Origin of the sequence: Streptomyces sp. NPDC127108, assembly GCF_042677545.1 — a bacterium.
Classification (GTDB): domain Bacteria; phylum Actinomycetota; class Actinomycetes; order Streptomycetales; family Streptomycetaceae; genus Streptomyces.
The window spans coordinates 18791-75222 of the sequence record NZ_JBHXTE010000010.1 but is presented as its reverse complement, the minus strand read 5'-3'; the positions used below and the strand labels follow the sequence as shown (position 1 = coordinate 75222).

The 56432-nt window shown below is 70.8% G+C and carries 53 protein-coding genes (1 of these 53 cut by a window edge); 18 read left to right on the top strand and 35 right to left on the bottom strand.

The features are described from left to right. From ACFVHO_RS10765 to ACFVHO_RS10755, 3 genes are all read left to right on the top strand, one after another. Positions 1 to 468, top strand: the end of a protein-coding gene (locus ACFVHO_RS10765) for a cellulose-binding protein (RefSeq protein WP_030361235.1). It extends 468 nt beyond the left edge of the window; only the last 468 of its 936 coding nucleotides appear in the window; its start codon lies beyond the left edge, outside the window; it ends in the stop codon at positions 466 to 468. An 89-nt stretch (positions 469 to 557) separates the two neighbouring features. Beyond that, a complete protein-coding gene (locus ACFVHO_RS10760; protein WP_385712238.1) occupies positions 558 to 1586 on the top strand; it encodes an ABC transporter ATP-binding protein in 1029 nt (342 codons plus the stop codon). 3 nt (positions 1587 to 1589) lie between these two features. After that, a complete protein-coding gene (locus tag ACFVHO_RS10755) occupies positions 1590 to 2360 on the top strand; it encodes an ABC transporter permease subunit (protein ID WP_385712236.1) in 771 nt (256 codons plus the stop codon). A gap of 8 nt (positions 2361 to 2368) precedes the next feature. Here ACFVHO_RS10755 and ACFVHO_RS10750 read toward each other — a convergent pair whose 3' ends face one another. Continuing rightward, positions 2369 to 3235 (bottom strand): hypothetical protein, encoded by an 867-nt coding sequence (locus tag ACFVHO_RS10750; RefSeq protein WP_385712234.1) that lies wholly within the window; start codon positions 3233 to 3235, stop codon positions 2369 to 2371. Positions 3236 to 3563: 328 nt separating this feature from the next. On the opposite strand from ACFVHO_RS10750, the gene ACFVHO_RS10745 reads away from it, so the two are divergent. From ACFVHO_RS10745 to ACFVHO_RS10735, 3 genes are all read left to right on the top strand, one after another. Beyond that, positions 3564 to 4412, top strand: coding sequence for a hypothetical protein (locus ACFVHO_RS10745; protein WP_385712233.1), 849 nt, complete (start codon positions 3564 to 3566; stop codon positions 4410 to 4412). 121 nt (positions 4413 to 4533) lie between these two features. Beyond that, complete coding sequence (locus ACFVHO_RS10740; protein ID WP_385712231.1) at positions 4534 to 5721, top strand: ABC transporter ATP-binding protein; 1188 nt, start codon at positions 4534 to 4536, stop codon at positions 5719 to 5721. A gap of 158 nt (positions 5722 to 5879) precedes the next feature. Next, on the top strand, positions 5880 to 6731 hold the full coding sequence (locus tag ACFVHO_RS10735) for an ABC transporter permease (protein WP_385712426.1): 852 nt from the start codon (positions 5880 to 5882) through the stop codon (positions 6729 to 6731). A gap of 21 nt (positions 6732 to 6752) precedes the next feature. Here the strand turns inward: ACFVHO_RS10735 and ACFVHO_RS10730 are convergent, their stop codons facing one another. Beyond that, on the bottom strand, positions 6753 to 7094 hold the full coding sequence (locus ACFVHO_RS10730) for an ATP/GTP-binding protein (RefSeq protein ID WP_385712230.1): 342 nt from the start codon (positions 7092 to 7094) through the stop codon (positions 6753 to 6755). 238 nt (positions 7095 to 7332) lie between these two features. On the opposite strand from ACFVHO_RS10730, the gene ACFVHO_RS10725 reads away from it, so the two are divergent. Further along, positions 7333 to 8421: an LLM class flavin-dependent oxidoreductase gene (locus tag ACFVHO_RS10725; protein ID WP_385712228.1), complete on the top strand. Its 1089-nt coding sequence runs from the start codon at positions 7333 to 7335 to the stop codon at positions 8419 to 8421. 224 nt (positions 8422 to 8645) lie between these two features. Here ACFVHO_RS10725 and ACFVHO_RS10720 read toward each other — a convergent pair whose 3' ends face one another. After that, on the bottom strand, positions 8646 to 9038 hold the full coding sequence (locus ACFVHO_RS10720; protein WP_385712227.1) for an SCO5389 family protein: 393 nt from the start codon (positions 9036 to 9038) through the stop codon (positions 8646 to 8648). A 258-nt stretch (positions 9039 to 9296) separates the two neighbouring features. Here ACFVHO_RS10720 and nucS point away from each other — a divergent pair, with 258 nt between their 5' ends. Continuing rightward, entirely contained in the window at positions 9297 to 9968 is a 672-nt protein-coding gene (gene nucS, locus ACFVHO_RS10715) for an endonuclease NucS (protein ID WP_385712225.1), read from the top strand. Positions 9969 to 10059: 91 nt separating this feature from the next. On the opposite strand, the gene ACFVHO_RS10710 is transcribed toward nucS, so the two are convergent. From ACFVHO_RS10710 to ACFVHO_RS10695, 4 genes are all read right to left on the bottom strand, one after another. Continuing rightward, positions 10060 to 12693, bottom strand: coding sequence for an ATP-binding protein (locus ACFVHO_RS10710; RefSeq protein WP_385712223.1), 2634 nt, complete (start codon positions 12691 to 12693; stop codon positions 10060 to 10062). Between the two features lie 227 nt (positions 12694 to 12920). Beyond that, positions 12921 to 13244, bottom strand: a complete 324-nt coding sequence (locus ACFVHO_RS10705) for an STAS domain-containing protein (RefSeq protein ID WP_030361223.1) — start codon at positions 13242 to 13244, stop codon at positions 12921 to 12923. A gap of 190 nt (positions 13245 to 13434) precedes the next feature. After that, positions 13435 to 14283 carry a 3-hydroxyacyl-CoA dehydrogenase family protein gene (locus ACFVHO_RS10700; protein WP_385712221.1) on the bottom strand — a complete coding sequence of 283 codons (849 nt, stop codon included), beginning with the start codon at positions 14281 to 14283 and terminating at the stop codon, positions 13435 to 13437. A gap of 229 nt (positions 14284 to 14512) precedes the next feature. Beyond that, a complete protein-coding gene (locus tag ACFVHO_RS10695) occupies positions 14513 to 15151 on the bottom strand; it encodes a TetR/AcrR family transcriptional regulator (protein WP_385712219.1) in 639 nt (212 codons plus the stop codon). 115 nt (positions 15152 to 15266) lie between these two features. On the opposite strand from ACFVHO_RS10695, the gene ACFVHO_RS10690 reads away from it, so the two are divergent. The 3 genes from ACFVHO_RS10690 to ACFVHO_RS10680 all read left to right on the top strand — a co-directional run bounded on the left by ACFVHO_RS10690 (position 15267) and on the right by ACFVHO_RS10680 (position 17500). After that, the gene (locus tag ACFVHO_RS10690; protein WP_385712217.1) at positions 15267 to 16049 is read left to right on the top strand and encodes an ABC transporter ATP-binding protein; all 783 of its coding nucleotides are present in this window, start codon (positions 15267 to 15269) and stop codon (positions 16047 to 16049) included. Positions 16050 to 16143: 94 nt separating this feature from the next. After that, complete coding sequence (locus ACFVHO_RS10685; protein ID WP_385712215.1) at positions 16144 to 16899, top strand: ABC transporter permease; 756 nt, start codon at positions 16144 to 16146, stop codon at positions 16897 to 16899. A 13-nt stretch (positions 16900 to 16912) separates the two neighbouring features. Beyond that, entirely contained in the window at positions 16913 to 17500 is a 588-nt protein-coding gene (locus ACFVHO_RS10680; protein ID WP_385712213.1) for a cob(I)yrinic acid a,c-diamide adenosyltransferase, read from the top strand. 19 nt (positions 17501 to 17519) lie between these two features. Here the strand turns inward: ACFVHO_RS10680 and ACFVHO_RS10675 are convergent, their stop codons facing one another. Beyond that, on the bottom strand, positions 17520 to 18101 hold the full coding sequence (locus ACFVHO_RS10675; RefSeq protein ID WP_385712211.1) for a hypothetical protein: 582 nt from the start codon (positions 18099 to 18101) through the stop codon (positions 17520 to 17522). Positions 18102 to 18283: 182 nt separating this feature from the next. On the opposite strand from ACFVHO_RS10675, the gene ACFVHO_RS10670 reads away from it, so the two are divergent. The 3 genes from ACFVHO_RS10670 (at position 18284) to ACFVHO_RS10660 (ending at position 22283) form a co-directional block, all read left to right on the top strand. Continuing rightward, the gene (locus ACFVHO_RS10670) at positions 18284 to 19483 is read left to right on the top strand and encodes a sensor histidine kinase (protein ID WP_385712210.1); all 1200 of its coding nucleotides are present in this window, start codon (positions 18284 to 18286) and stop codon (positions 19481 to 19483) included. Beyond that, the gene (locus ACFVHO_RS10665) at positions 19480 to 20130 is read left to right on the top strand and encodes a response regulator (RefSeq protein ID WP_385712208.1); all 651 of its coding nucleotides are present in this window, start codon (positions 19480 to 19482) and stop codon (positions 20128 to 20130) included. The genes ACFVHO_RS10670 and ACFVHO_RS10665 overlap by 4 nt, the downstream gene beginning before the upstream one ends. A 263-nt stretch (positions 20131 to 20393) precedes the next feature. Next, a complete protein-coding gene (locus ACFVHO_RS10660) occupies positions 20394 to 22283 on the top strand; it encodes a glycosyl hydrolase family 18 protein (RefSeq protein ID WP_385712206.1) in 1890 nt (629 codons plus the stop codon). Between the two features lie 69 nt (positions 22284 to 22352). Here ACFVHO_RS10660 and ACFVHO_RS10655 read toward each other — a convergent pair whose 3' ends face one another. Then, positions 22353 to 24665, bottom strand: a complete 2313-nt coding sequence (locus ACFVHO_RS10655; RefSeq protein ID WP_385712204.1) for an MMPL family transporter — start codon at positions 24663 to 24665, stop codon at positions 22353 to 22355. Between the two features lie 241 nt (positions 24666 to 24906). On the opposite strand from ACFVHO_RS10655, the gene ACFVHO_RS10650 reads away from it, so the two are divergent. Further along, entirely contained in the window at positions 24907 to 26088 is a 1182-nt protein-coding gene (locus ACFVHO_RS10650) for a sensor histidine kinase (protein ID WP_385712202.1), read from the top strand. After that, on the top strand, positions 26085 to 26759 hold the full coding sequence (locus ACFVHO_RS10645; RefSeq protein ID WP_385712200.1) for a response regulator: 675 nt from the start codon (positions 26085 to 26087) through the stop codon (positions 26757 to 26759). The genes ACFVHO_RS10650 and ACFVHO_RS10645 overlap by 4 nt, the downstream gene beginning before the upstream one ends. A gap of 25 nt (positions 26760 to 26784) precedes the next feature. On the opposite strand, the gene ACFVHO_RS10640 is transcribed toward ACFVHO_RS10645, so the two are convergent. From ACFVHO_RS10640 to ACFVHO_RS10520, 25 genes are all read right to left on the bottom strand, one after another. Further along, positions 26785 to 27243, bottom strand: coding sequence for a DUF2550 domain-containing protein (locus ACFVHO_RS10640; RefSeq protein ID WP_150513077.1), 459 nt, complete (start codon positions 27241 to 27243; stop codon positions 26785 to 26787). A 159-nt stretch (positions 27244 to 27402) separates the two neighbouring features. Then, positions 27403 to 27777: a F0F1 ATP synthase subunit epsilon gene (locus ACFVHO_RS10635; RefSeq protein WP_030361212.1), complete on the bottom strand. Its 375-nt coding sequence runs from the start codon at positions 27775 to 27777 to the stop codon at positions 27403 to 27405. 132 nt (positions 27778 to 27909) lie between these two features. Continuing rightward, entirely contained in the window at positions 27910 to 29352 is a 1443-nt protein-coding gene (gene atpD / locus ACFVHO_RS10630; protein WP_385712198.1) for a F0F1 ATP synthase subunit beta, read from the bottom strand. Further along, entirely contained in the window at positions 29352 to 30269 is a 918-nt protein-coding gene (locus tag ACFVHO_RS10625) for a F0F1 ATP synthase subunit gamma (RefSeq protein WP_385712196.1), read from the bottom strand. The genes atpD and ACFVHO_RS10625 overlap by 1 nt, the downstream gene beginning before the upstream one ends. 20 nt (positions 30270 to 30289) lie before the next feature. Continuing rightward, entirely contained in the window at positions 30290 to 31882 is a 1593-nt protein-coding gene (gene atpA / locus ACFVHO_RS10620) for a F0F1 ATP synthase subunit alpha (protein ID WP_030361209.1), read from the bottom strand. A gap of 118 nt (positions 31883 to 32000) precedes the next feature. Beyond that, positions 32001 to 32834 (bottom strand): F0F1 ATP synthase subunit delta, encoded by an 834-nt coding sequence (locus ACFVHO_RS10615; RefSeq protein WP_385712194.1) that lies wholly within the window; start codon positions 32832 to 32834, stop codon positions 32001 to 32003. Beyond that, complete coding sequence (locus ACFVHO_RS10610) at positions 32831 to 33379, bottom strand: F0F1 ATP synthase subunit B (RefSeq protein WP_030361207.1); 549 nt, start codon at positions 33377 to 33379, stop codon at positions 32831 to 32833. Before ACFVHO_RS10610 ends, ACFVHO_RS10615 begins: the two co-directional genes overlap by 4 nt. 41 nt (positions 33380 to 33420) lie before the next feature. Then, the gene (gene atpE / locus ACFVHO_RS10605) at positions 33421 to 33666 is read right to left on the bottom strand and encodes an ATP synthase F0 subunit C (RefSeq protein WP_030361206.1); all 246 of its coding nucleotides are present in this window, start codon (positions 33664 to 33666) and stop codon (positions 33421 to 33423) included. Positions 33667 to 33740: 74 nt separating this feature from the next. Beyond that, positions 33741 to 34511, bottom strand: a complete 771-nt coding sequence (atpB, locus tag ACFVHO_RS10600) for a F0F1 ATP synthase subunit A (RefSeq protein ID WP_380848230.1) — start codon at positions 34509 to 34511, stop codon at positions 33741 to 33743. 276 nt (positions 34512 to 34787) lie between these two features. After that, on the bottom strand, positions 34788 to 35249 hold the full coding sequence (locus ACFVHO_RS10595) for a hypothetical protein (RefSeq protein WP_380847844.1): 462 nt from the start codon (positions 35247 to 35249) through the stop codon (positions 34788 to 34790). Between the two features lie 260 nt (positions 35250 to 35509). Further along, on the bottom strand, positions 35510 to 36943 hold the full coding sequence (locus ACFVHO_RS10590) for an MraY family glycosyltransferase (protein WP_385712190.1): 1434 nt from the start codon (positions 36941 to 36943) through the stop codon (positions 35510 to 35512). 102 nt (positions 36944 to 37045) lie between these two features. Then, positions 37046 to 38320 (bottom strand): serine hydroxymethyltransferase, encoded by a 1275-nt coding sequence (glyA, locus tag ACFVHO_RS10585; RefSeq protein ID WP_385712188.1) that lies wholly within the window; start codon positions 38318 to 38320, stop codon positions 37046 to 37048. Between the two features lie 291 nt (positions 38321 to 38611). Continuing rightward, positions 38612 to 39316, bottom strand: coding sequence for a protein-tyrosine-phosphatase (locus ACFVHO_RS10580; RefSeq protein ID WP_385712186.1), 705 nt, complete (start codon positions 39314 to 39316; stop codon positions 38612 to 38614). After that, positions 39313 to 39960 (bottom strand): L-threonylcarbamoyladenylate synthase, encoded by a 648-nt coding sequence (locus tag ACFVHO_RS10575; RefSeq protein ID WP_385712184.1) that lies wholly within the window; start codon positions 39958 to 39960, stop codon positions 39313 to 39315. Before ACFVHO_RS10575 ends, ACFVHO_RS10580 begins: the two co-directional genes overlap by 4 nt. Before the next feature lie 73 nt (positions 39961 to 40033). Beyond that, on the bottom strand, positions 40034 to 40879 hold the full coding sequence (gene prmC, locus ACFVHO_RS10570; protein WP_289945807.1) for a peptide chain release factor N(5)-glutamine methyltransferase: 846 nt from the start codon (positions 40877 to 40879) through the stop codon (positions 40034 to 40036). 35 nt (positions 40880 to 40914) lie between these two features. Beyond that, complete coding sequence (gene prfA, locus ACFVHO_RS10565; protein WP_385712182.1) at positions 40915 to 41991, bottom strand: peptide chain release factor 1; 1077 nt, start codon at positions 41989 to 41991, stop codon at positions 40915 to 40917. 99 nt (positions 41992 to 42090) lie between these two features. Continuing rightward, positions 42091 to 42315: a 50S ribosomal protein L31 gene (gene rpmE, locus ACFVHO_RS10560; RefSeq protein ID WP_030361197.1), complete on the bottom strand. Its 225-nt coding sequence runs from the start codon at positions 42313 to 42315 to the stop codon at positions 42091 to 42093. Between the two features lie 171 nt (positions 42316 to 42486). Continuing rightward, the gene (locus ACFVHO_RS10555) at positions 42487 to 43611 is read right to left on the bottom strand and encodes an LCP family protein (protein WP_385712180.1); all 1125 of its coding nucleotides are present in this window, start codon (positions 43609 to 43611) and stop codon (positions 42487 to 42489) included. Positions 43612 to 43985: 374 nt separating this feature from the next. Further along, complete coding sequence (gene rho / locus ACFVHO_RS10550) at positions 43986 to 46013, bottom strand: transcription termination factor Rho (RefSeq protein ID WP_385712179.1); 2028 nt, start codon at positions 46011 to 46013, stop codon at positions 43986 to 43988. Positions 46014 to 46401: 388 nt separating this feature from the next. Further along, entirely contained in the window at positions 46402 to 47319 is a 918-nt protein-coding gene (thrB, locus tag ACFVHO_RS10545; protein ID WP_190114341.1) for a homoserine kinase, read from the bottom strand. 255 nt (positions 47320 to 47574) lie between these two features. After that, positions 47575 to 48633, bottom strand: coding sequence for a threonine synthase (thrC, locus tag ACFVHO_RS10540; RefSeq protein WP_385712176.1), 1059 nt, complete (start codon positions 48631 to 48633; stop codon positions 47575 to 47577). A 6-nt stretch (positions 48634 to 48639) separates the two neighbouring features. After that, positions 48640 to 49989, bottom strand: coding sequence for a homoserine dehydrogenase (locus tag ACFVHO_RS10535; protein ID WP_385712175.1), 1350 nt, complete (start codon positions 49987 to 49989; stop codon positions 48640 to 48642). A gap of 146 nt (positions 49990 to 50135) precedes the next feature. Next, positions 50136 to 51536 (bottom strand): diaminopimelate decarboxylase, encoded by a 1401-nt coding sequence (lysA, locus tag ACFVHO_RS10530; RefSeq protein ID WP_385712173.1) that lies wholly within the window; start codon positions 51534 to 51536, stop codon positions 50136 to 50138. A 22-nt stretch (positions 51537 to 51558) separates the two neighbouring features. Continuing rightward, on the bottom strand, positions 51559 to 52695 hold the full coding sequence (gene nrtL, locus ACFVHO_RS10525; RefSeq protein WP_385712171.1) for an ArgS-related anticodon-binding protein NrtL: 1137 nt from the start codon (positions 52693 to 52695) through the stop codon (positions 51559 to 51561). A 535-nt stretch (positions 52696 to 53230) separates the two neighbouring features. Next, positions 53231 to 53809, bottom strand: coding sequence for a response regulator (locus tag ACFVHO_RS10520; protein ID WP_385712169.1), 579 nt, complete (start codon positions 53807 to 53809; stop codon positions 53231 to 53233). 119 nt (positions 53810 to 53928) lie between these two features. Here ACFVHO_RS10520 and ACFVHO_RS10515 point away from each other — a divergent pair, with 119 nt between their 5' ends. Continuing rightward, on the top strand, positions 53929 to 54522 hold the full coding sequence (locus ACFVHO_RS10515) for an exonuclease domain-containing protein (RefSeq protein WP_385712167.1): 594 nt from the start codon (positions 53929 to 53931) through the stop codon (positions 54520 to 54522). Positions 54523 to 54529: 7 nt separating this feature from the next. Here ACFVHO_RS10515 and ACFVHO_RS10510 read toward each other — a convergent pair whose 3' ends face one another. Continuing rightward, positions 54530 to 55432 (bottom strand): LysR family transcriptional regulator, encoded by a 903-nt coding sequence (locus tag ACFVHO_RS10510; RefSeq protein WP_385712165.1) that lies wholly within the window; start codon positions 55430 to 55432, stop codon positions 54530 to 54532. A gap of 138 nt (positions 55433 to 55570) precedes the next feature. On the opposite strand from ACFVHO_RS10510, the gene ACFVHO_RS10505 reads away from it, so the two are divergent. Further along, the gene (locus ACFVHO_RS10505; RefSeq protein ID WP_385712163.1) at positions 55571 to 56137 is read left to right on the top strand and encodes a dihydrofolate reductase family protein; all 567 of its coding nucleotides are present in this window, start codon (positions 55571 to 55573) and stop codon (positions 56135 to 56137) included. Positions 56138 to 56432: the final 295 nt, after the last annotated feature.

Below are 56432 nucleotides of genomic sequence, written 5' to 3'. Positions count from 1 at the left end.
GAGGCGGACGCCCTCTTCGAGGAGACCCGCGCCAAGGCCGCCCAGGCCGCGGCCGACTTCGAGACGAACCTCGCCAAGCGGCGGGAGCAGTCCGAGCGTGACCTGGCGTCGCGTCAGGCCAAGGCCGAGAAGCGCCTCGCGGAGATCGAGCACCGCGCGGAGCAGCTGCGCCTGGAGGCGGAGAAGCTGCGCACGGACGCCGAGCGCCGCGCCCGCCAGACCGTCGAGACGGCGCAGCGCCAGGCCGAGGACATCGTCGCGGACGCGAACGCCAAGGCGGACCGGATCCGCAGCGAGTCGGAGCGGGAGCTGGCGGCCCTCACCAACCGCCGCGACTCCATCAACGCCCAGCTGACGAACGTCCGCGAGATGCTCGCGACGCTCACCGGCGCGGCTGTCGCCGCCGCGGGCACGCCCGCGGAGGACGAGCCGATCTCTCGGGGGGTCCCTGCCCAGCAGAGCCGCTGACGCGGAGAGCGCCATCACGGGGTGAACGACGACGGAGCCCCCTGCCACGCCGAGTGGCAGGGGGCTCCGTCCCGTCTTAGCGTGTGCGCATGATCGAGCTCGAGGGGCTGACCAAGCGGTACGGCGAGAAGGTCGCCGTCAACAACCTCACCTTCACCGTCCACCCGGGCACCGTCACGGGCTTCCTCGGGCCGAACGGCGCGGGCAAGTCGACGACGATGCGGATGATGCTGGGGCTCGACAACCCGACCGCGGGCGACGTGCGCATCGACGGCAAGCACTACGCCCAGCTGAAGGACCCGCTGAAGTACATCGGCGCGCTCCTCGACGCCAAGGCCATGCACGGCGGCCGCAGCGCCTTCAACCACCTGCTGTGCCTCGCGCAGTCCAACGGCATCCCGCGGGCCCGGGTCCACGAGGTCCTGGACACCGTCGGCCTGACCGCGGTCGCCAGGAAGAAGGCCAAGGGCTTCTCGCTCGGCATGGGCCAGCGCCTCGGCATCGCGGGCGCGCTGCTCGGCGACCCCGAGATCCTGATGTTCGACGAGCCGGTGAACGGGCTCGACCCCGAGGGCATCCACTGGATCCGCAATCTGATGAAGTCCCTCGCCGCCCAAGGGCGTACGGTCTTCGTCTCCTCGCACCTCATGAGCGAGATGGCGCTCACCGCCGAGCACCTCGTCGTCATCGGCCAGGGCAGGCTGCTCGCCGACACCTCCATGTCGGACTTCATCCGGCAGAACTCCCGCTCCTACGTCCGGCTGCGCTCCCCGCAGCGCGAGCGGCTGCTCGACGTGCTGCACGAGGCGGGCATCACCGCGGTCGAGGCGGGCAACGGCACCCTCGAAGTGGACGGCGCGGGCTCCGAGCAGCTCGGCGAGCTGGCCGCGCAGCACCAGCTCGTCCTGCATGAACTCAGCCCGCAGCAGGCCTCGTTGGAGGAAGCGTTCATGCAGCTCACGGCCGAGTCGGTGGAGTACCACGCACACGCGGACCACCAGCCACCCACCGCCTCCGACCCCGGCTCGGCGCCGCCGCCGGGCGGGGCGTCGCCCGGCGGGACTCCCCCGGGGCAGGGCTGGGGCGCGGGCTGGCAGCAGCCGGGGAAGGGGAACTGAGCCATGGCCGCGACGCAGGTACTCAGGTCGGAGTGGACCAAGATCCGCTCGGTGGCCTCGACCGTCTGGACGCTCGGCCTCGCCGCCGTCGTCACGGTCGCCCTCGGCATGCTGATCAGCATCCTGTCCAAGAACGACTACGACGACCTCAGCCGCGAGGACAAGATCACCTTCGACCCGACGTACATCAGCTTCGCCGGGATGTCGCTCGGCCAGCTCGCGATGATCGTCTTCGGTGTCCTCGTGGTCTCCAACGAGTACAACACCGGCATGATCCGCACCTCGCTCGCGGCGGTCCCGCAGCGCGGCACGTTCCTGTTCGGCAAGGTCGCGGTCGCCGCGCTGCTCGCGTTCGCGGTCGGCATCGCCACCAGCTTCGTCGCGTTCTTCCTCGGCCAGGCGATGCTCGGCGAGTACAAGGCGCACCTCGGCGACCCGGGCGTGCTGCGGGCGGTCATCGGCGGCGGGCTCTACATGACGCTGATCGCGATGTTCTCGATGGGCGTCGCCGCGATGCTGCGCAGCCCGATGCTGTCCCTCGGCATCCTGATGCCGTTCTTCTTCCTGATCTCCAGCATCCTCGGCAACGTGTCGGCGACGAAGAAGATCGGCCGCTTCCTCCCCGACCAGGCCGGAAGCAAGATCATGCAGGTCAAGTCGCCCTTCGACGACGACACCCCGTACGGCCCCTGGGGCGGTCTCGGCATCATGGTGGCGTGGACGGCCCTGGCCCTCGTCGGCGGCTACGTCCTGCTGAAGAAGCGCGACGCCTGACGCCCGCCTCAGCCGCTCCCCCGCCCGTCCCCCGGCGGCAGCAGGTCGTCGAACCTCGACCAGCCGCCCCACCGCCACACGTCCTTGGCCAGGTCCGGCTCAAGGGGTACGAAGCGCCCCAGCTCGAAGTCCCCGGCCTCCAGGTCGAACCAGCGCTCGTCCGCCACCTCCGTGCCCAGGCGCACCGTCCGCGCGCTCAGCCGGACGAGGAGCTTGACCCCGCTCGACCGTGACAGGTCCTTGCCCTGGATCTCCTGGAACGGCAGCCGGGGCACCGGGGCCTCGATCGGTATCCACACGGTGAAGGGCGCGCCGCGCTCCACGGCGAGCCAGTAGCGCTCGTCGGCCGGCTCGCCCTTCTCGTCCAGGACCTTCAGCCACTTCTTGTAGATGACGAGGCTGCCGTCGTGCGGCGAGGGCTCCAGGTAGCGCAGGTGGGCCCGGGCCCTCAGGTCGACGACGGACAGGTTGTCGAAGCGGTTGTAGAAGCGGATGGCGATGATCGCGTCCCGGCTGCCCGCGCAGCGCAGCGCGTAGTCGGGGAAGTCCGCGGTCCGGGCCTGGGAGATGCTCGCGCGTCGCCTCCAGACGAAGGGCCGCAGCGCGAACATCTTGATCAGCACGATGCCGAGCAGGACCGCGGGGGCGAGCGCGCCGGTGATCGAGGCGACGGTCGCGAGCAGTTGTTGCGCCGTGCTGTCCGGCCGCGGTTCGAGGTTGTCGGTGCCGACGCAGGCCCGCAGGACCGTGAGGCTGAGATCGAAGAACCGCTCCAGGTCGCCGAAGCGGTCCGCGAGGGACCGCTCGGACGGTTCGGCGAGTGTCCACAGCGCCGCGATGACGGCGGAGAGGACCCCGAGCGCGGCCAGGGCCATCAGGAGCAGCGAGTGGACGGCGTGACCGGCGATCCACCAGCGAACGGATGTGCGGTACCGCGGATGCCGACCCCGCCCCTGTCCGCTCGACCGAAGCACCACCACCCTCAAGTCCCCTCGTTCTCGGGCCAGTTGGAGAGACAACCTAGAATGGACTGGCATCTTTCCCAGCGAACGTCCCGACCAACCGCGCCTCAGGGGGCGAGAGCAGTCCTCGGTGCGGTCGGACCCTGCGTGGCAGGCTGCGTCTCCGCATCGCGCGACCACCCCGAAAGGCGTCACCGTGACGACAAAGGACCGAAGCCTCTCAGCGCTCGGCTTGGACGACGTGCCGGCGAGACAACCGCTCACCTACCCCGGACGCCAGATCCCCGGCCCCTCCCTCCTCACCGGCGACGAACTGCTCCAGCTCGACGTGCGCCCGCTCCGGCTCGGCGAGTGGCAGGTCAGGGAGCGCGGCGGGCAGCCGCTCGACCAGGTCCTCACCGAGCTCGGGCAGGCGGCGGCGGGCGACCGCCACCCGGTCATCGCGGTCGGCTCGAACGCCTCGCCCGGCCAGGTCGCGCACAAGCTCACCCGGCTCGGCATCCCGGCGGCGGTGCCGATGGCGCCGGTGCGGGTCGAGGGCATCGCCGTGGGCTGCTCGGGGCACATCAGCCCCGCCGGGTACGTGGCGGCCACCCCGTACGTGGAGCGCGCGGCGGCAACGGGGCTCGTCCTGACCTGGCTGGATTCGACGCAGCTCAAGGCGGTCGACGAGACCGAGTTCCCGGACTACCGGCGAGCGGTCCTCCCGGGCGACCAGTTCGCGATGACGCTGGCGTCGGGCGAGCGGCTGAGCGGCGCGTACATCTACTTCAGCGCGCACGGCGTCCTCACCGACCCCACCGGCGGCCTGCCGAGGCCGGGCGGCGGCGACCAGGCGACGCTGCTCCGGGCCCTGCTCGCGGCCTCCCCCCGCCTGCGGGAACTGCTCGGGCCCACCCCGGAGAGCTGGGCGGCCCGCGCCGCAGCGGAGCGCGCCGTCCGCGCACAGGGCACGCGGATCTTCGGCGAGGAGGGCTGGGTGCTCCCGCAGACGGACTTCCTGCCGTACACCGACGAGTCCGCCGAGCTGCGCCGGTACGACGACCTGCCTCCGCTGGGCGGCTCCCTGGCCGGTGGGACGGTCTCCTGACCTCTCGGGCTTGACCGGAGTTTTACTCGCTCTTGGCTGGAACCGTCAGCCCACAGATATCCTCCTAACCCTTACGGGGGCGTGTGCCCCGACGTCCTGAACCATTCGATGGGTGCGGAGAATGATCGAGGCAGTCGGCCTGACGAAGCGCTACGGCGCCAAGACAGCCGTGTACAACCTTTCCTTCCAGGTGCGGCCCGGCACCGTGACCGGCTTCCTCGGCCCCAACGGGTCCGGCAAGTCGACGACGATGCGCATGATCCTCGGGCTCGACGCGCCCTCGCAGGGGCAGGTGACGATCGGCGGCTACCCGTACCGCAAGCTGCCGAACGCGCCCCGCCAGGTCGGCGCCCTGCTCGACGCCAAGGCGGTGCACGGCGGCCGGCACGCCCGCAACCACCTGCTGTGCCTCGCGCAGCTCTCGGGCATCCCCGCGCGGCGCGTGGACGAGGTGCTCGGGGTCGTCGGCCTCCAGGACGTGGCGCGCAAGCGCTCCAAGGGCTTCTCGCTCGGCATGGGCCAGCGCCTCGGCATCGCCGCCGCGCTGCTCGGCGACCCGCAGGTGCTGCTCTTCGACGAGCCGGTCAACGGCCTCGACCCCGAGGGCATCCTCTGGGTGCGCAACCTGATGAAGTCGCTCGCCGCGGAGGGACGTACCGTCTTCGTCTCCTCGCACCTCATGAGCGAGATGGCGCTGACCGCCGAGCACCTGATCGTCATCGGCCGCGGCCAGCTGCTCGCCGACATGAGCGTCAGGGACTTCATCTCGACGAACTCCGCCGACTTCGCCCGGGTGCGCACCCCGGACACCGACCCGCAGCAGCGCGAGAAGCTCACCGCCGCGCTCACCGAGGCCGGCGGCCAGGTGCTGCCCGAGCAGGACGGCGCGCTCCGCGTCACCGGCCTGCCGCTGCCCCGCATCAGCGACCTCGCGCACGGCGCGGACGTGCGCCTGTGGGAGCTCTCGCCGCACCAGGCCTCGCTCGAAGAGGCGTACATGCGCATGACGCAGGGCGCCGTGGACTACCGCTCCACCGTCGACCAGCGCGCGGGCCTGCAGCAGCAGCTCCCGCCGGGCGCGATGGCGCAGCCGCAGCAGCCCCAGCTGCCGGTGCCCGGCCAGGGCCAGCCCGGCTGGTACGCCCCGCCGCCGCCCCAGCAGGGCGGCCAGCCGTTCGCGATGCCCCAGGGCGCACCGCCCGCCGCCGACGCGAACCCGTACGCCGGAGCCCCCCAGCCCCCGGCCGCCGCTCCCGCCCCCGCGCCCGACATGACCAAGAGCGCCACCGACAACGAGGAATCCCGATGACCACGCCTCCGACTCCGCAGCAGCCGCAGGCGCAGCCCCCGCAGCCCCAGGACGCCGCGGCCCACGCCGCCCCGGCCCCGCAGCCCCAGCCCCCCGCGCAGCAGCCCCAGCAGGCCTACGCGCACGCCGGGGCCCCGGCGCCGCACGGCGCCCCGGCCATGGCGGCCGCCCCCGCGCCCGCCGCCCCGGCCCCGCCGTCGGCCTGGCAGCAGGCGATGAGCAACGCCTACACCTCGCCGATCCCGATCAAGAAGACCAACCTCGGTCACGCCCTCGCCTCCGAGTGGACGAAGATCAAGTCGGTCCGCTCCACGGTGTGGACGCTGAGCATCTTCCTGATCCTCGTCATCGGCATCGGCCTGCTCGCCGTCGCGAACACGCAGGCCGACGACTACCGCGACGTGCCGTTCACGGTCCCGGCGTTCTTCGGCCTGATGCTCGGCCAGATCTGCCTGATCACCCTGGGCGTCCTGGTGACCTCGTCCGAGTACGGCACCGGCATGATCCGCACCACGTTCACCGCGTCGCCGCAGCGCCACCGCGTGCTCGCGGCGAAGGCCCTGATCTTCTTCATGATCGCCTTCGTGGCGTCCGCGGGTTCGATCCTGCTCGTGGGCCTGATGGCGTCGGGCGCGCACAGCGGCCCGGAGGCGGGCGACATCGCCTGGGGCGGCACGGTCGTCAAGGGCGCTCTGTACGTCTCGCTGCTCGGCGTGCTCGCGCTCGCCGTCGGCTCCATGCTGCGCCACTCCGCCGGAGCCATCACGACGATGCTCGGCGTGGTCCTCGTCCCCGCGATCCTGCCGGGCTTCCTCGGCATCTGGGACAGCACCCGGAAGCTCGGCGACAAGATGGCCGACTACAACGCCATCAACTCGCTCGCCAAGATCTTCCGGATCGACGGCCTCGACAACACCAGCACGGGGACGTCGCAGCTGATGCTGCTCGTCGTCATCACGGCCGCCGCCGTGATCGGCGCCTTCGCCCTCCTGGAGAAGCGCGACGTCTGACCGGCCCCCGGTCGGACCGCCCTAGTACCTCGGCGCGTTACGGGACCGCTGCACCTTCGTGGTGCGGCGGTCCTTCGCGTTCCAGCACGCCGTGTGCCAGTGCCTGCGCTCGTCCACGCCCGAGTGCTCGGGCCAGGCGACCACGTGCGCGAGCCCGGAGCGGATCTCCTGGTCGCAGCCCGGGCAGCGGTAGGTCTTGCCGGCCGCGCTCGCGCCCGCGACGTGGCGCACGCTCCACTCCTCGCCCTGCCAGCTCTCGGCGCGCTGGAAGCCGCCGTAACGGCCGGAGGGCTCGGTGCCCTCGGCGGCCTGGCCCTGGCTGGGATCTGCGGCGCCCTTGGGGCGGTTGCGACGCGGCGACACGGGACACCTCACGAAGGGACGAGGGCTTGGCTGGGCTGGCCGCCGGCAACGGGCGGGCGTATGTCCAGCCTACGCACCGTACAGAGGGGTAGACGTCCCCCACCAACCCCCACGGATCCCCTCCTGCGCCGCACAGAAAATCTGCCAATCTGCCCGCGAAGCCGTGCCTTTGGCACTTGTCACGCGTTGTTGCCGGTAGGGGAGTGCCTGCGTCGGTGCCGAGGAGGCAGGAAGTTCGATGCGTTTAGGAAGTTTTGTGCTGGCCGCCCAGTTCCCGGGCCAGGGCCACGGGGAAGCACTGCACCGGGCCGTGCGGTCCGTCGAGGTCGCCGAGGAAGCGGGCCTCGAATCGGCCTGGCTCGCCGAACACCACTTCGTGCCGTACGGCACCTGTCCTTCCGCGATCACGCTCGCGGCCCTGCTGCTCGGGCGCACCCGGCGCATCCGCGTCGGCACGGCCGTCAGCGTGCTGCCCACCGTCCACCCCGTGGCCCTCGGCGAGCAGGCCGCGCTGCTGCACCTCACCTCCGGCGGGCGCTTCTCGCTGGGCGTGGGGCGCGGCGGCCCCTGGGTGGACCTGGAAGTCTTCGGCTCGGGCATCGAGGCGTACGAGAAGGGGTTCCCGGAATCCCTCGACCTGCTGCTGAGCTGGCTCAGCGGGGCCGGCCGGGTGGCGGGGCCAGGGGGCCGGTTCGCCTTCCGTGACGTCGCGGTCGTGCCACGCCCGACGGAGTCCCTCTGCGGGCCGTCGGCCCCGTTCCCGGACCTGCCCGCGCCGCCGGAGCCGGACCGGGCCGGGCCGTCGGCGGGCCCCGAGGTCGTCGTCGCGTGCACCTCGCCGTCCAGCGTCCGGCTCGCCGCCGCCCGCGGCCTGCCGATGCTCCTCGGCATGCACGTGGGGGACGAGGAGAAGGCCGAAATGGTGGCGTTGTGGGGCAGGCACGCGCGAGCCGCCGGGCGCACGCCGGAGGAGGTGGCGCGGGCCGCGCACGTCTCGGCCGGGGTCGCCCAGATCGCGGACCGGCGCGTGGAGGCCAACGAGACGCTCACCAAGGCGATGCCGGGTTGGCTGAAGTACGGTCTGGACGCCCATGTCACGGTCGACGGCCGCGTCCGCGCCATGCGCGACCCCCTCGGGTACACGGAACTGCTGTGCGGCATCCACCCCGTGGGGACGCCGCAGGTGTGCGCGGACCGCCTCGCGGCGACCTCCGAGCGCACCGGCATCACGCGCTTCGCGTTGCTCGTGGAGGGCTCGGGCGACCTGGCAACCACGGAGGAAAACGTACGCCGCCTGGGCACGGAAGTACTCCCACAACTGACATAGCAAAACCCGGAACACCCCCGAGGGGGGCGCCCCGCAAGGGGCGCGCCCCGAAGAGGAGCGCCCCGTAAGGGGCGCGGGGAACTGCGCGCCCAGCCCCCACAACCCGCACAAAAAAGGGGGGCTCCGCCCCCCCAAGGGGCACCCCACACAAGGCGCCCCCGCCAGAAGAATGCTGCCGCCCCGGACTGAAACACCTCCCGCGTACGGAGCGGCAGCAACTACCCTCAGCAGTCGCGAAGCTCGGGCGACTGATTCAGCAACTGGCCGCGAATCGAAGTGAACTTGGCCAGCCTCTCGTCTGCGGAGCCGTCCAGCGGGAACACCGCCACACGGTGGCAGTTCTGGAACGCCAGACGGACCCCGAAGTGGCGCTGCAGGGCGCCGCGAATCGCGTCACTCGCGAGCGCGCGGAGCAACTGACCACGCGCCTGCTCGTCCGGCGGCGGCGTCTGGTTGTCGGCGAACTCGCCGCCGTCGACCTTCAACTGGGCCACCAGGGAGCTGACCATCTCCCACGCGTAAGGCAGGGAGGTCCGGACGCAGTCGACGAATGCTGCTTCGTCGACCTCGCCTCGCTCGGCCTGTTCCAACAGTGCCGGTGAGACGTCGAGCGACATGGGTTCTCCTCTCGCACCCCCAGGGAGCAGGGGCCTACGGACAGGGAAGGAGCTCGCATACGCAGCGTGCACGTGCGACGACCTCCTGCTTATACGGTAGGCAACGGCTGGGTGGACCACCAGGAGATTGGGCGCATAACCGGCCAGGATCGAACGGGTTCATCGCTGGACAAGTGGTGCGGTCCAGGGGGGCTTGCCGAGTCAGGAGCGACCCACGGAATTCGCCGCACCACCTCGCGTCGAGTAGCGTTGCCGACCATGCGTCTCGTCATCGCCCGCTGCTCCGTGGACTACGCGGGCCGGCTCACCGCCCACCTCCCGTCGGCCCCCCGCCTGATCCTCGTCAAGGCGGACGGAAGCGTCTCCATTCACGCTGACGACCGGGCCTACAAGCCCCTCAACTGGATGTCGCCGCCGTGCACCCTGAAGGAGGGTTCGGGCGACGACGCCGGTGTGTGGACCGTCGTCAACAAGGCGGGCGAGAAGCTCATCATCACCATGGAGGAGGTCCTCCATGACTCCTCGCACGAACTGGGCGTCGACCCGGGCCTCATCAAGGACGGCGTGGAAGCACACCTTCAGGAGTTGCTCGCCGACCGGATCGAGACACTCGGTGAGGGATATACGCTGATCCGCCGCGAGTACATGACGGCGATCGGCCCGGTCGACATCCTCTGCCGCGACGCCGACGGGCAGACGGTCGCCGTCGAGATCAAGCGCCGCGGCGAGATCGACGGCGTCGAGCAACTGACCCGCTATCTGGAGCTGTTGAACCGCGACCCGCACCTGGCTCCGGTCAAGGGCGTCTTCGCCGCCCAGGAGATCAAGCCGCAGGCACGCGTGCTCGCCACCGACCGCGGCATCGGCTGCACCGTCCTCGACTACGACGCGCTGCGCGGCATCGAGGACGACAAGCTGCGCCTGTTCTGAACCGCCCGCCCCGCCGGGGCGACGTGCGTGCGCCTACGAAAGGGCCGGACTCCCGAGGGAGTCCGGCCCTTTCGCGTGCGCGGGCGTTCCGTCAGATCACCGGCGACGAGGCGGACCCGGACGTGCCGCCCGTCACCGGGGCGGACGTGACCGGTTCCGACGACGACGGGCCGCTCGCCGAGTCGGACGTCTCCGGCGAGGACGGCGGCGTCGACGGGGTGGTCGGCGGCGGCGTGGTCGGCGGAGTGGTGGGCGGGGTCGTCGGCGGAGTCGTGGGCGGCTTCGTCGGCGGCTTCGTGGGCTTGGTCGGCTTGTCCGTCGGCTTCGTGGGCTTGTGCGTCGGCTTCGTCGGCTGGCCGCTGGGCTTGTCCGACGGCTTCGTCGGCTTGCCGCTCGGCTTGTCCGACGGGTCCTTCGGGCCGTCGCTCTTCGACGGATTGCCGCTCGTGCCGGGCTTCGGGTCGTCGGAGGTGCCGGGCACCCCGTCCTTGCCGGGGTCGGCCGGCCCTTCCGAGGAGCCGTCGCTCGGCTTGTCCGCGCCGAGCCCGCCGCCGTTGTCGTCCGCGCTGGCCGACTGGTCGGTGCGCACCCGGTCGGGCTGCCCTTCGTCCTTGTCGGAGGTGGCGCCGAGCGTCACCACAGTGCCGAGGACCGCGACGAGCAGCGCGCCCGCCCCGGCCGCGACCAGGTTGCGCCGGGTGCCGCGCACGATCGAGCGGCGCGTCGTTCCGGAACCGGCTCCGGAACCCGCGGCCGAGCCGGGACCCGAGGTGGGGACGGCCTGCCGGGTGACGACGGTGTCGGCCTCCGGAGGCGGCGGCGCGGGCAGCGCGAACGCCGCGGGGACGCCGCCGGGCGGCGACGCCGACTCCTCGTACCGGGCGTCGGGCACCTCCTCGCCCGCCGCCGACCTGCCGTCCGGCAGCAGCCCACCGGAGCGGTCGGCGACCAGGGCGAGCGCTCTGCGGCCCGCGATCATGCCGCGCTTGTCGGCGAGGGCGCCGCGCAGGCCGATGGAGGCCTCCAACTCGGCGCGGGCCCGGTCCAGGCGTCCGGCGCAGAGCGCGAGGATGCCCAACTCATGGTGGAAGTAGGCCTCTTCGGCGACCTCGCCGGAGGTGCGCGAGGCCTCCTGCCCGGACCGCAGCGCCCGCTCCCAGGCGCCCCAGTTCAGCCCGCCGGCGAAGGCGGGCGCGGCCGTGCGGGCGAGGAGCACCGCGGCGGACGGCTCAATTCCGCTGTCGGTTCCGCTGTCGGCCCCGGCGCCGGGGCCGTTGACCAGGGCGGCGAGCGCGGCGAGGACCGCGTCGGCCTCGGCGGCGACCCGCTCGGGGGCCACCGAGGGGTGCCCGGACCACCAGGCGTAGTGCCGCGCGGCGGACTGGGCGTTCGCGGCGGCGTCGTCGGCGTATCCGGCGCCCTCCAGCTGGGTGCGCACGCCGGCCGCGAGGCGGTAGTGACCGCCGACGGGGGTGACGAGGGCGCAGTCGACCAGCTCGGCGAGCGCGGCGTCGGCGTGGGTGTCGCCGACGAGCGCGGGCAGGTGGGCCGGGTGCGGGAGTTCGCCGCCGAGCGCGACGGCGAGGCGCAGCGCGGCGCGCGCGGACGCGCTGAGCCGGGAAGCGAGCAGCGCGGCGGGCGCGGCGCCGTCGGCGAGGGACGGCAGCGGTACGTCGTGTCCGGCGGCGTCGAAGGGCGCGTCGTAGCCGCCGGGGTCCTGGTCGGGGCCGTACTCGTCGAAGGCGCCGGGGTCGGCGAGGAGCCGGTCGCGCTGGCGCAGCAGGGCTCCGGCCTGGACGAAGCGCAGCGGCAGGCCCTCGGACTCGAACCAGAGGTCACCGGCCCAGTTGGCCTCGTCGTCGGTGAGGACGCGGCCGACGACGCGCTCGAGGAGTTCCAGGCCGCCGCCGCGGCCGAGGCCGCCGAGGAAGACCTCTTCGAGGTGGGACTCGGGCGAGGGCGCGGCGATGTCGGGCGTCGCGGCGACGAGGAAGGCGCACTCGGGTGTCGCGTCCAGGAGCTCTTCGAGGGCGGCGCCGCCGAACTCCAGGTCGTCGAGGACGACGACGGCGCCGATGTCGCGGAGCAGTTCGCGCAGCAGGGCCCGGTCGGGGCGGTGCCGGGGCGCGTCGTGGACGGCGGCGAAGAGGTCGTACAGGAGGTCGCCTACGGTGCGGTGGTAGCCGCTGAGGCGGATCACGCCGTCGGGGGCGAGGTCCGCGCAGTCCTCGGCGACGGCGGCGAGCAGCGCCGTGCGGCCGGATCCGGCGGGGCCGGTGAGGCGCACGGAGCGGCCGCGGGCGAGCAGGCGCACCAGGCGCTCGCGCTCCTCCTGCCGTTCGAGCAGCGGCAGGCGGGGCAGGGCGGGGCCCGGCGGTACGGGCGGCTGGGCGGCGCGGCGGCGTTCGGCGCGCTCGACGGCGGAGTGCTTGGGCGGGTGCCCGGGCTGTTCCCCCGGCGGGCAGGGCTCTATCTCGCTGCCGTCGACGGGGTTCACGGTGAGCAGGAAGTCGCCGGACACCACTTGTACGGTGCGGGCGACGGCGGGCGGCCCGAAGTCGGCCGTGACGGACGGACCGGGCGGGCCCGGTGACGCGTCCTGTGGTGTCTGGTGCTCGGCAGGCGTCGCGCCGTCGTCGTGGGTGCCGTCGCGGCCGATCCCCGCGCCGTCGCGGTCGTCACCGTCGTGGCCGTACTCTTCAGGTCCCCGGTTCATCGGGTCCATGGTCTCAGCCCCCCAGATGCGTCGTGTGCGAAGCCCCCTCCGGCCTTGAGCACACCGCGCTGTCGCTTCTGGTCCGGTGCCCCCCGTGTGGGTTCGTCTATCGGCAGGCGACCGAACCCTAAACCTTCTTCAGTATCCCCGTGGAGGGCGGGGTACCGCCCGGTCCGAGACGTCACAGTCTCGTGAGGATTGTGGGTGAGGGAGCGCTCCCGCCCCCCTCGCGCGGCTTATACGCGAGGGAGGGATTCGACCCCGATGCCGCCTTCGATGGCGAGGATGCGGTGGAGTCGGGTGGCGACGAGGAGGCGCTGCATCTGCGGCGGTACGCCGCGCAGCACGAGGCGGCGGCCGCAGCGTCCGGCGCGCCGGTGGGCGCCCATGATGACGCCGAGTCCCGTGGCGTCCCACGAGTCGAGTTCGGACAGGTCGAGCACCAGGTCGCCGGCGCCGTCGTCGACGGCCGAGTGCAGGACCGTACGGGCGTCCGCCGCGCTGCGTACGTCGAGGCGTCCCCCGACGACCAGCTGGGCCTGGTCGCCCCTGATGTGCATATGCGCTCCCCAAGAGTGCGGTGTCGTATGTGGCGCCTGTGCCGCGAGGCGTCTGTGTATGTCACAGCAACTGACTGCCGCTCGGGTAAGGAAGTTGCCGTCTGTAAGCGAACCGATACCGAATTCACCCCGAGGGGTGATCCCAGGAGGCGTACAGGCGTCGGTATCCGCTGTCAGTGCCCGTGGCGGCTCAGTGCTTGTAGAAGCCCTGCCCGCTCTTGCGCCCGATGTCACCGGCGTCAACCATCCGGCGCATCAGCTCCGGCGGGGCGAACTTCTCGTCCTGGGACTCCGTGTAGATGTTGTCGGTGGCGTGCAGCAGGATGTCGACGCCGGTGAGGTCCGCGGTGGCGAGCGGGCCCATGGCGTGGCCGAAGCCGAGCTTGCAGGCGATGTCGATGTCCTCGGCGCTGGCGACGCCCGACTCGTAGAGCTTGGCGGCCTCGACGACGAGGGCGGAGATGAGACGGGTGGTCACGAAGCCCGCGACGTCGCGGTTGACGACGATGCAGGTCTTGCCGACGGACTCGGCGAACTCACGCGTGGTGGCGAGGGTTTCGTCGCTCGTCTTGTGGCCGCGGACCAGCTCGCACAGCTGCATCATCGGCACCGGCGAGAAGAAGTGGGCGCCGACGACGCGCTCCGGACGGTCCGTCACGGCCGCGATCTTGGTGATCGGGATGGCGGAGGTGTTGGAGGCGAGCACGGTCTCGTCGCGCACGATCTTGTCGAGTGTCCGGAAGATCTCGTGCTTGACCTCGAGCTTCTCGAACACGGCCTCGACGACGACGTCCGCGTCGGCGGCGGCGTCGAGGTCGGTGGTGGTCGTGATGCGGCCGAGCGCGACCTCGGCGTCGGCGGCGTCGAGCTTGCCCTTGCTGACGAACTTCTCGTACGAGGCCTTGATGCCGTCGGTGCCGCGGGTCAGCGCCTCGTCGGTGACGTCGCGCAGGACGACGTCCCAGCCCGCCTGTGCGGATACCTGGGCGATTCCGGACCCCATGAGTCCGGCTCCGATGACGGCGAGCTTCCGTGCCACGTTACGACTCCCCTTACCAACCGACGACTGAGCGCTTACACGCTGTTTACGCCCACCCGTCGCCCGACCACCACCCCTCAAGGGGGCCCTTCGGGCCGCTGTATCCGAGCGGGAACTCTGGCCCGGACATTAGCGCTCACAGCCGCTCAGGGGACCGCTAAGAGACGCACGCCACGTCCCATTTGACGGACATCACACCGGCAGGGGTCCCGGGGTGGCCGTCGGGGCGTCATGTGGCCGTGCGGATCCCGTAGTTGAGGACCTGCTCGCCGAGCACGTCCTCCACTTCGTCGAGCAGATCGAGGGCCTCGCGGGAGACCTCTTCGGGCACCCGGCGCTTCGTCATCTCGGCGCCGATCCAGGCGAAGACGGTGCCGTACGCCCAGCTGAGCTGGCCCGCGACGAGTTCGGGCAGGTGGCCGGAGGCGGGGCCCGCCTCCTCGCGCAGGGTGGCCTCCAGGTCCTTGAGGGTCTCCTGCTGCAGGGCCCAGAGGCGGGAGCGCAGGGCGGGCGACTCGGTGATGACCTTCATGAAGTCGGCGTACCCGTCGAAGAGCCCGACCGTCGGCGAGACGCCCTCGACCAGGGCGCGCAGCTCGCGCAGGACCGCGGCGGCGGCGGACTCCCCCACCCGGCGCCCGCGCACCCACCGGGAGAGCCGGTCGACCATCTCGACGCCCCGGTCGAGGAACAGGTCCTCCTTGGCCGGGAAGTAGTTGTAGACCGTGTTGACCGAGACGTCGGCGGCGTCGGCGATCTCGGCGACGGTCACGGTGACGAAGCCGTGCTCGACGAACAGACCGGTCGCGATGTCCGAGATCCGCTGCTTGGTCTGCCGCTTCTTCCGCTCCCTGAGTCCCTCAGTCATGCCTCCCATCGTAGCTTCGCTGGTCTCCATGAAAACTTGCCCTCGCCGAAAACTTGCCTCCCCTTAAAACTTGGGCGCATTGCAAAATTCAAGCGCCTCTGTTTTTGTGGTCTCCATGGCAATCATCAGCACGGCCGGACTGGCCAAGACGTTCACGACGAAGGCGGGCCCTGTCGAAGCCGTGCGCGGCATCGACCTGACCGTCTCCCCCGGCGAGATCCTCGGCTTCCTCGGCCCGAACGGCGCGGGCAAGACGACCACGCTGCGCATGCTCACCACGCTTCTGCCGCCCACCGGCGGCGCCGCCACCGTCGCGGGCTTCGACCTGGCCCGCGAGCCCGCGGCCGTGCGCGGCCGGATCGGGTACGTGGCCCAGTCCGGCGGCGTCGACCTGAACATCTCGCTGCGCGAGGAGCTGGTCACCCAGGGGCGGCTCTACCGCCTCACCAAGGCCGAAGCCGTCGCCCGCGCCGAGGAGCTGGCCCGCGACCTCGGCCTGAGCGACCTGCTCGACCGCAAGTGCGCGGCCCTCTCCGGCGGCCAGCGGCGACGGCTCGACATCGCCATGGGCCTGATGCACCGGCCCGCGGTCCTCTTCCTCGACGAGCCCACGACGGGCCTCGACCCCGGCGCCCGCGCCGACCTGTGGGACCTGGTGCGCCGCCTGCGCGACGAGCACGGCACGACCGTGTTCCTGACCACGCACTACCTGGACGAGGCGGACGCCCTGGCCGACCGGATCGTCGTCGTGGACCAGGGCGTCGTGGTCGCCGACGGCACCCCGAGCGCCCTCAAGCTCCAGTACGCGGGCTCGGCCGACGCGCCCCTCCAGGACGCGTTCCTCGCCATCACCGGCCGCGGCCCGGCCCCGGTCGACCGCACCCCGGTCGCCGTCTAGCCCCGACCCCTCCGCGTCCGGACCGCCGCACGACCCGGCGTCCGGCCTCCGGGCCGCCCCGGACCCCAGCCCGACCACAACCCCAGGACACCCCATGCCCGCGCTGCTCTCCGACACCGCCCTGGTCTTCGGGCGCTACGCCCGCCAGACCCTGCGCTCCAAGTTCCAGATGCTCTTCGGCGTCCTGACGCCCCTGCTCTATCTGCTCTTCTTCGGGCCGCTGCTCACCGATCTGCCGCTGGGCTCGCGCGGCGACTCCTGGCAGGTGCTCGTGCCGGGGCTGCTGCTCCAGCTCGGCCTCTTCGGGGCGACGTTCAGCGGTTTCGCGATCATCATCGAGAAGCAGTTCGGGGTGGTGGAGCGGATGCGGGTGACGCCGGTGAGCAGGCTCGCGCTGCTGCTCGGGCGGGTGCTGCGGGATGCCGCGCTGTTCGTGTTCCAGGCGGTGCTCCTGGTCCTCGCCGCGCTGGTCATGGGCCTGCGGGCGCCGCTCGCCGGCGTCCTCATCGGCTTCGCCTTCGTGGGCGTCCTGACGCTGTCGCTCGCCGCGCTGTCGTACTCCCTGGCCCTGAAGGTCTCCAAGCCGCACGAGTTCGGGCCCGTGGTGAACGCGGTGAGCATGCCCTCCATGCTGCTGTCCGGCCTGATGCTGCCGATGGCCCTCGCGCCGGGCTGGCTGGACGTCCTGTCGCACTTCATGCCGTTCCGCTATCTCGTGGACGCGGTGCGGGCGGCGTACGTCGGCGACTACGCGAGCGGCGCGCTGCTGTACGGCGTGGTCACGGCGGTGGCGTTCGCGGCGCTGTCCGTGATCGTCGGCACACGCGTGTTCCGGACGGCCGGGGCCTAACTACTCTGGCCGCATGGTCAATCTGACGCGCATCTACACCCGGACCGGCGACCAGGGCACCACCGCCCTCGGCGACATGAGCAGGACCGCCAAGACCGACCTCAGGATCTCCGCGTACGCGGACGCCAACGAGGCCAACGCCGCCATCGGCACCGCCATCGCCCTCGGCGGCCTGGCCCCGGAGGTCGTGGCGGTCCTCACCCGGGTCCAGAACGACCTCTTCGACGTGGGCGCCGACCTGTGCACCCCCGTCGTCGAGGACCCGGCGCTTCTAAAAAACAAGGTCCCGCCGCTGCGCGTCGAGCAGGCCTACGTCGACAAGCTGGAGGCGGACTGCGACCGCTTCAACGAGGACCTGGAGAAGCTGCGCAGCTTCATCCTGCCGGGCGGTACGCCGGGCGCGGCCCTGCTGCACCAGGCGTGCACGGTGGTCAGGCGGGCGGAGCGGTCCACGTGGGCCGCGCTCGACACCCACGGCGAGAGCATGAACGCACTCACCGCGACCTACCTCAACCGCCTCTCCGACCTCCTGTTCATTCTCGCCCGGACGGCGAACAAGGAGGTCGGAGACGTGCTGTGGGTGCCCGGCGGGGAGCGCTGACCGGCGCGGAAGGCGGGCTTCAGACCTTGGTGAGGTCGTGCGGCCGCTCGTCCCGCTCCCCCGGGCCGGGCGCCGGCTTCCGCTTGGGGAACAGGGTGTAACTCAGCGCGATCAGGCCGTGGATGCCGGCGGCGCGCCACGCGGTGTACATCCAGGAGTCCAGCGACCCCGTGCGGCCCGGGTCGTCCACGTACCACTTGGCGAGCAGCAGAAGGCCGGACGCGACCGCCGCCGCGAGGACCGTGCCCAGCCAGACCTTGCCCTCGTGCTGGGCGCGCGCCATGCCGTAGCGCGGCGGGCGCGGCACCGGGGTGCCGTTGAAGCGGTGCGCGGCGTGGCCGTCGAGCCACTTCACGGTGCGGTGGCCGTGGCCGACGGTGTAGCCGATGTAGACCGCGGCGAGGCCGTGCTTCCAGCTCGGGTCGGCCCCGTTCTTCAGGTCGATGGCCGTGACCACGAGCAGGAGCAGTTCCAGGAGCGGCTCGCAGAGCAGGATCGCGAGACCGAGGCGCGGCATCTTCAGCAGATAGCGGGCGCCGAGGCCCGCGGCGAGGATCACCCAGAAGCCGACCTCGCAGATGATGATCAACGTGACGATCACGGCTCGTTCCTCCTGACACCGGCCCCATGGGCCCTGGTCCTCGTACTCACCTCTCCAGGCTCCCGCCGGTCAAGGGGCGGATCGTCGTCGCGAGTGACGAATCGCGGCTGCATCCTTCGATGTACCGGGGCTTCACCCGGCATAGGGAGGCCAGGGCGCGCCGGGCCGTGTTGGATGGAGCCATGCCGCTGTCGCTCCCCCGCCGCCCGGACGTCGTCGACGTCCGCATCTGTGTGGTCAGCCTGGTCAGTGGTCTCGGTCTGTACGCGCTCGGCATCACGATGCAGTCCCGCGTGCTCGGCCCGAACTGGTCGCTCATTCCGCTGTTCGTCATGGCGGGCCTGGAGCTGACGCGCCGCACGGCCCCCCAGTTCGCGCTCGGCGTGGGCACCGTCGCGGTCATCGCCGATCAGTTCACGACCGGGAATCTGGCGACGGTCGTGATGTTCACGGACCTCGTGTACGCGGCCGTGGTGTACGGCACGCCCGCCCAGGCCCGGCGCATCCCGGTGACGACGGGCCTGATCACGGTCGCCGTGACCGTCGGCTTCCTGGCCTGGTTCCGGCAGGCGGACGCGATCCTGGTGGGCGCCGTGACCGCGCTCGTGTCGTTCGCACCCGCGACCACGGGCGTTCTGGTCCGCAACCATCGGGAGGCCGCCGACCTGGCCAGGCTGCGCGCCGAGCAGACCGCCCTGCTCGCCGAGAAGGACCGCGCGCAGGCCGTCACCGCCGAGCGCGCGCGGATGGCCCGCGAGCTGCACGACATGGTCGCCAACCACCTGTCGGCCATCGCCATCCACTCCACGGCCGCGCTCTCCCTGGACGACCCCCGCACCACGAAGGACGCGCTCACCGTCATCCGCGAGAACAGCGTCGAGGGCCTCGCCGAGATGCGCCGCCTCATCGGCATCCTGCGCGACTCCAGCGGCGACCTGGAACCAGCAGCCGCGCCCACCCTGGACGGCCTCGGCTCGCTCGCCGAGAACGCCCGCACCAACGGCCTGGACGTCCGCCTCGACGACGGCCGCACCCCGGACGACGCGCCCCTGCCCGCGCCGGTCGAGCTGGCCGCGTACCGCATCGTCCAGGAATCCCTCACCAACGCCCTCAAGCACGCCGCGCCCGGCCCGGTCACCGTGACCCTGGCCCAGCAGCCGAACGGCCTTCGGGTGCGCGTGACCAGCGCGTTCGGCGAGGTCCGGGGGCCGCGGGCGCCCGGCTCCGGCGCCGGTCTCGTCGGCATGGAGGAGCGGGCCGCGCTGCTCGGCGGGACCTTCGAGTCCGGCCCCGAGGCGGATCCGGACGTGCCCGGCGCGAAGGTGTGGCGGGTGGAGGCCCGTCTGCCCATCGACCCCAAAGACCAAGGAGTCCCCGAATGATCCGCGTGCTCGTCGCCGAGGACCAGTCCGCCGTGCGGGCGGGCCTGGTCCTGATCCTGCGCAGCGCGCCCGACATGGAGGTCGTCGGCGAGGCCGCCGACGGCGAGCAGGCGGTGGCCCTGGCCCGGGAGCTGCGGCCGGACCTGGTCCTCATGGACGTGCAGATGCCCCGGCTCGACGGCGTCTCCGCGACCCGCCAGGTGGTGGCGGAACAGCTGGCGGACGTGCTCGTCCTGACCACGTTCGACCTCGACGAATACGTCTTCGGGGCGCTGCGCGCGGGCGCGTCCGGCTTCCTGTTGAAGAACACTGAGGCCAAGGACCTCCTGGAGGCGGTCCGCACCGTCGCCCGCGGCGAGGGCCTGATCGCCCCCGCGGTCACCCGCCGCCTGATCGCCGAGTTCGCGACCCCGCGGCGCACCCCGCGCCAGGGCAGCACGGTGGATCCCGCGGTGCTCGACACCCTCACCCGCCGCGAACGCGAGGTCCTCTCCTGCCTCGGCGAGGGCCTCTCCAACGCGGAGATCGCCGGCCGTCTGGACATGGCGGAAGCGACCGTGAAGACCCATGTGAGCCGCCTGCTGGGCAAGTTGGAACTGCGCAGCAGGGTGCAGGCAGCGGTGCTGGCCCAGGAACTCGGGGTCTAGGAAATAGCCCGTCGTGGGGGTCCCCCCTGCTCCTTAAGAGCTTGGGGGAGTTTGAGGACGAGCCCGAAGGGCGATCAACGGCGCCCCACGCCGAGGCACTTCACTGCTCAGGGCCCAGGGGCCAGAACTCTTGACCGTTGGTCCAGACCTTTCTATTCTCGCGGCACTGCGGTGGGCACATGACAGGCACAGGACAGACACAGGGTGCTCACGGGCGTCGCAGGGATTCACCCCCACCCCGGAACTCGACCGAGGAGCACCCCTTGCGCGTCAGACACAGGTCCAGACATCGGCTGACAGCCGGGCTCACCACTCTCCTGCTCCCCTTCGCCACCCTCGTCGCCCTCGGCGGCTCCGCCGAGGCGGCCCCGGCCACCGCGCCACAGGCCGCCGCGCAGACGGCACAGCAGGCACCCAAGGCCGCCGCCGGGGCCACCGCCACGTACGCCAAGACCCAGGACTGGGGCTCCGGCTTCGAGGGCAAGTGGACCATCAAGAACACCGGCACCAGCGCCATCAGCTCCTGGACCGTCGAGTGGGACTTCCCCGCCGGTACCAGGGTGACGTCGGCGTGGGACGCGACGGTCACCAACTCGGGCAACAAGTGGACCGCGAAGAACCTCGGCTGGAACGGCTCCCTCGCCCCCGGCGCGACCGTCTCCTTCGGCTTCAACGGCTCGGGATCCGGCTCCCCGTCCAACTGCACGCTGAACGGCGAGAGCTGCGACGGCGGCGGCCAGCCCGGCGACAACCCGCCCTCCGCCCCCGGCACCCCGACCGCGTCCGACATCACCGACACCTCGGTGAAGCTGGACTGGAAGGCCGCGACGGACGACAAGGGCGTCAAGAACTACGACGTGCTGCGCGACGGCGCGAAGGTCGCGACGGTGACCGGCACCTCGTACGCCGACTCCGGGCTCACCAAGGGCACCGACTACTCGTACAGCGTCCAGGCCCGTGACACCGCCGACCAGACCGGGCCCGCCAGCGGCTCCGTGAAGGTGCGCACCACCGGTGGCGGCACGGACCCCGGCCCCGGCGACAAGGTGAAGCTCGGGTACTTCACCAACTGGGGCGTCTACCAGCGCAACTACCACGTGAAGAACATCGTGTCCTCCGGCTCCGCCGAGAAGATCACACACATCAACTACGCCTTCGGCAACGTCCAGGGCGGCAAGTGCACCATCGGTGACGCCTACGCCGACTACGACAAGGCGTACACCGCCGACCAGTCCGTCGACGGCGTCGCCGACACCTGGGACCAGCCGCTGCGCGGCAACTTCAACCAGCTGCGCAAGCTGAAGGCCAAGTACCCGCACATCAAGGTCCTCTGGTCGTTCGGCGGCTGGACCTGGTCCGGCGGCTTCACCGACGCCATGAAGAACCCGGAGGCGTTCGCGGACTCCTGCTACAAGCTGGTCGAGGACCCGCGCTGGGCGGATGTGTTCGACGGCATCGACCTGGACTGGGAGTACCCGAACGCGTGCGGCCTGAGCTGTGACACCAGCGGCCCGGCCGTGATGAAGACGATGATGCAGGCGTTCCGGAACAAGTTCGGCGCGGGCAACCTCGTCACCGCCGCCATCACCGCCGACGCCTCCCCCGGCGGCAAGATCGACGCCGCCGACTACGGCGGCGCCGCGCAGTACACCGACTGGTACAACGTGATGACGTACGACTTCTTCGGCGCCTGGGACGCCAAGGGTCCGACGGCCCCGCACTCGCCGCTGACCGACTACCCGGGCATCCCGAAGGGCGGCTTCAACTCCGCGGCGGCGATCAACAAGCTGAAGGCCAAGGGCGTACCGGGCAAGAAACTGCTGCTCGGCATCGGCTTCTACGGCCGCGGCTGGACCGGCGTCACCCAGAAGGAGCCAGGAGGCACGGCCACCGCGGCCGCGCCGGGCACCTACGAGGCGGGCATCGAGGACTACAAGATCCTCAAGAACTCCTGCCCGTCCAACGGCACGGTCGCGGGCACGGCCTACGCCCACTGCGGCAACAACTGGTGGTCGTACGACACCCCGGCGACGATCCGCGCCAAGATGGCCTGGGCGAAGGAGCAGGGCCTCGGCGGCGCCTTCTTCTGGGAGTTCAGCGGCGACACCGCGAACGGCGAACTGGTGACCGCGATCAATGACGGCCTGAAGTAACGGGCCCAGACGACGAAGCCGGGGAGGCGGGAACGCCCCCCGCCTCCCCGGCTTCTCCACACCCTCCCGTCAGCGGCGCAGCTCCGAGCCGTGGTCCGATCCGTACGGCGGCCCGTACTGCGATCCGTACGAGGAGCCGTGCTCCTGCCGCTGGTAGGTCCCCGCGTACGCCCCGAACTGCGCGGGGACGGGCACCTGGTGGCCGTGGCCGCCGTGAGCGCCGCCGGATCCGCGGCCCGACCGCGAGGGCCACCATGTCGCCCGGCCGAGCATCGCCACCACCGCGGGCACCAGGACGATCGAGAGGACGAGCGACGACAGGCCGATGCCGAAGGCGGTGACGAGACCGATCTCCTGGGTGGCCGGGGACGGGTTCACGGCCAGGCTCGCGAAGGAGCCCGCGAGGACGACACCGGCGGTGACGATGGCCGGGGCCGTGTGCCGCACCGCGGCGGCCACCGCCTGCCGGGCCGAGCCCGGCCGCCCCATCTCCTCCCGGATGCGGTCACTGATCAGGATGTTGTAGTCGGTGCCGAGGGCCACGACGAACAGGAAGAGGACGAGCGGCAGCGTGAAGGACACGCCCGGCCGGTCCAGGAGGTGCTGGAAGACGAGCACGCCGGACCCGAGCGTCGCCGTGAAGCCGAGCCCGATGGCGAGCATGAGCACCAGCGGCGCGAGCAGGCTGCGCAGCAGGGCAATCAGGATCAGGGCGATCAGGGCGGCGGCCACCGGGAAGACCACCTTGAGATCCTTCGACACCGCCTCGGAGATGTCCGAGAAGATCGCGGCCTGGCCGGAGACATGGGCTTCGGTGCCGGGCGGCGCCGCCTTGGAGACGACCGGCCGCACCTCGTCGGAGACGATGTCGCGGGCCTGCTGCGACTGCACGTCCACGTCCAGGTAGAAGTCCACCTTCGCGGCCGTGTGCTCCTTGTTGAGCACCGGCGGCGCCACGCGCCCGACGCCCTTGACGGCCTTCAGGTCCTTGGTGAGGCCTTCGAGCCCCGCCCGGTCGATGGTGACCTTCTTCGTCCCGTCGGCCGTGACGTACACGGTGTGCGGGCTGTCCACGCCGCCGGGCAGCGCCTTGGAGATCTCCTTGGCGGTCACGGCCGCGGGGGTGTCGTCGGGGCCCGAGTCCGTGCCGTAGTCCATCTTCATGCCGAGCGCGCCGGCACTGAGCGCCACCAGGAGCCCGACGCTGGCGGCCACGAAGAGGAACGGCCGCCGGGCGACGCGCTCACCGAGCCGCGCGCTCAGCCCGGGGCGCGGCTCCTTGCGCAGCGACCGCGAGGGCCAGAACATCTTGTGCCCGGACACCGCGAGCAGCGCGGGCATGAAGGTGAGGCTGGCGACGAGCATCACCAGGACGCACACCGCGATGGCCGGGCCGAGCACCTTGAACTGCCCGAAGCTCGCGATGCCCAGGGTGGCGAACGCGGCCACGATGGTCAGCGCCGCGGACGCGATGGCCGCGCCGACCCGGCCCGCGCACTCCGCGGCGACGTCCCGGGGCCGCGCCGCCGGATCGGCCCGGAGCAGCTCGCGGAAGCGGAACAGCAGGAACAGGAAGTAGTCGATGCCGATGCCCAGGAGCACCACGGTGATCAGCGAAGGCGTCGACGGGTCGAGCTTGAAGTCGAACAGCATGGCCGCGCCGACCACCGCTCCGGTCGCGGCGCCGCCGATGATCGTGACCGCGAGCAGCGGCAGGAGCGCGGCGAGCACGCTGCGGAAGGCAAGGACGTTCAGGAGGACGATGAGCCCCATGGTCAGGATCCCGACCAGCATCTCGGTGTCCTCCTGGTCGTCCGCCGTGTCGGCGAGGTCCGCGAGGCCACCGGTGAACCCGGTGCGCAGCTCCGCCCGGTCGAACTCCTTCTCCGCGTGCTCGCGGAAGTCACGGAAGACGTCCTGCAGCGCCGGGTCGTTCTGGTTGCCCTTGAGCGAGACGGAGACCAGGCGGAACGACTTGTCGGGCGCGTCGGCCAGCGGCCGCAGGACCGGCCGCTGCGAGTGGTCCGTCAGGAGGAACGACGGCGTGTCCTCGGGGTTCTCCATCTTCAGGCGGTGCTTGCCGAGGCCGGCCGCGATCTTGTCGATGCGCGCGCTGTCGGCGGCGGCGATCTTGCGGCCGTCCTCACGGGCGACGAGCATGGTGACGGCGTTGCCGTCGGGCTTGGCGCCGAACTTGTCCTCGGCGATCTTCAGGGCGGCCGCCGAGTCGTAGGACTTCGGCAGGAAGTTGCCGACGTCGGGCTCGGTGACGCTGTACATCTTGGACTGGCCGAAGATGGTCAGCACCATGCCGACCACCGACCAGAGCAGGATGAACTTCCAGGAATGGCGTGTGGTGCACGCCGTCAGGGATCTGAGCATGGTTCCGGGTCCTCCGGCAGGTGGGTGAAGCCCGGTCCCACCGGGCCCTTCCAGAAGATCACCGGTTCCCCCGCGTTCTCCTCGCCCGCGACGACGAAACCGCCCCGGGACCAGGGCCACGGCCCGCGGCCCGACCAGGACCCTGCTCCTAGCCGCGCGCTCCGCCCCGAGGATGACGCCCGCGCCGGTCCCGCAGACTGGAATGGACCCACACATCCCCACACCGAGGAGCGACGACGGCATGCTCGCGCGCAGCCACCCGTCACAGCCCGACGCCCGGACACCGGGCCGCCGGGAGGTCCAGGTGGCTCTCGGCGCCCTGGTCCTGGACCTCACCGCCTACACGCTGAACGTGGGCACCAACGGCGTGAACTGGAACGCGGGCGTCTTCGCGCTGCACTTCCTGTTCCCCGTCCTCCTGGTCTGGCACCGGCGCCACCCGCTGGCGACGCTGGCCGCCGTGCTCGTCACCCTGACCGTCATCGCCTCCATCGCCGCCAACGCGTACGGCCTGTCCATCTCCCTCGTCGTCGCCCTGTTCGCCGTGGCGCTCGAACGGCCGCCGCGCGTCGCGGTGGCCGCGGGCCTCGTGACCCTCGTCGGGCTCCAGGTGCCCGGCATCGGCGAGGACGAGGAGCTGGTGCGCGCGCTCATCGCGGACGTGGTGGGCGTCGGCATGGCGGTCGTCGCCGGCTTCGCCGCGCGCCAGTGGCAGCGGCAACTCGCCGCCCACCGCGAACTGCTCGCCGCGGGCGCGGTCGCCGCGGAGCGCCGCCGCATCGCCCGCGAGTTGCACGACGTGGTCGCGCACCACATCACCGCCATGCAGCTGATGGCGGGCGGCGCCCGCAAGGTGGTCCAGCACGACGTGGACCTGGCCCAGGACGCCCTGAAGTCCCTGGAGGACTCCGGCCGTCTCGCGCTCAGCGAGATGCGGCAGCTCCTGGACGTCCTGCGCACCGACGAGGACGCCGAGGGCAGCCCGGCCGCTCCCCAGCCGGACGTCACCGACCTGCCCCGGGTGGTCGCCGAATCGCGCCAGGCGGGGGTGGACACCGAACTGCTCGTCGACGGCGTCCGCCAGGAGCTCGCCCCCACCCTCGGCCTCACCGTGTTCCGGATCGTCCAGGAAGCCCTCACCAACATCCGCAAGCACGCGGGCGGCGCCCGCGCCACGGTGCGCCTCGACTACGGGTCCGGGCTGCTCACCGTCGAGATCCGCGACGACGGCCCCGGCACCACCGCCCCGCGCAGGACCCGCGCCGGACACGGCCTCGTCGGCATGCGCGAACGCGTGGCCCTGCACGGGGGCACCCTGGAGACGGGCCCCCGGCCCGAGGGCGGCTTCAGGGTCCTTGCGACACTGCCCCTGCCCGCCGCCGAGCAGGCCCCCGCGCCCCACGAGAGAGCGACGATCCGTTGACCGCGTCCGACAGCCCCCTGACCGTCCTGATCGCCGACGACCAGCCGCTCGTACGCAAGGGACTCGCGCTCATCTTCCACGCCGACCCCGGCGTGAGCGTCGTCGGCGAGGCCCGGGACGGCCGCGAGGCCGTGGACCTCGCGCTCCGGCTCCGGCCCGACGTGGCGCTCATGGACATCCGCATGCCCCGCCTCGACGGGGTCGAGGCGACCGCGGCCCTCGCCGCCGGGCTGCCCGACTGCCGCGTCCTCGCCCTGAGCACCTTCGACATGGACGAGTACGTGGTCGGGGCGCTGCGCGCGGGCGCCGCGGGCTTCCTGCCCAAGGACGTGTCGCCCGAGGAGCTAGTGGCCGCGGTCCACACCGTGAGCCGCGGCGAGGCGGCGGTGGCCCCGCGGCTGCTCACCCGGCTCATCTCGGCGTACGTCACCTCACCGGCGCCCCGGGCGGCGGCGCGGCGCGCGCGCCCCGACCTCACGTCCCGCGAGACGGACGTCTGGACGCTCATCGCCAGGGGGTACGACAACACGGAGATAGCCGAGGAGCTCCGGATCAGCCTCTCCACGGTGAAGAACCACGTCACCGCGGTCTTCGCCAAACTGGGCGCCCGCGACCGCGCCCAGGCGGTCATAGCGGCCTACGAATCGGGCCTGGTCACGGCGGGCGAGTAGGCTTCGCGGGCCGCCCCGGGGCGGCCTACGCCACGTTCACCCGCTGGCCGGGCGGTGCGGCCTCCAGCCAGGCCAGGAAGCCGGTCAGCGCGTCCTCGCTCATCGCGAGCTCAAGGCGCACCCCCCGGTGCAGGCAGCCGAGCACCACCGCGTCGGAAAGCAGCGCCAGCTCCTCCTCGCCGTCGGGCGCGCGCCGGTCCACGACCTCGATCGCCGACCGCTCCAGAACGCGCCGCGGTCTCGGGGCGTAGGAGAAGACGCGGAACCACTCGATCCGGTCCCCGTTGTAGCGGGCGACCCCGTATCCCCACCCCTTGCCCGAGGTGTCGGGGGCCTCCTGGGGATCCGGCGCGTTCCACCGCAGGCTGCAGTCGAAGGTGCCGCCGGAGCGCTGGATGAGTCTGCGGCGCAGGCCGAAGACGAAGAGCCCCAGCAATACCAGCGCGATCAACGCAAGTCCGCACACGAGCAGAACGAGGATCATCGGCACCGACCTCCTCGCCTCACTACAGTCTCAACACGACTTCCCGAAACGGACCGAACTACCGCACCCGAAAAAGCACCCGCATTGCCGCAGCCGCGACCCGGTCCGGAAGGTTCCGGACCCGGCCGCGGCTGAGTCACGTTACGCCGCGCGCTGGGGTCAGCGCGCCGCCACCGCACGCAGTCGGACATCGGCGCGCCGCTCGGCGGAGGCGTCGGCCTCCGACTTGGCACGCTCGAACGCCCGCTCCGCGCGCTGGACGTCGATCTCGTCGGAGAGCTCGGCGATCTCGGCGAGCAGCGACAGCTTGTTGTCGGCGAACGAGATGAATCCGCCGTGCACCGCGGCGACGACCGTCCCGCCGTCGCTCGTACGAATGGTCACCGGGCCCGACTCCAGCACACCGAGCAGCGGCTGGTGACCGGGCATGACGCCGATGTCGCCGGACGTGGTGCGCGCGACGACCAGGGTGGCCTCGCCGGACCAGACACTGCGGTCCGCGGCGACCAGCTCGACATGCAGCTCAGCAGCCAAGGGTGGCTCCTCGGGTCACCACCCGGCGGTTCAGCCGGGTGTTGGGTCAAATTCTAGTGGGCGTAGGGAGAAGGGCGGACACGACCCCGTCGTGCGGGGTGTACCCGCCCCTCTCCCGGTGAGCTGCTTGGCTCAGGAGACGCCGAGCTCCTTGGCGTTCTTCTTCAGGTCCTCGAGACCACCGCACATGAAGAACGCCTGCTCCGGGAAGTGGTCGTACTCGCCGTCGCAGATCGCGTTGAAGGCCGCGATCGACTCGTCGAGGGACACGTCCGAACCGTCCACGCCGGTGAACTGCTTGGCGGCGTGGGTGTTCTGGGAGAGGAAGCGCTCCACACGACGGGCACGGGACACGACGAGCTTGTCCTCTTCGCCGAGCTCGTCGATACCGAGGATCGCGATGATGTCCTGGAGGTCCTTGTACTTCTGCAGGATTCCCTTGACGCGCATGGCGGCGTCGTAGTGGTCCTGCGCGATGTAGCGCGGGTCCAGGATGCGGGACGTGGAGTCCAGCGGGTCCACGGCCGGGTAGATGCCCTTCTCGGAGATCGGACGGGAGAGAACCGTCGTCGCGTCGAGGTGGGCGAACGTGGTGGCCGGGGCCGGGTCGGTCAGGTCGTCCGCGGGGACGTAGATCGCCTGCATCGAGGTGATCGAGTGACCACGGGTCGAGGTGATGCGCTCCTGGAGGAGACCCATCTCGTCGGCCAGGTTCGGCTGGTAGCCCACCGCGGAGGGCATGCGGCCGAGCAGGGTCGAGACCTCGGAACCGGCCTGGGTGAAGCGGAAGATGTTGTCGATGAAGAACAGCACGTCCTGCTTCTGCACATCGCGGAAGTACTCCGCCATGGTCAGACCGGCCAGGGCCACGCGCAGACGCGTGCCCGGCGGCTCGTCCATCTGGCCGAAGACCAGCGCGGTCTTGTCCAGAACGCCGGCTTCCTCCATCTCGACCATGAGGTCGTTGCCCTCACGGGTGCGCTCGCCGACACCGGCGAAGACGGAGACACCGTCGTGCAGCTTGGCCACACGGACGATCATTTCCTGGATCAGCACGGTCTTGCCGACACCGGCACCACCGAACAGACCGATCTTTCCACCCTTGACGTACGGGGTGAGAAGGTCGACGACCTTCAGGCCGGTCTCGAACATCTCGGTCTTGGACTCGAGCTGGTCGAAGGCCGGGGCCTTGCGGTGGATCGTCCAGCGCTCGGCCTCGGAGACCGTGGACGGGTCGTCGTTCAGGACCTCACCGAGGGTGTTGAACACCCGGCCCTTGGTCACGTCGCCGACCGGGACGGAGATGCCCGCGCCCGTGTCGGTCACCGGGGCCTGGCGGACCAGACCGTCGGTGGGCTGCATCGAGATCGCGCGGACCACGCCGTCGCCCAGGTGCTGGGCGACCTCGAGGGTCAGCGTCTTCTTCGCACCCTCGGTCGACGGGTCGTCGACCTGGACGTGCAGGGCGTTGTAGATCTCCGGCATCGCGTCGACGGGGAACTCCACGTCGACGACCGGGCCGATGACCCGGGCGACGCGGCCCGTGGCAACGGCCGTCTCAACAGTGGTCGTCATTACTTGTCACTCCCCGCGGTCGCGTCGGACAGGGCTGCGGTGCCGCCGACGATCTCGCTGATTTCCTGGGTGATTTCGGCCTGGCGGGCCGCGTTGGCAAGCCGGGAGAGGTTGTTGATCAAGTCTCCGGCGTTATCGGTGGCCGACTTCATCGCGCGGCGCGTGGCGGCGTGCTTGGAGGCAGCCGACTGCAGCAGCGCGTTGTAGATGCGGCTCTCGACGTAGCGCGGCAGCAGGGCGTCGAGGACGTCCTCCGCCGACGGCTCGAAGTCGAACAGCGGCAGGATCTCGTCCTTCGCCGTCGACTCCTCGGCCACCTCGTCGAGGCTGAGGGGCAGCAGGCGGCCGTCGACCGCCGTCTGCGTCATCATCGACACGAACTCGGTGTAGACGATGTGGAGCTCGTCCACGCCGCCCTCGGCCGTCTCCGTCTCGATGGCCTCGATCAGCGGACCCGCGACCGCCTTGGCGTCCGCGTACTCGGGCTGGTCGGTGAAGCCGGTCCACTGCTTCGCGATCTTGCGCTCGCGGAAGTTGTAGTGGGCCACACCGCGGCGGCCGACGACGTAGACGTCGACCTCCTTGCCCGCGGCCTCGAGGCGCGCGGTCAGCTGCTCCGCGGCCTTGATGGCGTTGGAGTTGAAGGCGCCGGCGAGACCGCGGTCGCTCGTGAGGAGCAGCACCGCGGCACGCGTCGACGTCTCCGGCTCGGTCGTCAGCGGGTGCTTGGTGTTCGAGCCGGTGCCCACCGCCGTGACCGCGCGCGTCAGCTCGGTCGCGTACGGCGTGGAGGCCGCCACCTTGCGCTGCGCCTTGACGACGCGCGAGGCGGCGATCATCTCCATCGCCTTGGTGATCTTCTTGGTCGCGGTGACGGATTTGATGCGACGCTTATAGACCCGGAGCTGGGCTCCCATGAGTCAGGTCCCTTCCGTCGTCACTTGCCGGCAGCGGCAGGAACGTCCTCGCCGAGAAGCTTGCCGTCCGAGGTCTCGAACTGCTTCTTGAACTCCGCGACGGCGTCACCGATGGCCGTGATCGTGTCGTCCGACATCTTGGCGCCCTCCTTGATGGAGGTCATCAGGCCCTGCTCCTTGCGGTGCAGGTAGTCGAGCAGCTCGCGCTCGAAGCGCCGGATGTCGTTGACCGGTACGTCGTCCATCTTGCCGGTGGTGCCGGCCCAGACGGAGATGACCTGGTCCTCGGTGGCCATCGGCTGGTACTGCGGCTGCTTGAGCAGCTCGACCATGCGCTGGCCACGCTCCAGCTGCGCCTTGGACGCGGCGTCCAGGTCGGAACCGAAGGCGGCGAACGCCTCCAGCTCACGGAACTGGGCGAGGTCCACACGCAGTCGGCCGGAGACCTGACGGATCGCCTTGTGCTGCGCGGAACCACCGACTCGGGAGACGGAGATACCGACGTTCAGCGCGGGACGCTGACCGGCGTTGAACAGGTCCGACTCCAGGAAGCACTGGCCGTCGGTGATGGAGATGACGTTGGTCGGGATGAACGCCGAGACGTCGTTCGCCTTGGTCTCGACGATCGGCAGACCGGTCATCGAGCCCTTGCCCATCTCGTCCGAGAGCTTCGCGCAGCGCTCGAGCAGACGGGAGTGCAGGTAGAAGACGTCACCCGGGTAGGCCTCGCGCCCCGGCGGGCGACGGAGCAGCAGGGACACGGCGCGGTAGGCGTCGGCCTGCTTCGACAGGTCGTCGAAGACGATGAGGACGTGCTTGCCCTCGTACATCCAGTGCTGGCCGATGGCCGAACCGGTGTATGGCGCCAGGTACTTGAAGCCGGCCGGGTCGGACGCCGGGGCGGCGACGATGGTCGTGTACTCCAGGGCGCCGGCCTCTTCCAGGGCACCGCGCACGGAGGCGATGGTGGAGCCCTTCTGACCGATGGCGACGTAGATGCAGCGGACCTGCTTGTTCACGTCACCGGAGCGCCAGTTGTCGCGCTGGTTGATGATCGTGTCGACGGCCAGGGCGGTCTTGCCGGTCTGGCGGTCACCGATGATCAGCTGACGCTGACCGCGGCCGATCGGGGTCATCGCGTCGACGGCCTTGTAGCCGGTCTCCATCGGCTCGTGCACCGACTTGCGCTGCATGACCGTGGGGGCCTGCAGTTCAAGGGCGCGGCGGCCGGACGTCTCGATCTCGCCGAGGCCGTCGATCGGGTTGCCGAGCGGGTCGACGACGCGGCCGAGGTAACCCTCGCCCACCGCGACCGAAAGGACCTCGCCGGTGCGCTGCACCGACTGACCCTCCTCGATGCCGCTGAACTCACCGAGGATGATCGAACCGATCTCGCGCTCTTCCAGGTTCAGCGCGAGACCAAGGGTCCCGTCCTCGAACTTCAGCAGTTCGTTGGCCATGGCCGAGGGCAGGCCCTCGACCTTCGCGATGCCATCGCCGGCCAGGGTGACCGTACCGACCTCCTCGCGCGAGGCCGCGTCCGGCTTGTACGCCTGGACAAAGTTCTCCAGCGCGTCCCGGATCTCCTCCGGCCGGATCGTGAGCTCCGCCATCTGGGTTCCCTGCTCTCCTTGTTGGGCCCGAAGTTTCTTTGGGGGATCTGGGGGCTCCCCCCAGAAACTTTGCATCCTGTGCACGGCCCAACCAGGGCCGTCGATCTTGCTTGTTGAGTTACTGGCCCGCCATACGGCGGTGCGCGTCCTCGATGCGGTCCGCGATGGAGCCGTTGATGACCTCGTCGCCCACCTGCACCCGGATCCCGCCGAGGACCGTCGGGTCCACGTCGAGGTTCAGGTGCATCTGACGCCCGTAGATCTTCGCGAGCGCCGTGCCGAGCCGCTGCTTCTGCTGGTCCGACAGCGGAACGGCGGAGGTGACGACGGCGACCATGCGCTGCCGGCGGTCCGCGGCCAGCTTGGAGAGGGACTCGAGGCCCTCCTCCAGGCTACGTCCACGGGGCACGGTCACAAGACGCTCGACCAGACGCTCCGTGACGACGTCCGCCCGGCCGTCGAGCAGACCGCGCACGAGGCCGCTCTTGGCGGTGGCGTTCGCGGCCCGGTCGGTGAGCGCCGACCTCAGCTCGGTGCTCGAGGAGACGATCCGGCCGAACCGGAAGAGCTCGTCCTCGACGCCGTCCAGCGCGCCCGACTTCTGCGCGGCGGTCAGGTCGGCGAGGTTGGTCAGCTCCTCCAGGCCGTCCACCAGGTCGCGCGACTGCGACCAGCGGGAGCGCACCATGCCGGCCACCAGGTCGGCGGTCTCGCCGCCGACCTTGCCGCCGAGCAGGCGCCCGGCCAGTTCCGCCTTGGCCTCTCCGGACTGCGCGGGGTCGGTCAGGACCCGACGCAGCGAGACCTCGCGGTCGAGCATCGCGGTGACCGCGGCCAGCTCGTCCGCGAGCTGCTTCGCGTCGACCGAGGTGTTGTCGGTCAGCGCGTCGAGACGCTCACGCGCGGCGGCCAGGGCCTCGCGGCTGGCTCCGTGCGCTGACTGGGCCGTCATCGAGTTGCCTCTGCCTTCGCGTCGAGGTCGTCGAGGAAGCGGTCGATGGTGCGGCTCTGCCGGGCGTGCTCCTCGAGGGACTCGCCCACGAGCTTGCCGGCCAGTTCGGTGGCCAGCTGGCCCACGTCCTGGCGCAGCGCCTGCGCGGCGGCCTTGCGGTCGGCCGCGATCTGGGTGTGACCGGCGGCGACGATCTCCTCGCGCTGCCGCTGGCCCTCGGCCCGCATCTCGGCGATGAGCTGGGCGCCCTGCTCCTGCGCCTCCTGGCGCAGCCGCGCGGCCTCGTGGCGGGCCTCGGCGAGCTGAGCCTTGTACTGCTCGAGGACGCTCTGGGCCTCGGTCTGAGCGGCCTCGGCCTTCTCAATACCGCCTTCGATCGCCTCCCGGCGCTCGTCCAGAACCTTGTTGATGTTCGGGATGAGCTTCTTCCAGAAGAAGAAGAAAACGATGGCGAAGGCGATGGCGCCGACAAGCAGCTCGGGGCCCGGAGGAATGAGCGGGTTCTGCTCTTCCTCGGCCGCCAGCTGAACCAGGTTGGCGATCACATCAGTGCCTTTCGTCGAACGGGACTATTCGTCTGCGGCGATCAGGAGCCGTAGACGAACGGCATGACGATGCCGATCAGGGCGAGCGCCTCACAGAAGGCGAAACCGAGGATCTGGTTGGCACGGATCAGACCAGCGGCTTCGGGCTGACGGGCGAGCGCCTCGGTGCCCTTGCCGAAGACGATGCCGACACCGATGCCGGGGCCGATGGCCGCGAGGCCGTAGCCGATGGAGCCGAGGGCCTTGATGTTGCCTTCGAGGGCGGCGAGCTCGAGAGTCGCGGACATGCCGTTACTTCCTTCTCTTTCTTGGACCGGTGGGGGTTGGCCACCGGGCGCTTAGGGGGTTGCGGGGAGGGTGCTCAGTGATGCTCGGCGAGAGCGCCCTGGATGTAGGAGCAGGCGAGGAGCACGAAGACGTACGCCTGGACGGCCTGCACGAAGAGTTCGAAGCCGATCATCGCGATGGTCATCACGAAGGAGACACCGGCGGCCGGGATCAGCCAGCTGTTCAGGAGGTACCAGGAGGCGACGGTGAACATCACCAGCATCAGGTGACCGGCGAACATGTTGGCGAAGAGTCGCACCGCGTGCGTGAAGGGGCGCACGAGGAGGTTCGAGAAGAACTCGATGAACGCGACGAGCCACTTGATCGGGCCCAGCGAGTTGTCGTAGCCGGTGATGTTCTTCCAGCCGCCGACGAAGCCGTGGCGCTTGAACGTCAGGGGGACCCAGACGAAGTACACGATGCCCGCGAGGACGAACGGGTAGGCGATGACCGACGACACCGGGAACTGGGCCAGCGGGATCACCGACCAGATGTTCATGATCCAGATGAAGAAGAACAGCGAGACCATCAGGGGGACGTACTTCTCGCCGTCCTTCTTGCCCATGGTCTCGTAAACGATCCCGCGGCGTACGAAGTCGTAGCCGGCCTCGCCGATCATCTGGACCTTGCCCGGGACCATCTTCGCCTTGCCGAACGCGGCGTAGAAGAAGGTCACCACGAGCGCGGTCGAGATCAGGGCGAGCAGCATCACCTTGTTGAACTCGAACCCGCCGACCGTGAAGATCGGCTTGAAGAGGAACGAGTGCAGGCCCGGAGCCGGGAAGCCACAGCCGTTGTCGGACATGATCCGACAGCTCCAGTTGAAGGCGAGCTCAGTTTGGTCAGCACTCACCGCGGGCTCCTTCGGCGTGACGCATAGGTACGGCAACCTCGTTGTCGTGTCGGCGCGGCGCGCAGCCGCGGGTCGGCACCGGACTGGTGATTCGGAAGTGTGAGCGGCGGACAGGCATCGAGCCTCGCGATGGTGCAGGCGTCAGCTCAGATGCCCGCGCCTGCAGTGCCGCAGTTGGCACCGGACGATAGCAGGATCTCGAACGGGCATTTATCCCGGCCCTACCACTCACGTCGTGGACCCCGACTTCTCCGCCTTTTCGCTCTTCTCGGAAGAGTTGGCGGAGGAAGGTTCGGGTTCCGGGTCGACGTAGAAGATCTTGGCCTTCATGTGCGCGCGAGCCTGTGACGCCATCCACACGACGGTCGAGACGGCGAGAGCGAGCGCGAAGACCTTCGGGTTGAACAAGGTGGTGTCCTTGAACAGGCCCATGAAGATGAGAAGCAGCAGCAGCTGGGCGACGTAGAGCATCATGCCCATCGCCTGGAACAACTGCGGAAGCGATTTTGCCGTCCGCTGGAGGACGTACACACCGAGCCCCATGAAGGCGACGACCACCGCGGTGCCGACGACAGCGCCGATTGCTCCCTTGCCGCCCGAGACCACGCCGCTGACGACGGCGATGATCGCGCCGACGGCAGCCGTGGGCACGGCGCACTGCAGGAGATTCCGGGTGTCTTGAGACGGCATGGCGGCAACTCCGCTTACAGATGGGGGCAGGGTGTCGTCATGGACGAGCGTAGACCCGGTCCGAGTGGGGTCCTCGGGCCAAGAGACCGTCGCACTACGGTCCTTCGGCTCTGTCGCCGGGTTTCGTGAACGGTATCACAAACTATTTGATGAGGTCTTTACCTGTCAGGTGTGCCCGCCGTCACACATGAGAAGTAATCCGCGCGTCTGTGCACGCGAGCGGGCGAGTTGTCTGGTAATGGGACGGTTTGGCGGTCGCGTCAACGCGACGAACCGGCCTTGCGCCGGTCCAGGAAGCGCGGGCGGGTGCCGAGCGCCGTCGCGCCGTTGACACCCGCGCCGACCGGACGACGGGACCGCCCGTCCGCATCGTCGGCGGCGACGGACGCGTCGACCCCGGTGGACTCCCCAGCGCCCTCCCCGGCCGTCTCCGCGGCTCCGGCGGCCGCACCGGACCCGGCGGCCACAGCGGCCCCCCGCGTCCCGTACACGGCCTCGGCGGCCGCCGCCTCCGCGAGCGCCGCCCGCCTGCGCCGGTACCGCGGCGGCACGAAGCTCTCCGCCCAGCCGGGGGTGTGCGGGGTGAAGCGGGGCAGCAGGAGCAGGGCGAGGCCGACCGCGCTGAGGAAGACGATCAGGAGCAGGATCCACATGCTCGTGGAGTGCACCGAGTAGGCGACCGTGCCGAAGGCGATCAGGGCCGACCAGAAGTACATGATCAGGACGGCGCGGCTGTGCGAGTGGCCGACCTCGAGCAGCCGGTGGTGCAGATGGCCGCGGTCGGCGGCGAACGGCGACTGGCCCTTCCAGGTGCGGCGCACGATGGCGAGCACCAGGTCCGCGAACGGGATCGCGATGATCGTCAGCGGCATGAGCAGCGGGATGAAGACGGGGAGCATCGCGTGCGTCGCGTCGCGGGTGCCGCCGAGGTTCAGCTTCATCGCGTCCGGGTCGACCTGCCCGGTGATGGAGATGGCACCGGCGGCGAGCACCAGACCGATGAGCATCGATCCCGAGTCGCCCATGAAGATCCTGGCCGGATGCATGTTGTGCGGCAGGAAGCCCAGGCACATGCCCATCAGGATGGCCGCGAAGAGCGTGGCGGGGGCGGCGGCCTCGATCCCGTACCCGTACCAGATCCGGTACGCGTACATGAAGAACGCCGCGGCCGCGATGCACACCATGCCCGCCGCCAGGCCGTCCAGGCCGTCGACGAAGTTCACCGCGTTGATCGTGATGACCACCAGGGCGACCGTGAGGAGCGTGCCCTGCCACTGGGTGAGGGACACCGTCCCCGCGCCCGGGATGGGCAGCCACAGGATCGTCAGACCCTGCATCACCATCACACCCGCGGCGATCATCTGGCCGCCGAGCTTGATCAGCGCGTCGATCTCGAACTTGTCGTCGAGGACGCCGATGAGCCAGATCAGCGCGGCGCCGGAGAGCAGCGCGCGCGGCTCGTTCGACTTCGTGAAGACCTCATTGAGGTTCGGCAGGTGGTCGGCGACCAGGAGCCCCGCGCACAGCCCGAAGAACATCGCGATTCCGCCGAGCCGGGGCGTCGGCTCCCGGTGCACGTCGCGCGCGCGGATCTCCGGCATGGCGCCGGCCACGATCGCGAACTTCCGCACCGGGCCGGTCAGCAGATAGGTCACCGCGGCCGTGATGCAGAGCGTCAGCAGATATTCACGCACGGGCTTCCCCACAGGTATCGCTGGCCATCTCAGCACCACACCCTAGCTTCGCGCGCATAAGGTTGGGGACGTCTGGGTAGCGACGATCGTTGCACAAGTCCGCTACACGGGTACGGATCGGCCTCTCCCCGCACTCGGATACGGCGGAAATCGGCCCGCCAGTTCCCGCACCGTGTCCCTGACTTTGGCCTCCTCACGGACCGCGCCCGCGAACAGCGCGGCGATTCTTGCCATTTCACCCTCGCCCATGCCCTGTGTGGTGACGGCCGCCGTGCCGAGCCGCAGCCCCCGGCCGTCGCCGTGCGGGAGCGCGCAGGTGTCCAGGACGAGGCCGGCCGCGGCGAGACGGCCGCGGGCCACCGCCGCCGTCACCCCCTGCGGGGCCGGATCGGCCAGAATCAGATGCGTGTCCGTGCCACCGGTGCTGATCTCGAACCCCTCCCCCGCCAGCGCCTGCGCCAACACCTTTGCGTTCGCCACGACTTGATGCGCGTACGCCGTGAAGGCCGGTGTCGCCGCCTCGCCGAACGCCACCGCCTTGGCGGCGATCGTGTGCATCTGGGCGCCGCCCTGCGTGAACGGGAACACCGCCCGGTCCACCCGCTCCGCCAGCTCCCCCCGGCAGAGGATCATGCCGCCGCGCGGGCCCCTCAGGACCTTGTGCGTCGTCGCGCACACCACGTCCGCGTACGGCACCGGGTTCGGCGCCGCGCCGCCCGCCACCAGGCCCACGGGGTGGGCCGCGTCGGCGATCAGATGGGCGCCCACGTCGTCCGCGACGGCGCGGAACGCCGCGTAGTCGATGTGCCGGGGGTAGGCGATCGAGCCGCACACGATGGCTTTCGGCCGGTGTCTGCGCGCCAGCGCCCGCACTTCCTCGTAGTCGATCAGCTCCGTCTCCGGATCGAGGCCGTACCCCACGAAGTCGAACCAGCGGCCCGAGAAGTTCGCGGGCGACCCGTGCGTGAGGTGGCCGCCGTACGGCAGGCCCATCGCCAGGACCGTGTCCCCCGGGCGCAGCAGGGCCGCGTACGCCGCCAGGACGGCCGCGGATCCCGAGTGCGGCTGTACGTTCGCGTGGTCGGCGCCGAACAGGGCCTTCGCGCGGTCCGTGGCGATGCGCTCCGCCACGTCCACCAGCTCGCAGCCGCCGTGGTGGCGGGCTCCCGGGTACCCCTCCGCGTACTTGTTCGCCAGCGGTGAGCCCAGGGCCGTCAGGACCGCCTCCGACGTGAAGTTCTCCGCCGCGATCAGCTGCAGGCCGCTCGACTGCCTCGCCAGCTCGCCGAGCACCACGTCGGCCAGCTCCGGGTCCTGCCGCCGCAGCCCCGCGTACGCCGCCGCAGCGGCGGCGGGTCCCGCGTCGGCCGTCGTCATCTTTCCAATGTAGGCCGGGGGTGGGGGTGCTGCGCGGTGGGCGCTACCGCGGGGTCCCCAAACCCGCCCCTTTCCCGAAACTGGGGCTCCGCCCCAGACCCCGCTCCTCAAACGCCGGAGGGGCTGAAACTTACCCGCACATCATCTAGCCCGTCCGGCGATTGAGGACGAGCCGCGAAGCGGCGATTCGGCGGAGGCTGTCCCACCCGAACGGGACACCCACCCCCGGGGCCCAGGGGCGGAGCCCCGGTTTCGGAGAAGGGGCGGGACTGGGGCGCCCCCGCGAGGGCACTACGCCCGCGCCGCCGGCACCCCCGTCAGCGCCGTCACCACCGGCTCGAGGGCCTGCTGGATCTCGCCGCCGACGGAGCGGAAGAAGGGGAGGGGCGCGCCGTAGGGGTCGTAGACCTCGTCGGCCTCGGCGGAGGGGGCGAGGAGCCAGCCGCGGAGGGCGGCGGCGGCACGGACGAGGGCGCGGGCGCGCTCGACGATGCCGTCGGTGCCGTCGGGGTCGGGCAGCGTGGCCGGATCTATGGCGCGCACGAGCCGGGTGAACTCCTTCAGGGTGAAGGTGCGCAACCCGGCGGAGTGCCCCATGGAGATGACCTGCGCCCGGTGGTCCCGGGTGGCGGTGAGGACGAGGTCGGCCCGGATGACGTGGTCGTCGAGGAGCTCACGCCCCACGAAGCCGGAGGCGTCGGCGCCGAAGTCCGCGAGGACGGCCTCGGCGTTGGTCTCCATGGGCGCGCCCTCGTGCCCCCAGGTCCCGGCGCTCTCGACGACGAGCCCCCCGGTGAGGGGATCGCCGAGCCGGTCGGTGAGGGCATGCCGGGTCAGCCGCTCGGTGATGGGCGAGCGGCAGACGTTGCCGGTGCTGACGTGGAGGATGCGGAAGCTGCCGGGTGTGCCCGCGGCTCCGAGGGAACCGAAGGACACCGAGTGCTCGGTGGGCTCGCCGCGCCCCGCTATGCCACGCCCCGGCTCAGGGGCCCTCAATTGGCCACCTCGAGGTCGGGTACGACCTTGCGCAGTTCGTCCGCGTCGAGCGCGCCGGCGCGCAGCAGGACGGGGACCTTGCCGGTCACGTCCACGATGGAGGAGGGCACGATGCCGGGCGTGGGGCCGCCGTCGAGGTAGACGGAGATGGAGTCGCCGAGCATCTCCTGGGCGGCGTCGCAGTCCTCCGGCGCCGGGTGCCCGGTGAGGTTGGCGGAGGACACGGCCATCGGGCCGACGTCGGTGAGCAGCTCGATGGCGACGGGGTGCAGGGGCATGCGGATGGCGACGGTGCCGCGGGTGTCGCCGAGGTCCCACTGGAGGGAGGGCTGCTGCCGGGCGACGAGGGTGAGGGCCCCCGGCCAGAAGGCGTCGACGAGCTCCCAGGCGGACTCGGAGAAGTCCGTGACGAGGCCGTGCAGGGTGTTCGGGGAGCCGATGAGGACGGGCGTCGGCATGGAGCGGCCGCGGCCCTTGGCGTCGAGGAGGTCGGCGACCGCCTCGGGGCTGAAGGCGTCGGCGCCGATGCCGTACACGGTGTCCGTGGGCAGGACGACCAGCTCGCCACGGCGGACGGCGGACGCGGCCTCGCGCAGACCGGTCGAACGGTCGGTCGCGTCGTTGGTGTCGTATCGCCGTGCCATCAGCTGGCCTCCTCATACACGTACGTCTCGTCGGCGTACATCACGTGCATCGTCTTCCTCGTCGCCGCAGTGGTCACGGCAGCGCCTTGCGGGCGGTCGCGAACCGCGGCCGGTTGTTCAGGTCGGGGTGGTCGGCGGCGTCCGCCCAGCCCCGCTCCTCCGTGAAGATCCACGGCACTTGGCCGCCCTGGGTGTCCGCGTGCTCGACCACGACGACCCCGCCGGGCCGCAGCAGCCGGTGCGCGGTGCGCTCGATGCCGCGGATCAGGTCGAGACCGTCCTCGCCGGAGAACAGGGCGAGTTCGGGATCGTAGTCCCGGGCCTCCGGCGCAACGTACTCCCATTCCGTCAGCGGGATGTACGGGGGGTTGGAGATGACGAGGTCGACCTGGCCGTCGAGTTCGGGGAACGCGTCGCGCGCGTCGCCCTGGCGCAGGTCGACCCTGGACCCCTCGACGTTCTTGCGCGTCCACGGCAGCGCGTCCGAGGACAGCTCCACGGCGTGCACGCGCGAGCGCGGGACCTCCTGCGCCATGGCGAGGGCGATGGCGCCCGAGCCGGTGCACAGGTCGACGATCAGCGGCTCGACGACGTCCATCGCCCGGACGGCGTCTATGGCCCAGCCGACGACCGACTCGGTCTCGGGGCGGGGCACGAAGACGCCGGGACCGACCTGGAGCTCCAGGTAGCGGAAGAAGGCGCGGCCGGTGATGTGCTGGAGGGGCTCGCGGGCCTCGCGGCGCGCGATGGTCTCCCAGTAGCGGGCGTCGAAGTCCGCGTCCTTGACGGAGTGCAGCTCGCCCCGCTTCACGCCGTGCACGAAGGCGGCGAGCTCCTCCGCGTCGTTGCGCGGCGAGGGCACGCCGGCGTCGGCCAGCCGCTGGGTGGCCTGGGCCACTTCCGCGAGCAGCAGGTTCACGCTGGTCCTCCGGGGCGGTTCGTCGAAGGGTGGGCTTACGCGGCGGCGAGCTTCGCGGCGGAGTCCGCGTCGACGCAGGCCTGGATGACGGCGTCGAGATCGCCGTCGAGCACCTGGTCCAAGTTGTACGCCTTGAAGCCCACTCGGTGGTCGGAGATGCGGTTTTCCGGGAAGTTGTACGTACGGATCTTCTCGGAGCGGTCGACGGTGCGGACCTGGCTGCGACGGGCGTCCGCCGCCTCCTTCTCCGCCTCCTCCTGCGCCGCGGCGAGAAGCCTGGAGCGCAGGATACGCATCGCCTGCTCCTTGTTCTGGAGCTGGCTCTTCTCGTTCTGGCAGGAAGCGACGACTCCGGTGGGGATGTGCGTGATGCGCACGGCGGAGTCGGTGGTGTTGACGGACTGCCCGCCGGGGCCGGAGGAGCGGTAGACGTCGATCCGCAGGTCGTTCGCGTGGATCTCGACGTCGACCTCCTCGGCCTCGGGCGTCACGAGGACACCGGCGGCGGAGGTGTGGATGCGGCCCTGCGACTCGGTGGAGGGCACGCGCTGCACGCGGTGCACCCCGCCCTCGTACTTCAGCCGCGCCCAGACGCCCTGGCCGGGCTCGGTGGCGCCCTGGCCGCCCTTGGTCTTCACGGCGACCTGGACGTCCTTGTAGCCGCCCAGCTCGGACTCGGTGGCGTCGATGATCTCGGTCTTCCAGCCGACGCGCTCGGCGTACCGCAGGTACATGCGCAGGAGGTCGCCGGCGAACAGCGCCGACTCGTCGCCGCCCGCGCCCGCCTTGACCTCGAGGATGACGTCCTTGTCGTCGCTCGGGTCGCGCGGCACGAGCAGGAGCCGCAGCTTCTCGGTGACCTCGTCGCGCTCCTTGTCCAGCTCCTTGACCTCGGCCGCGAAGTCCGGGTCGTCGGCGGCGAACTCGCGCGCGGTCTCGATGTCGTCACCGAGCTGCTTCCAGGTGCGGTACGTCGAGACGATCGGGGTCAGCTCGGCGTAGCGCTTGTTCAGCTTGCGAGCGTTGGCCTGATCGGCGTGGACCGAAGGGTCGGCGAGCTTCTTCTCCAGGTCGGCGTGCTCGCCGACCAAATCCTCGACCGCCTCGAACATCGGGGGCTCCTGGTTCTGCGTGAAGGGGCTGCGGGACGGCAAACGCCGGTCCCGGCCGCCCCCTGGTGAGGGCGGCCGAAGACCGGCGCAGGTGGCTCGCTACTTCTTGGCGGAGCCGGCAGCCTTGCCGAAGCGGGCCTCGAAGCGGGCCACACGGCCACCGGTGTCGAGGATCTTCTGCTTGCCCGTGTAGAACGGGTGGCACTCGGAGCAGACCTCGGCGCGGATGGTGCCGCCGGAGATCGTGCTACGGGTGGTGAACGACGCGCCACAGGTGCAGCTGACCTGCGTCTCGACGTACTCGGGGTGGATGTCGCGCTTCAAGGTGTCTCCTAGTTTCGGGAGGGCACCGGGTCGCAGACGCGGGATGCGGATGCGTGAACCGGGGCCGACGTACCAGTCTGCCAGGACTGGCCGCATCTGCCCAAACCGGAGTCGGGCCGGAAGTATTCCCGGACCGACCCCGGAGGGGTACGAGGGTGTGTCCCGTGGGGGTCAGTCGCTGGTGACGACCTTGCCGGCGCTGCCCTTGTCGCCCGCGGACTTGTCGGTGGCGGACTTGGGGATGGGCTTGTCGGCCTTGAGGGCGTCCCAGACCTGCCGGCCGGCCTCCTCCAGGGGAAGGACGCGGTTGCGGTCGGCCGGGTCGTACTGGATGGGCAGCGTGACCATCTTCATGTCGCCGGAGCCGATGCCCTTGAGGCCGTTGGCGAAGCCCGCCAGGTCCTTGACCGTGTCCAGGTCGGAGTCGGTGGTGATGGCGCTGGTGGCGGAGTCCGCGAGGTCGTAGAGCTTCTTCGGGTTGCCGAAGAGGTTGATGTCCTTGACCTGGTCCATCAGGGCCTTGATGAAGGCCTGCTGCAGCTGGATGCGGCCGAGGTCGCTGCCGTCGCCGACGCCGTGCCGGGTGCGGACCAGGCCGAGGGCCTGCTCGCCGTTGAGGGTGTGGGAGCCCGCCGGCAGGTCGAGGTGGCTGTCCTTGTCCTTGATCGGCTGCTTGGTGGTGATGTCGACGCCGCCGAGGGTGTCGATGAGCTTCTTGAAGCCCGTGAAGTCGACCTCGACGTAGTGGTCCATGCGGATGCCGGACATCTTCTCGACCGTCTTCACGGCGCAGGCCGGGCCACCGACCTCGTACGCCGTGTTGAACATCTGGCGCTGCCCGCCCGGGTCCACCTTGCCGTCGCCGTCCTTGACCGCGCACTCGGGCCGGGTGATGAGGGTGTCGCGGGGTATGGAGACCACGCTCGCCTTCTTGTGGCCCTTGTAGACGTGCACGATCATCGCCGTGTCGGAGCGGGCGGCGCCCTCGTCCTTGCCGTACTTGGAGTTCTTGCCGGAGCGCGAGTCGGAGCCGAGGACGAGGATGTCCTGGGAGCCGTTGTCGATGTTCTCGGGGCGGTCGGTGCCGAGCGCGGCGTTGATGTCGACGCCCTTGATGTTGCCGTTGAGCTTGAAGTACACGTAGCCGAGGCCGGTACCCCCGAGGACGACCATGGCGGCGGCGGACCACGCCGTGATGACGAGCGCCTTCTTGCGCTTGCTGCGCGGCTTGCGTCGCCGGCCGCCCTTGCCGCGGTGCTTCGGCTTCGCGTCGGCGGGGCTGCTCTCGTCGGTCATGCGCTCCTCAGTCCTCGTCGGTCGGGTACCCCCTGCTTTCAGGGCCAGCTGCGGCTTTTCGTCAATTGTCAGACGTGAAAACCGAAAGAAGGGTTGCATAGCACCCTGTGAGCGCCCCGAGGTCCGATGGCTACGCACTGTGTGCGCCGTCTAGTACTTTTGGCCCCCCACCTGGGGTTTCTCATGTCAGGGCGCTACCGCCAGTGACTGTAAGAAACTCTTATCCGTGTGGGCAAGGTCTCGCGGCCGGACCGGGCCGTCATCAGGGCCGACCGGTCTCTCCATGACACCACGACATGCGGAAGGGGCCGGTCCCGTCGGATGACGGGACCGGCCCCTCGCCGGTCGGGCTGCCCCGAGGCGCCCGCGCCGGATCAGTCGTTGCCGTTGCCCGGCGCCGGGGTCGTCTTCTGGATCTGGAGCAGGAACTCGGCGTTCGACTTCGTCTGCTTCATCTTGTCCAGAAGGAGCTCGATGGCCTGCTGCTGGTCGAGCGCGTGCAGCACCCGGCGCAGCTTCCAGACGATGGCGAGCTCGTCGCTGCCGAGCAGGATCTCTTCCTTGCGGGTGCTGGACGCGTCGACGTCCACCGCCGGGAAGATGCGCTTGTCCGAGAGCTTCCGGTCGAGCTTGAGCTCCATGTTGCCGGTGCCCTTGAACTCCTCGAAGATCACCTCGTCCATGCGCGAGCCGGTGTCGACGAGCGCGGTGGCGAGGATGGTCAGCGAGCCGCCGTCCTCGATGTTGCGCGCGGCGCCGAAGAAGCGCTTGGGCGGGTACAGCGCGGTCGAGTCGACACCACCGGAGAGGATGCGGCCGGAGGCCGGGGCGGCGAGGTTGTACGCACGGCCCAGACGCGTGATCGAGTCGAGCAGTACGACCACGTCGTGACCCAGCTCCACCAGGCGCTTGGCACGCTCGATGGCCAGCTCGGCGACCGTGGTGTGGTCCTCGGCCGGGCGGTCGAAGGTCGAGGAGATGACCTCGCCCTTCACCGACCGCTGCATGTCGGTGACCTCTTCCGGACGCTCGTCGACGAGGACGACCATCAGGTGGCACTCGGGGTTGTTGTGCGTGATCGCGTTGGCGATGGCCTGCATGATCATGGTCTTGCCGGTCTTCGGCGGGGCCACGATCAGACCGCGCTGGCCCTTGCCGACGGGCGAGACGAGGTCGATGATGCGGGTCGTCAGGACGCCCGGGTCGGTCTCCAGGCGGAGCCGGTCCTGCGGGTAAAGGGGCGTCAGCTTGTTGAACTCCGGCCGCCCGCGCCCGGATTCGGGCGCCATGCCGTTCACGGAGTCCAGGCGGACCAGCGCGTTGAACTTCTCGCGGCGCTCGCCGTCCTTGGGCTGGCGCACCGCACCGGTGACGTGGTCGCCCTTGCGCAGGCCGTTCTTGCGGACCTGGGCCAGCGAGACGTACACGTCGTTCGGGCCCGGGAGGTAGCCCGACGTACGGATGAAGGCGTAGTTGTCGAGGATGTCCAGGATGCCCGCGACCGGGATCAGGACGTCGTCCTCGGACACCTGCGGCTCGCCCGCGAAGTCCTCGCGGCCGCGACGGCCACGACGGTCGCGGTACCGGCCGCGGCGACCGCGACGGCCACCGCCGTCGTCGTCGAAACCGTCGTCCTGCGGGCCGTTGTCGCGGTCCTTGCGGTCCTGCCGATCCTGCCGGTCCTGGCGGCCGCCCTGCTCCTTGCGGTTGCCGCCGCCCTGCTGGTCGTCGCCCTTGTTGCCGCGGCGGTCGCGGTCCCGGCCGCGGCCCTGGCGGTCGCGGCGGCCCTGACGGCCCTCGCCGTCGCCGGAGTCGCCCCGGTCGCCGCGGTCGGCCTTCTCGGTCTCCGTCTTGACGGCACCGGCCTCGGCCTTGGCCTCGGCGGTCACGGTCTCGGGGCTGCCGGCCTCGGCGGTGACGCGACGACGGCCGCGCCCGCCCGCGGACTTGTCGTCACTCGCCGGCTGGCCGGGGATGTCGATCTGCTGCTGGGCGGCCTTGGGCTGCTCGGCCGGGGCCGCGGCGGCCTCATCGGACTTGGCGGCCTTGGTCGCGGCGGCCTTCTCGGCGGCCTCGCCGGTGCGCGCCCTGGAGGTGGCGCGGCGCTTCGGCTTGGTCTCGGTGTCGCCGGCGGACGCGGTGGCCGGGGCGCTCTTCGCCGGGGCGCCGCCCGCGGCCTGCGCCTCCTTGATGACATCGATCAGCTGGCTCTTGCGCATGCGCGCGGTGCCCTTGATGCCGAGGCCCGATGCGACCTGCTGCAGTTCGGCCAGCACCATGCCCTCGAGGCCGGTGCCGCGGCGCCGCCGGGACCCGGCCGAAGCACCGGTGGCAGGCGCCGCGGAGGCGTCCGTGGCGGGCGTGTCGGCAGTCACGCCCATCAGATCGGTGGTGTCGCTCACGAAGGGTCCTTCCCTGGAGCGGACGTCGGCCTGTCTGGCTCGGCGACCGGTTGTGCTGTCCGGCGGTCCCTGGTGTGTGGACCGTGCCGGGGCGGTTGTCCGCCAACGCGGCGGAAGAGTTCACAGATGTGGCGATTCCCGATGCCGGGCCACTGAGGTGCGGTGGTCACTCGGCTCGGTCACGCCGATTCCGGAGCGTGCTCGGCACCGCTCAGTGCGGGGCACAGAGCAGTTTGGGAGGCTCCCGGAAGGATGGATGTCCCGGACGGGGACACAAAGCACCCCGCCATGGTGGGGTCGGGTGCAGACTTGAGGTTAACACTACCGGATCCAACAAACATTCCCCCTCTCCAAATCCGGACTCCGCGGGTTTGCCGCTGTCACCGTGTCAGGGCGCAAGCGGCAGCACGCTCGCTCCGGTGGCGTCGAGCGCCAGGCGGTTCGCCGCCCAGCCCTCCCCCGCCAGTCGTGCGACCTTGTCGGCCGCACTGTCCTCGGCCAGCGCGAGGACCGTGGGCCCCGCGCCGGAGATCACCGCGGGCACGCCGTCGGCGCGCAGGCGCTCCACCAGGGCGGCGCTCTCGGGCATGGCCGGGGCGCGGTACTCCTGGTGCAGGCGGTCCTCGGTGGCGGGCAGCAGCAGCTCGGGGCGCCTGGTCAGGGCCTCGACGAGCAGGGCGGCCCGGCCCGCGTTGGCGGCCGCGTCCACGTGCGGGACGGTGCGCGGCAGCAGTCCGCGGGCGGTTTCGGTGAGCACGGGCTTTCCGGGGACGAAAACCACCGGAACGATGGAATCGGCGGGATCCATCCTGATCGCGCGGGCCGCGGAGCCGTCCATCCAGGACAGCGTGAAGCCGCCGAGCAGGCAGGCCGCGACGTTGTCGGGGTGGCCCTCGATCTCGGTGGCAAGCTCCAGGAGCGCGGCGTCGTCGAGCTTGCTGTCGCCGCCTATGGTCACCGCGCGGGCGGCGACGATGCCGGCGCAGATGGCGGCGGAGGAGGAGCCGAGGCCGCGGCCGTGCGGGATGCGGTTGGCGCAGACGATCTCCAGGCCGCGCGGCTGTCCGCCGAGCAGGTCGAAGGCGGTCCGCAGGGACCGCACGAGCAGGTGCGACTCGTCGCGGGGCAGGGTCTCGCTGCCCTCGCCCGCGATGTCGATGCCCAGGCCGGAGTCGGCGACACGGACCACCACGTCGTCGTAGAGCCCCAGCGACAGGCCCAGGGCGTCGAAGCCCGGGCCGAGGTTTGCGCTGGTGGCAGGCACGCGCACCCTGACGGCGGCGGCGCGGAAGGCGGGACCGGCCATCGCTCGTTGACTCTCCTTGAGCTCTGATTTGTGGAGGACTTGCCGCCTGGACCAGCACACGTCCGGCATGGGACGGCAGCGCCCGGAAGCCGTCGCTGCGGACGGCACCACGGCATATGCGGCGGCATATGCGGGGTGGGTTGGCTACAGCCTATCGAAGGAAGGTTCTGCGGCGACATAGGGCGCACAGGAGGCGCACGATGCGTGTCGCGAGCCCCCTGTGCACCCCCTGTGGGGAGTTGAGAGGTTTGGGCGTTACGCCAGGCCGAGGCGCTCCGCCGCGGCGGCCGCGTCGACCGGGACCGTGACCGGCTGCGGGGCACCCGCGACGGCCCAGTCCGGGTCCTTGAGGCCGTTGCCCGTCACCGTACACACGATGCGCTGCCCCTTGTCCACCTTGCCCTGCTCGGCGGCCTTCAGCAGACCGGCGACGGAAGCGGCGGACGCGGGCTCGACGAAGACACCCTCCTGGGACGCCAACAGCTTGTAGGCGCGCAGGATCTCACGGTCCGTCACCTCGTCGATGAAGCCGCCCGACTCGTCGCGCGCGGAGAGCGCGTGCTGCCACGAGGCCGGGTTGCCGATGCGGATCGCGGTGGCGATCGTCGAGGGGTCCTTGACGACCTCGCCGCGCACGATCGGGGCGGAGCCGGAGGCCTGGAAGCCCCACATGCGCGGAGTGCGCGTCGACACCGAGTCGGCGGCGTACTCCTTGTAGCCCTTCCAGTAGGCCGTGATGTTGCCCGCGTTGCCGACCGGCAGGACGTGGATGTCGGGCGCGTCGCCGAGGGCGTCGACGATCTCGAAGGACGCCGTCTTCTGGCCCTCGATGCGGAACGGGTTGACCGAATTGACCAGCGCCACCGGGTAGTTCTCGGAGAGCCCGCGGGCGAGGTTCAGGCAGTCGTCGAAGTTCCCGGCCACCTGGAGGATCTTCGAGCCGTAGACGAGCGCCTGGCCCATCTTGCCGAGGGCGATCTTGCCCTGCGGCACCAGGACGGCGCAGACCATGCCCGCGCGCACGGCGTAGGCGGCCGCCGAGGCGGAGGTGTTGCCGGTGGAGGCGCAGATGACGGCCTTCGCGCCCTCCTCCTTGGCCTTGGTGATCGCCATGGTCATGCCGCGGTCCTTGAAGGACCCCGTCGGGTTGGCGCCCTCGACCTTGAGGTGGACCTCGCAGCCCGTGCGCTCGGAGAGCACAGCCGCGGGCACGAGCGGCGTACCGCCCTCGCGGAGCGTCACGACCGGCGTGGTGGCGGAGACCGGGAGGCGGTCCCGGTACTCCTCGATGATTCCGCGCCACTGGTGGGTCATTGCTGCTTACTCCCCTTCAACCCGCATGATGCTGGCGACACCACGCACGGTGTCGAGTCGGCGCAGCGCCTCGACGGTGCCGCTGAGGGCGGCGTCGGGCGCGCGGTGGGTGACGACGACGAGGGATGCCTCGCCGCCCTCCCGTCGCCCGCCGCCACCCTCAACCGAGACGCCTTCGGCGACGCTGCTGTTTCCTTTGCCCGTCTGACGGACCGTATCGATGGATACGCCGTGCTCGGCGAAGACCGTCGCGACCTGGGCGAGCACGCCCGGCTTGTCGGCCACGTCGAGGCTGATGTGGTACCGCGTGACGACCTCGCCCATGGGGCTCACGGGCAGTTGCGTGTACGCGGAGTCGCCGGGCCCGGTGGCCTCGCCGAGCTTGTTGCGGCAGACCGCGACCAGGTCGCCGAGGACGGCGGACGCGGTGGGCGCGCCGCCCGCGCCGGGGCCGTAGAACATCAGCTGACCGGCGGCCTCGGCCTCCACGAAGACGGCGTTGTACGCCTCGCGGACGCTCGCCAGCGGGTGGCTGAGCGGAATCATCGCGGGGTGCACGCGCGCGGTGACGGAGCCGCCGTCGGCGGCCCGCTCGCAGATGGCGAGGAGCTTGATGGTGCAGCCCATGCGCTTGGCGGAGGCGAAGTCGGCGGCGGTGACCTCGGCCATGCCCTCGCGGTAGACGTCGTCGAGGCGCACCCGCGTGTGGAAGGCGATGCCGGCGAGGATCGCGGCCTTGGCGGCCGCGTCGAAGCCCTCGACGTCGGCGGTCGGGTCGGCCTCGGCGTACCCGAGGGCGGTGGCCTCGTCGAGGGCCTCCTGATACCCGGCGCCCGTCGAGTCCATCTTGTCGAGGATGAAGTTCGTGGTGCCGTTCACGATGCCGAGCACGCGGTTGACCTTGTCCCCGGCCAGGGACTCGCGCAACGGCCTGATCAGCGGGATCGCACCGGCGACCGCTGCCTCGTAGTACAGGTCGCGGCCGTGCTGCTCGGCCGCCGCGTGCAGGGCCGCGCCGTCCTGGGCGATCAGCGCCTTGTTCGCGGACACCACGGAGGCGCCGTGCTCGAACGCGGTGGTGATGAGCGTGCGGGCGGGCTCGATGCCGCCGATGACCTCGACGACCACGTCGATGTCACCGCGTTTGACCAGCGCCGTCGCGTCCGTCGTCACCAGCGCCGGGTCGATGCCCGCGCGCACCTTGGAGGGGCGGCGGACGGCCACCCCGGCCAGCTCGACCGGGGCGCCGATCCTCGCTGTGAGGTCGTCGGCGTGCGTCGTCATGATGCGCGCCACCTCTGAGCCGACAACCCCACAGCCCAGCAGCGCCACCTTCAGCGGACGCGTACGCATCATCCGACCTCGTTTCCTTCTCCAACTGCGGTGGGACCAGTCTCACCCACCGGTACGGTGTTTCTGACCATAGTCCGGATCGTGAGACACGTATTTCACGAGCCGGGAGCATTTCGGGGTGGTGTCACCCCACGTCGAGCGGGGTGGTCTCACCCCACGTCGAGACGGAGCAGGTCCTCCTCCGTCTCACGGCGCACGATGACACGGCCCGTGCCCTCGTTCACCGCCACGACCGGCGGTCGCAGTGCGTGGTTGTAGTTGCTCGCCATCGAGCGGCAGTACGCGCCGGTCGCGGGCACGGCGATCAGGTCGCCGGGCGCGAGGTCGGCGGGCAGGAACGCGTCGCGTACGACGATGTCGCCGCTCTCGCAGTGCTTGCCGACGACGCGCACGAGCATCGGCTCGGCGTCGGACGACCGCGACACCAGCGCGACGCTGTACTCGGCGTCGTACAGCGCCGTACGGATGTTGTCCGACATCCCGCCGTCGACGGAGACGTACGTCCGCAGGCCGTCCAGGGGCTTGATGGTGCCGACCTCGTACAGCGTGAACGCCGTCGGGCCGACGATCGCGCGGCCCGGCTCGACGGAGATGCGGGGCGTGCGCAGCTTCGCCGCCGCGCACTCGCGCGTCACGATCTCGCGCAGCGCCGTGGCGATCTCCTGCGGCTCGCGCGGGTCGTCGTCCGAGGTGTACGCGATGCCGAGGCCGCCGCCGAGGTCGATCTCGGGCAGCTCGACGCCGTGCTCGTCGCGGATCTCGGCGAGCAGCGACACCACCCGGCGTGCGGCCACCTCGAAGCCCGCCGTGTCGAAGATCTGCGACCCGATGTGGCTGTGGATGCCGATGACTTCCAGGCCGTCCAGCTTCAGCGCGCGCCGCACGGCCTCCGCGGCCTGTCCACCGGCGAGCGCGAGGCCGAACTTCTGGTCCTCGTGCGCGGTCGCGATGAACTCGTGCGTGTGCGCCTCGACGCCGACCGTCACCCGGATCTGCACCCGCTGGCGCTTGCCCAGCCGGTCGGCGATGTGCGCGACCCGCACGATCTCCTGGAACGAGTCGAGGACGATGCGGCCGACGCCCGCGGCCACGGCACGCTCGATCTCCTCGGGCGTCTTGTTGTTGCCGTGGAACGCGATGCGGTCGGCGGGCATGCCGGCGTCGAGCGCCGTCGTCAGCTCCCCGCCCGAGCACACGTCCAGGTTCAGGCCCTCCTCGTGCAGCCAGCGCACCACCGCGCGCGACAGGAACGCCTTGCCCGCGTAGAAGACGTCGGCGTCCGGCCCGAAGGCGTCCCGCCAGGCCTGGCAGCGGGCGCGGAAGTCGGCCTCGTCGAGGAAGTACGCGGGCGTGCCGAACTCCTCGGCGAGCCGCTTCACTTCGACACCGCCGACGGTGACCGTGCCGTCGGCCGCGCGGGTGACCGTCCGGGACCAGACCTTCGGGTCCAGGGCGTTCAGGTCGGTGGGCGGAGCTGTGTTCGCTGCGGAGCGCCCCTCGGGAAGGACGTCTCCGTGGCGGGGGCCTGCGGGGTGTGCGGAACGACTCATGGCTCTTCTGGCTCTTCTCGTCTCACAGGTATTCGGGCGCGCTGATACCGAGCAGGGAAAGGCCGCCGGCGAGCACCGTCCCGGCGGCCTCGGCGAGCGCGAGCCGGGAGCGGTGGGCGGCCGAGGGTTTCTCGTCGCCGAGCGGCAGCACGGTGTGGGCCTGCGCGAGGAAGGCGTCGGCGGTCCGGACGAGGTGCCGGGTCAGGCGGTCCGGGGCGTGGCGGCGGGCTGCTGTCGCCAGGACGGTGGGGTGGTCGCCCAGGGCTCCCAGGAGGTCGTACGCGCACGCGTCGGTCTCCCCCGGAGCCGCCGTGAAGCCTAGGTCCGCCGCGTTGCGCGTGAGCGCGCGGGTCCTCGCGTACGCGTACCGGACCCGGAACAGGGGGTTCGACTCGTGCTGAACCAGGTGCTCGGGGCCCGTGTGCGGGCGGTCGTGCGGGGCGGGGTGCAGCAGGGCCCAGCGGGCGGCGTCGCGGCCCAGGGCCAGGGGGTCGGGGGTGTGGGGGGCGGGTGGGGCTGGGCGGAGGGTGGTGAGGGGGGTCGGCGAGGTCAGGGGTGCCGGGGACGTCGCGGGTGCTGCGGGCTCCGCAGGCGCCGGGGACGCCGGATCGCTCGGGGGCGCCGGATGCGTCGGAGGGCGTCCGTACGCGTCCACGTGCACCCCTGCGACCTCCACCCAGCTCTCGTTCGGCTCCGCGTCGCTCGTCACGCGCACCAGGACTCCCTGCGAGCGCAGAATCCTTCGTGCCGCGTCGGCCACGACGAGTGCGCGCAGGTCGTGCGGGGTGTGGAGCTGGACGAGGGCGCCGGTGTCCGGGACGTGGCCGTAGCGCTCTCCTCGCTCGCGGATCTCCGCTACGAGGTCGGGGGTGCTGTGGGGGTCCAGGGTGATGCTGACGAAGCCTGGTCCGGTGACGTCGGCGCGGGCGATGCCGGGCTCCGTGGTGAGGTGTGTGGAGAGGACCTCGGCGACTCGGCGTGGGGGTGCGCCCGCCTCTGCGGCGATCCGCAGCGCCAGGTTCGTCGCGTAGTCCCCCGTGCCGCCCGGCCTCGGCCGCTCCACGTGCGCGTCCTCCGGGACGGTGGCGCTGAGCTCTCCGGCGTCCACTGCGCGGCGCATGGCGCGCAGGACGGTGCGGGAGAGCTGGGCCGGGGTCACGGGACAAGGGTATGGGAGGTGGGGGGTGGGGTGCGCTGGGGTTTCTAGCGGGGCGCCTGGGGTGGGGGGTGCGGGGGCCGTCTCTTCGCCCTGGGTCCGGTTTGGGTGCGGTCTTTTCGCCCTCGGTCCGGTTGTGGGGCGGGGCCGCGCCGGTATGTCCGTGCTCGCGTGTGCGTCGTCGCCGACATCGCGTGTACGCCCCTCGTGGTGAGCCGAGCTGCGCGCGGACATACCGGCACGTCCCCTCCGGTCGGTTCGCGGCCATCGGTCCAGTGGGGTGCGGTCAATACCAGCTGCCGCTACCCGCTGTGGGCAGCTGGGCCGCCCAGAGGGCGATGGGGGTCCCCCCTGCTCGAGCGAAGCCGAGAGCTTGGGGGAGGGTGGGCACAGCCCACGACGACGGCGCCCGTGATGTTGGGGGAAGGGCACGACCCAGGTCAACGGCACGCTTGATGTGAGGGTGGGCCCGGACCCACGTGGGCGGGGACTCGGCGTCGAGGGCAGAGGGCCGGCCGCGCGTCGAGGCCCCGGTGGGCTAGGGGCAGCCCGGGACCGCGGAGGGGTCCGGGGTCCAGTCCCGGGGGCCCCGGCCCCGGTCGACCAGCTGCCGGACGATCGCGAGCAGCTCGGCCGGCTCGAACGGCTTGGCCAAGAACGCGTCGACCCCGACCTCGATCCCCGCCTCGACCTCGTACTGCGTACAGGCACTGACGACAACAAGCGGAAGCCCCCGCGTCCGAGGATCGGACCGCAACCGCGCGGCCGTCCGAAGCCCGTCGAGCCGCGGCATCACCACATCAAGGGTCACCACATCGGGCCGCACCTGATGGACGACATCCAGACATTCGGCACCATCAGCCGCGGTCACGACCTCGAAGCCCTCCAGCTCGAGATTGACCCTGATCAGTTGCCGGATGACCTTGTTGTCGTCCACAACAAGCACACGGCCGGACACGCCTGGCACAACTTGAGAGTAGGTCGGCGGCCACCATCGCGTCCGGGTTTTGCCTACTTCTGCCACTTGCGGGGGAGCCGCACCGCACCGCCGAGGTCCGGACCAGGGCCGACGCGCAGACCCCGGACACCAAGGACGACACCGTGTTGCCGAACACATGAACGCCTGCTGGCGGCACCCCACCCGCCACACGCACCACGCAGGAATCCGCCAACGCCCACCCGGGCAGTACGCTCCGCAACGCCCACGCACGAGGCCCCGCACAAGGAGAGGCCGTCATGTCAACCTTCGTTGTATTCGACCTGGAATTCACGACATGGCCGGAAGCACTGGAACAGGACTGGTCGGCACCCGGCCAGTACCGCGAGATCGTCCAGATCGGCGCCCTGCGCCTGCGCCACGACTTCTCCGTGGTGGAGGAGTACGAGGCCCTGGTCCACCCGGTCATGAACCCGCAGCTGTCCTCGTACTTCACCGAACTCACCGGTATCGACCAGGAGTCAGTGGACCGCGAAGGCCTCCGACCCGCCGAGGCCCTCGGCGACTTCCTGTCCTTCTGCCGGGGCCAGTCCGTGCTCTCCTACGGCAACGACATGGTCGTCCTCGGTGAGAACGTCGCCTGGGCCCGGGCCCGCGGCGAGCACATCAAGAGCTCTTTCCTGACCGCGGGTTTCCTCAACGTCCGCCCCTGGCTGAACGCCGTCGCCCCGTCGACGGCGACCTCCAACGTGGGCCGTCTGTGGCAGGTGTTCGACCTCCCCAGGCCGAACGCGGGCAGAGAGCATTCCGCCCTCTTCGACTGCCATTCCTTCGCGGTGGCGTTGAAGCATCTGCACGCCACCGGCGCCTCCCTGCCCAAGCCATTCCTCTGACGACCCGTCACACCGGCGGCGCGAGCTCGTCGATGATGTCCAGGAAGGGGCGGAGCAGAGGGTTCCTGCTCGCCGTGGGCCACATCAGGCCGTAGTCGACGGTCGAGGCGTCATGGAAGGGCACGAACACCATGCCCGGCCGGGCGTAGAAGTGCTCGCCACGGGTGACGACCGTGCTGACGCCGACGCCGGAGGCGACGAGGACCAGGACTTCCGACCAGTACTTCACCGCGGGCCCCCGGGGGATCGGGCGGCCCGAGGGGGTCCGGCGGGGGAAGTGGCGGTCCATCCAGTAGCGGGGGACGTCGGCGTCGTCGAGGGTGACCAGCACGGTGTCCGCGAGGTCCTCGAGTGAGACGGACTCCCTCCGGGCGAACGGATGGCCGGCGGGGACCATCAGGGACCGCGGCTCGGCGAAGACCAGCCGCCCGGTGGTGATGTCCGGTTCGTCGACGGGGAATTCGGTCATCTGCAGGTCGATGGTGCCCGCGCGCATGCCGCCGAAGGGATCGCAGAGCTGGATCTCCCTGAACTCGACCTCGCAGTCGGGATGCCGGGCCTGGAGCAGGGCCGCGGCCCGCACGACGAGGTTCCCGCACCAGGGCGCGGACCAGCCGACCCGCACGACCCCCTTGATCCGCACGCCCTGACCGGTCGCGATCGCCTGCGCGAGCCCGAGGCCGATCTGCTCGTACGCGGGCAGCAGATCGTCCCGCAGCCGCGCGCCCACCGCGGTCAGCGTCACGCTGCGGCTGTTGCGCACGAACAACTGCGCGCCGACACGGCGTTCCAGCTTCCTGATGGTCTGGCTGATGCGGCTCGTCGTCACATGGAGCCGCGCCGCGGTGCGACCGAAGTGCAGCTCCTCGGCCAGAGTGAGAAAAGCCTCCAACTCAAGCCGTTCCAACATGCCTTCCTCACTTCTCCTCTTCGCCTCTTCGTGTAGCCACGCTCAACGGAGCGTGGTCTTTTCCGGTCTTGTTGGCTGATTCGCCGCTCTCCGATGCTGGGGCGAACGCGTTCGTCCCGACCAAGGAAGAGCACCGTCATGCGAAAGATCATCAATTCCACGTACGTCTCCCTCGACGGCGACATCGAGAAGCTCGACCAGTGGTCCTTCGACTACTGGAGCGACGACCTGGAGCGGTACGCGAACAAGCTCCTGTTCGCCGCGGACGCCCTGCTGATGGGGCGTGAGACCTATGTGAACTTCGAGTCCGCGTGGTCGGAGAGAGCGGGCGCCGACGCGTTCGCCGACCGCATGAACAGCATCGACAAGTACGTCGTCTCCTCGACCCTCACCGGGGGCGACTGGGGCGACACCACCGTCATCCCCCAGGACAAGGCCGTCGAGGCCATCACGGCGCTCAAGGAGCAGCCGGGCGGCGACATCCTCATGTACGGCTTCGGCCCCGTGGCCAAGACCCTCCTCGCACACGACCTCCTGGACGAGGTCCACTTCTGGGTGCACCCGGTGATCGCCGGCGGCGGAACCCTCGCCTCCGACGGATTCAAGAACCGCCTGAAGCACCTCCGCACCGAGACCCTCGACACCGGCGTCGTGGTCCTTACCTACGCCCCCGCCCCCAAGACGTCAGAGGCCGCGCCGCAGTAACGGCGGTAACGTGCACTGCTTCTCCTCGCTCCACGGGGAAGCCCCCCAGCCCTGAAACCTACCAGACGAGACGAGTCGTTCCGTCTCGTCTGCACACTATGGCGCGCGTGACGCCTCACCTCAAGTGAGAATCCGGCGGCACGCGGCGAGGCACCAGGAGAGGGGGGGGGGCCGGGGGCGCCCCGCCCCCCCCCGCCCAAAAAGGGCAAAACGCCCGCGCGCCCGGCGGCGGGGGGGGGCCCCCAGACGGGGCGGCAAAACGCAGGTCCCCAGACACCCCCACCCGGGGGGACAA

Bases quoted from the DNA above. Each gene is read 5' to 3' on its own strand.
- ACFVHO_RS10760 (WP_385712238.1), top strand. From the start codon at position 558: ATGATCGAGCTCGAGGGGCTGACCAAGCGGTACGGCGAGAAGGTCGCC.
- ACFVHO_RS10755 (WP_385712236.1), top strand. From the start codon at position 1,590: ATGGCCGCGACGCAGGTACTCAGGTCGGAGTGGACCAAGATCCGCTCG.
- ACFVHO_RS10750 (WP_385712234.1), bottom strand. From the start codon at position 3,235: ATGGCCCTGGCCGCGCTCGGGGTCCTCTCCGCCGTCATCGCGGCGCTG.
- ACFVHO_RS10740 (WP_385712231.1), top strand. From the start codon at position 4,534: ATGATCGAGGCAGTCGGCCTGACGAAGCGCTACGGCGCCAAGACAGCC.
- ACFVHO_RS10735 (WP_385712426.1), top strand. From the start codon at position 5,880: ATGGCGGCCGCCCCCGCGCCCGCCGCCCCGGCCCCGCCGTCGGCCTGG.
- ACFVHO_RS10725 (WP_385712228.1), top strand. From the start codon at position 7,333: ATGCGTTTAGGAAGTTTTGTGCTGGCCGCCCAGTTCCCGGGCCAGGGC.
- ACFVHO_RS10720 (WP_385712227.1), bottom strand. From the start codon at position 9,038: ATGTCGCTCGACGTCTCACCGGCACTGTTGGAACAGGCCGAGCGAGGC.
- nucS (WP_385712225.1), top strand. From the start codon at position 9,297: ATGCGTCTCGTCATCGCCCGCTGCTCCGTGGACTACGCGGGCCGGCTC.
- ACFVHO_RS10710 (WP_385712223.1), bottom strand. From the start codon at position 12,693: ATGGACCCGATGAACCGGGGACCTGAAGAGTACGGCCACGACGGTGAC.
- ACFVHO_RS10705 (WP_030361223.1), bottom strand. From the start codon at position 13,244: ATGCACATCAGGGGCGACCAGGCCCAGCTGGTCGTCGGGGGACGCCTC.
- ACFVHO_RS10695 (WP_385712219.1), bottom strand. From the start codon at position 15,151: ATGACTGAGGGACTCAGGGAGCGGAAGAAGCGGCAGACCAAGCAGCGG.
- ACFVHO_RS10690 (WP_385712217.1), top strand. From the start codon at position 15,267: ATGGCAATCATCAGCACGGCCGGACTGGCCAAGACGTTCACGACGAAG.
- ACFVHO_RS10685 (WP_385712215.1), top strand. From the start codon at position 16,144: ATGCCCGCGCTGCTCTCCGACACCGCCCTGGTCTTCGGGCGCTACGCC.
- ACFVHO_RS10680 (WP_385712213.1), top strand. From the start codon at position 16,913: ATGGTCAATCTGACGCGCATCTACACCCGGACCGGCGACCAGGGCACC.
- ACFVHO_RS10670 (WP_385712210.1), top strand. From the start codon at position 18,284: ATGCCGCTGTCGCTCCCCCGCCGCCCGGACGTCGTCGACGTCCGCATC.
- ACFVHO_RS10665 (WP_385712208.1), top strand. From the start codon at position 19,480: ATGATCCGCGTGCTCGTCGCCGAGGACCAGTCCGCCGTGCGGGCGGGC.
- ACFVHO_RS10655 (WP_385712204.1), bottom strand. From the start codon at position 24,665: ATGCTCAGATCCCTGACGGCGTGCACCACACGCCATTCCTGGAAGTTC.
- ACFVHO_RS10650 (WP_385712202.1), top strand. From the start codon at position 24,907: ATGCTCGCGCGCAGCCACCCGTCACAGCCCGACGCCCGGACACCGGGC.
- ACFVHO_RS10640 (WP_150513077.1), bottom strand. From the start codon at position 27,243: ATGATCCTCGTTCTGCTCGTGTGCGGACTTGCGTTGATCGCGCTGGTA.
- atpD (WP_385712198.1), bottom strand. From the start codon at position 29,352: ATGACGACCACTGTTGAGACGGCCGTTGCCACGGGCCGCGTCGCCCGG.
- ACFVHO_RS10625 (WP_385712196.1), bottom strand. From the start codon at position 30,269: ATGGGAGCCCAGCTCCGGGTCTATAAGCGTCGCATCAAATCCGTCACC.
- atpA (WP_030361209.1), bottom strand. From the start codon at position 31,882: ATGGCGGAGCTCACGATCCGGCCGGAGGAGATCCGGGACGCGCTGGAG.
- ACFVHO_RS10615 (WP_385712194.1), bottom strand. From the start codon at position 32,834: ATGACGGCCCAGTCAGCGCACGGAGCCAGCCGCGAGGCCCTGGCCGCC.
- atpE (WP_030361206.1), bottom strand. From the start codon at position 33,666: ATGTCCGCGACTCTCGAGCTCGCCGCCCTCGAAGGCAACATCAAGGCC.
- atpB (WP_380848230.1), bottom strand. From the start codon at position 34,511: ATGTCCGACAACGGCTGTGGCTTCCCGGCTCCGGGCCTGCACTCGTTC.
- ACFVHO_RS10595 (WP_380847844.1), bottom strand. From the start codon at position 35,249: ATGCCGTCTCAAGACACCCGGAATCTCCTGCAGTGCGCCGTGCCCACG.
- glyA (WP_385712188.1), bottom strand. From the start codon at position 38,320: ATGACGACGGCCGACGCGGGACCCGCCGCCGCTGCGGCGGCGTACGCG.
- ACFVHO_RS10575 (WP_385712184.1), bottom strand. From the start codon at position 39,960: ATGGCACGGCGATACGACACCAACGACGCGACCGACCGTTCGACCGGT.
- prfA (WP_385712182.1), bottom strand. From the start codon at position 41,991: ATGTTCGAGGCGGTCGAGGATTTGGTCGGCGAGCACGCCGACCTGGAG.
- ACFVHO_RS10555 (WP_385712180.1), bottom strand. From the start codon at position 43,611: ATGACCGACGAGAGCAGCCCCGCCGACGCGAAGCCGAAGCACCGCGGC.
- thrB (WP_190114341.1), bottom strand. From the start codon at position 47,319: ATGGCCGGTCCCGCCTTCCGCGCCGCCGCCGTCAGGGTGCGCGTGCCT.
- thrC (WP_385712176.1), bottom strand. From the start codon at position 48,633: ATGACCCACCAGTGGCGCGGAATCATCGAGGAGTACCGGGACCGCCTC.
- ACFVHO_RS10535 (WP_385712175.1), bottom strand. From the start codon at position 49,989: ATGATGCGTACGCGTCCGCTGAAGGTGGCGCTGCTGGGCTGTGGGGTT.
- lysA (WP_385712173.1), bottom strand. From the start codon at position 51,536: ATGAGTCGTTCCGCACACCCCGCAGGCCCCCGCCACGGAGACGTCCTT.
- ACFVHO_RS10520 (WP_385712169.1), bottom strand. From the start codon at position 53,809: ATGTGTTCGGCAACACGGTGTCGTCCTTGGTGTCCGGGGTCTGCGCGT.
- ACFVHO_RS10515 (WP_385712167.1), top strand. From the start codon at position 53,929: ATGTCAACCTTCGTTGTATTCGACCTGGAATTCACGACATGGCCGGAA.
- ACFVHO_RS10510 (WP_385712165.1), bottom strand. From the start codon at position 55,432: ATGTTGGAACGGCTTGAGTTGGAGGCTTTTCTCACTCTGGCCGAGGAG.
- ACFVHO_RS10505 (WP_385712163.1), top strand. From the start codon at position 55,571: ATGCGAAAGATCATCAATTCCACGTACGTCTCCCTCGACGGCGACATC.